The sequence below is a fragment of the Nostoc sp. genome (genome assembly GCF_036919595.1).
Taxonomy (GTDB): domain Bacteria; phylum Cyanobacteriota; class Cyanobacteriia; order Cyanobacteriales; family Nostocaceae; genus Nostoc.
In genome coordinates, this window is the sequence record NZ_JBALCO010000176.1 from 1 (window position 1) to 49,065 (window position 49,065).

A 49,065-nucleotide genomic window follows, 5' to 3' on the forward strand; every position below is an offset into this window, starting at 1 on the left:
ACCCAAGTATCACGTTTCTCAATTATTCCACCTCATTAGTATGGAAGCAAAGCCTTCTATTATAACATAAAAATAATTCTGCAAGAGGTCTAATGCTGTTTCATAGAAAAATAATACAGCATTAGCAGGAGAGCGAAAATATGACAAATCAATTGAAAACGGCTGTTTTGCTAGCTGCGTTAAGTGGTATTTTGATCGCAATTAGTTACTGGATAATTGGCGGTATTAGTGGTTTGATAATAGGAATAGGTTTAGCAGCAGTAACAAACCTGTTTTCGTGGTATCAATCAGATAAGATTGCGCTGGCAGTATACCGCGCCCAACCTGTGAGTGAAAGGGAAGCACCAGGACTTTATCGGATGGTGCAGAGATTGAGCGATCGCGCTAAGATTCCCATGCCCAGAGTTTATATCGTTCCAAGCCAAGGTGCTAACGCCTTCGCTACAGGACGCGATCCAGAAAACGCTGCTGTTGCTGTCACCGAAGGCATTTTGAATATATTGCCAGATGACGAACTCGAAGGCGTTATCGCCCACGAACTCACCCACATTATTAATCGTGACACCCTTACACAAGCTGTTGCTGCTACTGTCGCTGGTGCTATCTCATTCCTAGCGCAAATGGTGAGTTACAGCTTATGGTTTGGCGGTGGTTCACGAGATGACAACAGAGGCGGTAATCCTTTGGGAGTTTTGTTAACAGTAATGCTTGCGCCAGTGGCTGCGACGATTATTCAGCTAGCAATTTCGCGCACACGAGAATTCTCTGCTGATGCAGGTTCTGCTAGATTAACTGGTAATCCCCGTGCTTTAGCCAGGGCATTACAACGCTTAGAAGCCTCAGCAAAGCAGATGTCTTTAAATGCCAATCCAGCATTTGAGCCATTATTAATTATCAATTCCATCTCTGGACAGTTTCTAGGTAACTTGTTCTCCAGTCATCCTGCTACAGAGGTGCGGGTTGCAGCATTGCTGAAATTAGAGCAACAACTACCAACAAAAGCTTATTAAATTTTTGTCATGAGTCATTTTTTAAATCACTCATGACTAATGATTATCGTTATAGGGTGTAGTTTTCATCCGAGAGTAAACATTGTAATTAAGGATATTTTAACTATGACTGCTAACAATATCGAATCCTTTTAAACCACAGTAATTAAATCTACCGAATCCATAGATGAACCTCTTTCTGTGTTGAACTTTAGTTCAAGTCTGTCTCAATACGCTTGGGTTAAGGCTTGCTCTTTTTCAAGTCTGTCCCTCTCTGAGTCGGCTACGGTGTACACGCAGGTTATTGAATTACCCCTCCCTAACCCTCCCCTTTACAAGGGGAGGGAATTAGATGTTTTAGTTTCCCCTTTATAATGTTATTTTGGCGATGCCTGCGGCGGGCTACGCCAACGCATTTGTTGATTCAGCGATGCCTGCGGCGGGCTACGCCAACGCATTTGCTGATTGCACCTTAGTCGGAGAGGGACAGGTTTTGTGTAGTAAAACCTTTTAGACGCATTATTTTTGATTGTGGCACTCTCCACTCGAAATAAATATATTTGCTTTTGGGCATAAATAAATTTATTTGCTCTGAAACTCTTTTTGCACCTTATATTCTAAGTAAGTCGGTACAATAAAACCAAACTGTGTGAAGAAAAATAAACAAGGCTCAAACTCTTTTTCCCCCTGCCCCCTGCTCCCTTGTCTCTTCGGTCACGGATAAGATAAAGAAGTAACATAGCTCCTCACACAAGCAGCAATGACTTCAACCCTACGGAAATTTCCTCGTCTTAATACCCCAACGCTGCATCAGTTGCCCAATGGTTTGACAATCATAGCGGAGCAAATGCCAGTTGAAGCTGTAAACCTCAATGTATGGATTAAAGTTGGTTCAGCAGTAGAATCTGATGCCATTAACGGTATGGCTCACTTTTTAGAGCATATGATTTTTAAGGGAACAGAACGACTGGCTAGCGGCGAGTTTGAACGGCGAATTGAAGAGCGGGGTGCTGTTACCAATGCAGCTACTAGCCAAGACTATACTCATTACTATATAACCACTGCGCCCAAAGATTTTGCCGAGCTGGCTCCACTACAAATAGATGTAGTATCAAATGCTAGTATTCCTGATGATGCTTTTGAACGGGAGCGATTAGTAGTTTTAGAAGAAATAAGGCGTTCGGAGGATAATCCCCAACGACGGACATTTCGACGGGTGATGGAGACAGCGTTTACCGAGTTACCTTATCGCCGGGCGGTATTGGGGCCGGAATCAGTGATTGCCGAACTTAAACCCCAACAGATGCGGGATTTTCATACTTGTTGGTATCAACCCCAGTCAATTACTGCTGTAGCTGTGGGCAACTTACCTGTGGAAGAATTAATTGCAACCGTTGCTGAAGGATTTACAAAACTCAGTACAGACGCAATTAATCGCGTCTCTCCCCACTCACCAGTACAGACACGATTAATCGCGTCTCTGCCTCCTGAGTTACCATTTACAAAAATTGTCCGTCGAGAATTTGTAGATGATAGTCTCCAGCAAGCAAGGTTAGTGATGGTTTGGCGGGTTCCAGGAATGACTCAGTTAGATCGCACCTATGGACTGGATGTTTTAGCAGGAATTTTGGGACACGGACGGACATCAAGACTGGTGAGGGATTTACGAGAAGAACGGGGATTGGTTTCTTCAATTTCTGTGAGCAATATGAGCAATCAACTGCAAGGGACATTTTATATTTCAGCTAAATGTGCAGTGGAAAATTTAGCAGAAGTAGAGGATGCGATCGCTCAACACATTCGCAAAGTTCAAACCGAGTTAGTCACAGAATCAGAAATTGCCCGTGTGCGGCGGCGAGTAGCTAATAGATTTATATTTGGCAATGAAACACCAAGTGATCGCTCTGGATTGTATGGTTACTATCATTCCTTGGTGGGAGATTTAGAACCCGCCTTTAACTACCCAGATTATATTCATAGCCAAGATGCAACTGACTTGATGCAAGCAGCCAAAGAGTATCTTTCCCCAAATGCTTATGGTGTAGTTGTTGTCAAGCCGTAAATTAGAAAATAGGGCATTGGGCATACGTGAATTCGATGAGTACTGTTTTGACCCCTCTCCAAACCTCTCCCCGAAACGGAGAGAGGCTTAAAAAGCTGATTTTTGTTGTTGCTCCTCCCTCTTTGCTTCGGAGAGGTCTGTTGAATTCCCGTTGGGTATGGGGAAGAAAAGAATAACCAATAACCAATTCCCAACGCCCAGTTACTAATCCAAAATCCAAAATCTAAAATCCAAAATTGCATGATGTGGACTAAAATCGATGCTCAAATTAGCCAGGTGACTGGCGAAAAATTTCAGAGTCAACAACGGCGATCGGTTGGTGGCGGGTGCATCAACCAAGGTTATGCTGTTTCCAATGGTGAGATAACCTACTTCGTCAAGCAAAACCTTGCATCCGAAGTTGCGATGTTTGAGGCTGAGGCATTGGGTTTAAAGGAAATGCTAGCAACAGCTAGTATTCGTGTCCCAAAACCTCTAAGCTGGGGTGAAGCTGGGAATTCTAGTTACATCGTGCTGGAATGGTTAGAACTTGGTAGCAGTAACAGCAATTCCTGGGAAGAGATGGGGCGCAAGTTAGCGGCGATGCATCAAGCTAGCAGTAGTGAAGGTTTTGGTTGGAAAATAAACAATACCATTGGTTCAACGCCCCAAATCAATACTTGGACATCAGACTGGGCAGAATTTTATATTAAACATCGCCTGGGTTATCAATTTCAGTTGGCAAGGCAACGGGGAGGAAATTTCCCTCAACAAGAAAAATTACTAGCAGCTATCCCAGAACTATTGGCGCACCAGGTGCAACCTTCTTTAGTTCATGGCGATTTATGGGGCGGAAATGCCGGGTGTACAGCCTCAGGAGAACCCGTGATATTTGATCCAGCAACTTATTTTGGCGATCGCGAAGTTGACATTGCCATGACAGAATTGTTTGGTGGATTCCCCGCAGCGTTTTACAAAGGTTACAACGAAGTCTTTCCTTTAGATGCAGGCTATGAACAGAGAAAAACGCTCTATAACCTGTATCACATTTTGAATCACTTCAATTTATTTGGGGGCGGTTATGGTTCCCAGGCGAACCGGATGATTGACCAGATTTTGCGCTAAGTACAGCATTTCATTAATTTGTAGCGAATTAAATTTAGCAATACCCTGCAATGCCAATGCGTCGGCCGCCTTATTAATGCATCAGCTTGCATTGTTAATGTATCCGTCGCTTTATTAATGCATCAGCTTGCATTGTTAATGTATCTCAATACAATGCCAATGCATTCCCTTGGAATGTTAATGCGTTCCCCTGCATTAAAAACGCTACGCTTTTACGCAAAACTGTAGTAAGTACTGGATTGCAGAAACACAGGAACACCCGATTGCTTGATTCATATGATGTCCGCCAAATTAGCCATAAGAAAAGAACCTCACCCCCAACTTTTAAGAGCAGGCTCTTAGGTTAGCTCAAGCGTAGCTTTGGCTCTTTGGGCTTGGGGGTATTATAGTTAATTACCCGGACATCATATCACTGCTGCAAATCATCACCTCCCTCACTCTGAAAGAACGCCTTAATAGGCAACAAAAAACAGGAGGATGGTTATTGCTTGGAGACTGATGCTACCTTAAAGCCACAAATTGATTCACCATCACCGCCAATGCCAAGATACCCAAAATCGTCATTAATCCCGCAGGCATAAACTTGCGTGTTTTAGCCAGTCGAAATCCAAAGACGACTACTAAAACAGCAGTAATTAACCCTGCTAAAATCGAACCCCAGGTTTGTCCTTGGAATTGAAAGTAAGCAGCAAGTATTAGTAATAAACCGCTAATGCTACCGCTTAGGAGTGAAACCTTACTTTTAGCCTGAATGTAGCCAATAATGCCACCAACAATCGCTAATATGCCGTAGGCAAGAGCAGCAATTATACTGAAATTCATTGTAAAAACCTATGTAGACTTTGACTTTACTGCCAGGGTCAGCAGACAATTTACCATAGTTATTTAGCTATACCATACAGTTTATTGATGGACAATCAAGCAATGCCAATGACAAATATTTCTTCATATACAAAAGTTCAATATCTCCAGCGCCAAGCAGCCTCACTTTTGCTCTACCAGTCTGTTCTGCAAGACGAAGTAGGGATGGCATTTCTGAAACTGTTGCAAGCTATACGTTACACTGACGCCGATGCACGCGGTTGCCTCCAAGCCTACGGCAGTTACTTCTACGCTTTGGCTGCTAGAAATCAAAACTGGGAAGACTATTTAATCACTCAACTTCTGTTCTCTAAGAATCCTTTTACAAGGCTGGCTGAAGTGCGAGAATTTAAAGATTTGCCCCCAGCTTTAGTAGCAGCAGTTGAGCATGATTTACAAATATTGCAAAGTCTCTATAAATGTAGCAGCGCTTCTTTGAGTGAGTGGATACAAGGCGTAGCTCATATGCCGATTTCGCCAGTAGTGTGGTATAAAGAGCAAGAATTGGTAGGAGTAGAGATAAAGTTCGTTACATATCTACAACAGTTAGATAATTGGGGTGATGCTGTAGAAGAGTTAGCGGCTTATTATCGGCAATGTGGCTCTGGTTTATTTGCAGAATATCGCGCTTTACGCTGGCAAGCTGGGCAGTTTATCGGTATTCGGTATTCTGACCCAGTTAAGCTGAGTGCGCTTGTAGGTTACGAGTCTCAAAGAGATGCTTTGCTAAAAAATACAGAGTTTTTATTATCAGGAGAGATGGCACTGCATGTATTACTTTACGGTACTAGGGGTTCTGGCAAATCTTCTTTGGTGAAATCTTTGTTGAATGAATATAGTAATCGCAGCCTTCGCTTGCTGGAAGTGTCAAAATCTGATTTAAAAGACTTACCAGAAATTGTGGAACATTTACGGGGAGTGTCACAAAAATTTATCATCTTTGTCGATGACCTTTCATTTGAAGAAGATGATGATGCCTTTAAAGCTCTCAAGGTAGTTTTAGAAGGTAATTTAACCGCGCGGCCTGAAAATGTAGTTGTGTATGCTACTTCTAATCGCCGCCACCTGATTCGGGAGTTTTTTGTGGATAGACCTGCACCTAAGGATAACGAGGAAATCCATGCTTGGGATACGATGCAGGAAAAACTTTCGTTTAGCGATCGCTTTGGTTTAACCTTGACCTTTGAACCAGCCAATCAGAAAACTTATTTAAAGATTGTACAACATCTAGCCGCACAAGCTGAAATTAATATTACTCAAGAAGATTTGGAATTTCAAGCATTACAGTGGGCAACTCGCCATAATGGTCGTTCTGGACGGACAGCACGGCAGTTTGTAGATTTTTTAAAAGCAGATTTAAGACTATTTAATGTAAATAAGGATATATTTAATACTTCTGATTAAAATTAGTTCATTGATGATTGCACTTTTTTTTACTTACAGAACAATGTTATGTACCAGTAACTAAAACTAGAGATTCCAGAACGACTATGATACCAAATTTGGGAAAAATGTCTTGTTTCACCAAACAGAACAACAGATTGAAACTCTTTTTTAGTAAGTATTATTCTCTGTGTATTTTATACAAATTATGTTAATGCAGTGTAAAGCCTTCTCTTCTGCCTACAGCCCTTCTCCTAAAAGAGACGCTGTTCACGTTCGCTCGTTAACGAGTCTGTAAGCGTCATGACGAATTATAAATTAGTATGAGAGCTACTTATTCTGATAATTTAAATACGCTAAAAACCAGCAATATGCAATCAGTAATGATCAGCAATCGATTTATCTTAGGGATAGTTGCCTTTAGTGTGAGTTTTGGCCTTAGCCTGGTCCCAAACTTAGATTTTAATAAAGCCTTTCTCACAGGTGTAATTACTGCCGTTATTATCTATGCAGCAGCATTATTCGTAGATAAGCGACGCAGAAATTATGAAATGTTTGTTTTAGGTTCTCTCCGCAAGAGAATTAAAGAAATGGAGGGATTGAAGGCTCGTGTTGTCAGAGAAATTCATCAAATCGAAGAACATCATAATTTATTATATGCTGAGTCACAACATCTGCAAAATCAAGTCACAGAAAGCCGTAACCAAAGGGATAGTATACATCGAGAATTAAGAACATTTGCCGGGCAGAAAAAGCAGTTAGAAAATGAAATCAATAATCTGCAAACTGAAATTAATAACTTGCATAAAAATCAAGCAGAATTGAACAATGCTTTTTCTGTCCTCACAGTAGAGAAGCGCCGTCTAGAGTTGAATTGTAATGGATCTCGCACTGAAATTACTCAGTTGCAAAGTCAAATTTCCGAACTCCAGCAGGAGAAACAAGAAGTTGAAAGCAATTTAACTCTTTTGGGCAGACTCAAACCCCAATTAGAAGAAAAACTATATGAATTACGAATTGCAATTCAAGAACTAGAAGTTGAGACAAGCCAAAAAAATCAATTGCTGGTAGCAACAAAAACCGAAAGAGAAAATATTCAAGCTATCCTGAATTCTTCACAAACCCAACTAGTAGAAAAAAAAGCTGAATTACAGGAGTTGCAAGGGCAAGTTTCATTATTACAAGAAGAACGAGACTCATTACAAAATCAAGTATGGGAATTACTCCAACAAATAGAAACATTTAATCAAGAGCCTTTGTCTGATAATTCTCAGGAAGATGAGCCTGAATTGTTTCCTTTTTCTGAAATAATGGAAAAGACAGCAATCAGAGATACTTCAGAAATTGAGACATTAGAGAACATCCCTGAAGAATGGACTAATTTTTTAGAAAATCTCCCACGATTTGAACTAGAAGTATTAAAAGCTATAGTCGAACAAGATAATCCCAAGGCTGCTATTAAAAAAATTGCCGAAGTAAACATCACTATGCCGAATCTGTTAATCGATTCTATAAATGAACGGGCAAATGATACTATTGGTGAATTAATTATTAATTCAGATTTGGAAATTCCAAAAATTTACCCTGAGCATATGATGTATGTCAAAAAAATGATTGCAATGTATGAAGATTTTATGGCTAGATATGCTTCGTCAAATTAAATTATTATTGCTGTCATCAGATTAGTAGTAATGTAAATATGTGCCCTACCTACTTACTGCGTGTTTCTGCGTTTAGAATAAAGTGATGTGTAATATATGGCAAAGCTCAAAATCTCGAAAAAAATCTCCACTGCTTTAATTAATTCCCTTGGTGCGGGGGTAGTACCAAGAGTGGGAGTTGAACATATAGCAGTAGGCCGAGAAAAAGAACTAAAAAGCCTATTACAAAATCTCGATGATATTGCAGAAGGTGTAGCAGCATTTCGCTTCATAATTGGTAACTACGGTTCTGGGAAAAGTTTTTTACTGCAACTAATTCGCAACCGTGCTATAGAGCAAGGTTTTGTAGTAGCTGATGGTGATTTATCCTCTGAACGTCGATTAGCAGGAAGCAATCATGAAGGTGTAGCCACCTATCGAGAATTAATGAGCCACCTAGCTACAAAAACTCGTCCTGATGGTGGTGCTTTAGTCTCAATTTTAGAAGGATGGATTAATAAAATTCAACAAGAAGTGGTTAAAGAAACTGGAATGCGTCCGAATGACGATGGTTTTGATGACCAAGTTGAATCGAAAATTAGGGAAGTAGTTCAGTATATTGAAGACTTAGTTCATGGATTTGATTTCGGTAGCGTTATAATCGCTTATTGGCGTGGCTACCGATTGGATGATGATAATTTAAAAAATGCGGCGATGCGCTGGTTCCGTGGAGAATTTACTACTAAAGTTGAGGCGAAAGCAGCTTTAGGAGTGCGCGTCATTATTGATGATGATAGTTGGTATGACTACATCAAATTATTTGCTAAATTTGTAGCTGAAATTGGCTATAAAGGACTGTTAATTATACTTGATGAAGCTGTACATTTATATCAAATATCTACTACAGTCACGCGGGAAAAGAACTATAATAGACTTTTAGTAATGTTTAACGATACCATGCAATGTAAAGCAGAACATCTTGGTATTGTTGTTGGTGGAACAACTAAATTTTTAGAAGATCCCAAACGGGGACTTTTTGCAGACCAAGCTTGGCAAAGACGCACAAAGGAAAGCCGTTTTGTTGCACAATCTGGCGTTCAGGAGAATTTTGGACCAGTAATTCGATTGAACCCGTTGAGTGAAGTAGAAATTTTGACGCTTTTGCAGCGTTTAACTGAGATTCATGCACTCAATTTTGGGTATGAACAGACTTTGACAAATCGTGAGTTGAAGGAGTTTGTGCAAGAAATTATTAATCGCTTGGGTGCAGAAGCATTACTCACACCAGGAGAAATTGTGCGAGATTTTATGAGTGTGCTGAATATTCTTCACCAAAATCCAGAAATTGCGTTTAGTGAATTAATTCATGGTTCTAAATTTAAACCTACTGCTATGAGTAAGGATGCAGATGTAGATGAGGATGGCGCAGCGGAATTTAGTCTGTAATTAATAATGAAGACACTGAACCAGAAGAACAAGCAGATTAAAAAACCTTCTTTAAAATATTATTTAAATCTTCAGTTTTATATGACACTTTGCAAAGTAGGTAAGCTCTTCCACATTTAGATTGAGAGGGTTAACACGATTAAATGGCAACTCGATGGTACTTTGCTGATAATGGCGACTCATATCGTCATCTGTGTGATGCAATTTCAAATATTAATGAGTAAACCTCTGACAAAAGTCGAAATCAATCATCAAATTCATCTGTTTTGAGGATTGATTAAAATAGCTTTTGGTTGATTAGCATTAAATAGAGAAGCAGACAACAAAATAATTGGCTTGTCTGTTTGGTTTTCTCCATAATGAACTATTCCGGGATATTCAACTAAAGAATCTCCAACTGTAAGCTGTATAGTTTTCCCTTTTTGAAGAATCAATTCTGTGCCGTTAGCTTTCGTTACTTTAGCTTTTCCTTCTAAAACAGTAAAAGTTAAAGTTCCCGCCTCTACTTGTCCAATCTGCATTCCCGGATGAGTATGAGTAGGGAGTTTTGCTCTAGGTGCGATAGTATAGCGTACAAGCTCAAGAATCTGCTTTTTATCTTGAGTAGGATAACCACTCGCTAAAACTTCACGGCTAACAGATTTAGTGTAAGTATTGGGTGAGGAGATTTCTTGGCTCTTAACAACTACACTGCCAAAACCTAGTATAGCTAAGGGGAGAATTAGAGACAGTTTTTTCATATTAAAAGTTGTTTTTGGGCAATACCTTTAATTAAATCATTTTGTGTTTAGTTTGTCTAATTATATAATTACTTAACTAGCCAGTGCTATTCAGATATTTTTTTGAGTACATTTTGAACCTCATCTGCCCTTTCGGGATTAAGTTCAATGTACCTTTCATCTGCTATTTTGAAATAGTTTTTGAAGACATCTTCAAAAACTATTTCATCTTCATCAAGATTGCTAACAAGACATCGAATTAATTAAAGCAAGGCTTAATCGGGCAAAAGAGCATCACGCACAAAATTATTCACTTGCACTCTCTGGAAACAACCTACTCAAGTCCAGTAATGCATCTTCAAATCCAGGAATCGCTACTGACTGGTTAGATAAAAAAATCTGCTTGCTAAGATAGCTAAACTTACTTTGAGCATTCTGATATGGCTGGCTATGACGCTCAAGTTGACGAGCCGGCAAATTCACAATCCAGTAACCAGAAATTCCGGCTTCTGCATACAATGACAGCTTGGTTGTTTGGTCGTAATCTAGGGTTTTATCCGAAATTTCGATTACTAACAAAATATCTTCGGGATAGGGATGATGAGCGAGATAATCTTCATCTCTTCCTTGTGCAATGACAACATCCGGCTCAGGCTCACTTTGATTAGGAAGGGTGATAGGATCTTGTCCACGGATGACTGCTTGATCACCTAAAAGCCGATCCAATTGACGACATAGGATAGAACTACAAACTGTATGAGGTGTTCCCTTTGCTGTCATTTGAATCAGTTCCCCTCGAATTAACTCAATATGATTGGCCTCTGTAATAAATCCGAGTTCAATCAATCGATGGTATTCAGCGATCGTAAATCGCTTAGGTGTTACAGCATTCATCAGACATCCTTTCAGTGGCAATGATTCCACTTTTATTTGTACACTAACAGAGATTAAACTGACTGCGTTGTTCACCGCCGCAGGCATCGCAATAACTTAAGCTGTTGTTACTATAACTGAAGCATTCATAAGTAACCTTAAAGCCGTTGTTACTACAACTGAAGCTGTTATTATCACACCTTAAGTTGTGGTTATGAACATGAATTTTTGTAAGAAGTCTATTGCAAAGGAGTAGCGCTCGCCTCAAATTGCTGCCAACAAAGGTACAACGCCCGTGGTACGTGAAAACATCCTTTCCATTTGCCACCTTTAAGGTTCAATAATACTTCTCCACGGCGATTGAGATAGCCAAACCACTCACCGTATTCTGAATCAGTAAAGTGTGACCAGGCGTAATCGTGCATTTTTTGATACCATTCCCAACACGCCTCACGTCCGGTCAGGCGATAGCCCATCGCTAATGCAACCAAAGACTCTAGGTGAACCCACCACAGCTTTTGATCCCATTCCAATTGTTGTGGGGGATGACCGTCTGCATCCATAAAGTAATACAATCCGCCATACTCACTATCCCAAGCAAAATTCAGGATATTTAGCACCACATCAACGGCTTGGTTAATAGTTTTGGTATCGTTTTTGCGACGGGCGATGTCCATGATGAACCACATAGCTTCGATACCGTGACCTGGGTTAATCAGCCGTCCCTCAAAACAATCTATGTGGGAACCGTCAGGGGTAACGTTTTCGTACATTAGTCCCCGTTCTTGGTCGAAAAAATCAGTCATCACTTCGTCCTGAGTCTCAGCTAAGACATTATCTAATGTTTCCTTTGGCAGCAACCATTCCATTTCTAAAGTCAGGTTGGCTAAAATCATCGGTACAGCCAATGATTTCATCGGACGTGTGCCAGGATAGGTTTTATTATATTTGCCCTTCGGGTTGTCCTTGCGGCGTAATACGTTGTTATAAGCCTGCATTGCCATATCCTTTGCCCATTCTTCCCCCCCAGCGAGTGCATATTGGCTAAATGCCATCGCTGCAAAGCAATCAGAAAAGATATTGTAAGGCTGAACCAATGGTTTCCCTTCACGGGTGAGGGAAAAATACCAGTTACCATCACTATCTCTGCCATGTTGGGCGAGAAAATTAGCGCCATTGCTGGCGATTTTCAGCCAGTTTTCGCGTTTTTCTAACTGGTTGCAAAGCATGGAAAAAGTCCACACTTGGCGGTTTTGCAGCCAGATGAATTTGTCTGTATCATAAATTTTGCCATAGCGATCAAGGCAGGTGAAATAGCCGCCTTGCTGCCAATCAAGGGAGTGTTTTTCCCAAAATGGAAGGACATCGTTGAGGAGGGCGTTTTTGTAAAGTTCAGCGATTGCTTGAAAGTCATGCTCCATAAATTTCCTCCCCTTTTGTGCTAAAGCTAACAGCTTAACAGTTATCACATTTTGGCTCGAATATGGAGCGTAAGCGTAGCCCGTCGTAGACATCGCGTCACTCTCTGACAATATTTCGTCAGCAGCAGTTATACTTCTATCTTGTATCTTGCACCATTCTCAATAATCTTTCATTCATTAGAATAATTCAGTTTCAATGCTTTTAAAAGGGTGGGCAACATGCCCAGCCCACAATAATTACAAACCAGATACGACTTACCCAGATGCCAAATTCCGCAGTAATAGGTGCATAATAGCCGATCGCATTATTGGCAAAGCAACCTGAAAGCTAATCGTCAGCAAGTCTTCTTAACTTTTACCACTGAATAATATGATTTTCATGAAACATTAGGCTGATCACCAGTTTTTATCTCTCGCAAAATTCGTTCGACTTGGTTAACTTTTTCATTTCTATTCTGTGCTTTAAAAATATTTAAAGCTTTTTGTAGAGAAGATAATGCATCATCTTTTTTATTTGTTTGCCACAATGCCAGTGCAAAATTAGTCAGCCCTTCGCCATAATTAGGATTAATTTCTAGAGCTTTTTTATATTCAGTAATGGCTTCTTCCCAGCGACTTTCGCTAGCATAAACAATACCGATCGCATTGTAGGCTAGAGCATATTTTGGCTGGATGCGAATGGCTTCTCGATAAGAGGTAATTGCTTCTTCTGATTTCTTTTGCCGAAAAAGTACATTTCCCAGTTGAAAGCGTCCAAAGGCATCCTCTGGAAATTTTTTAATTAACTTGCGTAAATTTTCCTCAGCACCTGTTAAGTCTCCCTGATTAAATGAAGCATTGGCTTGTTGCATCATCTGCGATCGCTCTGATGATCCTGTGTCTGGAGCTTGAGACTGTGCTAGTTTTTGTGGTTGTCTCTGTGCATACTGTTCAGGGGAATGCAAAGAAACTTTTGCCGGAACCGCTAACACTAGTGGTGATATCCCCATTACAGTGATCATACTCAGCGTCATGCCGCTAAAAGATTGAACAAATGCTGATTTAAGTTTGTGCTTCAACTTCATCGCCCTGAGTGCCTCAATAATGTTCTAATCTTTATATATAATAAATTGAGGTGCGTTAGTGCGTAATGGATCACAAGACAGACGGAGCGCAGATATATGCGCCCCTACTAGGCTCATTTAGAATTATTTACGTACCTTGCCGTAATTTATCCAACACGCTTTTATCTTCCAATGTCGAAATATCCCCAGATACCTCTTCACCCGCAGCTAGATTCCGCAGCAATCGGCGCATAATCTTACCCGATCGCGTTTTGGGCAAAGCATCGGTAAAGCGAATTTCTCCCGGACGAGCGATCGCACCAATTTGTTTGACGACGTGCTGTTTGAGTTCTTTACTCAGTTCCTCACTTCCCTGATAACTGCCTTCTAGAGTCACAAAAGCAACTACTTCTTCACCCTTAAGTTCATCTGGTTTACCCACTACTGCCGCTTCTGTAACCGCTGGGTGAGAAACCAAGGCTGATTCTACTTCCATTGTACCGAGCCGATGTCCTGACACATTCAATACGTCATCCACACGACCTGTTATCCAAAAGTAACCATCCTCATCGCGTCTGGCACCATCACCAGCAAAGTAAGTATAGTTACCATCTTTGGGCGGGATGTGTTCCCAGTAGGTGCGGCGGAAGCGTTCTGGATCGCCGTAGACTGTCCGCATCATTCCTGGCCAAGGATGTCGCACTGCCAAATAACCGCTTTCATTATTGGGTAGGGTGTTTCCATCCAAATCTACGATATCTGCGATAATTCCTGGGAAGGGAAAAGTTGCTGAACCCGGTTTGGTGGGAATTGCCCCTGGTAGCGGTGTAATCATGATTCCGCCTGTTTCGGTTTGCCACCAGGTATCAACAATTGGACAACGTTCACCACCAATTACTTTGTGATACCACATCCAAGGCTCTGGGTTAATCGGTTCGCCGACGGTTCCTAGCAAACGCAATGAAGACAGGTTTCGCGCATTAGGATGTTGTTCTCCCATCTTAATAAAGGCTCGAATTGCTGTAGGTGCAGTATAAAAAATATTGACACCATATTTTTCAATCACATCCCATGTACAACCAGGATTAGAAGCACGGGGCGCACCTTCATACATTAGACTCGTTGCACCGTTGGAAAGAGGGCCGTAGACAATGTAGCTGTGTCCAGTAATCCAACCTACATCGGCAGTGCACCAGTATACATCTGTATCTTGCAGGTCGAATATCCACTTGGTGGTCATGTGGGTATATAAATTATAACCAGCAGTTGTATGCACTATGCCCTTCGGTTTGCCGGTACTGCCCGAAGTGTAGAGGACAAACAGCATATCTTCGCTGTCCATTGGTTCGGCGGGACAATCTGCTGATACTCCTTTTTGCAAATCATGCCACCAATGATCGCGTCCGCCCAACTGCATATAAGTTTCTTGTCCGGTGCGCTTCACAACCAGGACATTTTTTACACTGGGAACAGCACCATCAGCTAAGGCTTTATCTACCTGTTCCTTGAGAGGAACGATCGCATCTTTGCGCCAACCACCATCAGCCGTAATTACCAGTTTAGCTTTAATATCAATTAAGCGATCGCGCAAAGCTTCGGCACTAAAACCACCAAATACCACACTGTGGGGTGCGCCAATTCTGGCACAAGCTAACATGGCGATCGCAGCTTCGGGAATCATCGGCATATAAATACCAACGCGATCGCCTTTTTGTACACCCAGTTGCTTCAATACATTGGCGAACTGGCAAACTTCTCGGTGCAGTTGGGCATAGGTGAGGGTACGCGAATCTCCTGGTTCTCCTTCCCAAATCAATGCTGCTTTATTCTTACGCCAAGTAGTGAGATGTCTATCAAGGCAGTTGTAAGAAATATTAATTTTACCGCCAACGAACCATTTAGCAAAAGGTGGTTGCCAGTCTAATACTGTATCCCATTTTTGGAACCATTCTAATTCTGTTGTAGCCAAATCTGCCCAAAATTGCTGCGGATCAGCTTTGGCTTTAGCATAGAGACGCTGATAGTCCTCCAGGCTTTTGATATGGGCATTCTGTGAGAATTCCGAGGCAGGATGAAAGAGGCGGTTCTCTTGTGGGATTGATTCTATACTTGGTTGAGACATAATTACATTTGCAAACGGTATTGTTACTGAAAACTATTTTTAGCTTAGTTGTGCCAGACAGTGTTTAAATTTTCCTGAAGCTGAATAGAAATTGCAAGATTACTTAGCTTACACCAACCAAAACCAAACAATAAAAAAAGGTGTGATATCTACAAATCATTGAGCCTGAGAGTATTTTGATATTGGATTTAAATATCAAGATGTTACCGTCTCTACTGAGAATATTGCAAAATGTAAATAGTCTTCACAAACAACGCCTGAAACTATGACACTTACCGTCGAAGTTAGCAGCCTATCTCTCAACGATGTTCATCGCTTTCTTAAACTTGAAATCAAATGCTTTATTTACAGACTTCTTAAGTCTAGAACCACTCTCTGAGTTTGAACAGCAGGATTTATTGCGAATCATAAGCGACTTCGAGCGTTATTTAAATACAGGTAAAATTTCTGAGGGTTTGGTAAAATTATTAACAATTGAACCCTTGATGCGGTTAGCTGGCTTTTACGATGTGCCGATTCGGTTGACAATGGAAGATAGCATTGCGATCGCAGTCGAAAATGAAGACAGAATAATTACTGGACGGATGGATATTTTAAATCAACAGTCCTCAAAGTAATATCGCGCCGCCTTTTTGGGTTGTCGTTATTGAAACGAAAAACAGTGCGATCAAAGTGGGTGAGGGTTTACCTCAATTACTGACTTATGCTTTTAAAAGTTTAAATCAACAACTATCTGTTTGGGGACTGGTAACTAACGGACTGCGTTATCAATTTGTTCATATAAAAGGTGATCAACAGCCAACTTATCGGTTAATACCATTATTAAATTTCAATGGATCTCCAGATGCAATAGAGTTATTACAAGTTTTCAAAGCCATCTGCAAGTTACCAAATCTTCAGTAAAATAAACGTAAATCGCGGGGCGATCGCTAATGAAATTGTATTTCCTCCTGGTGATATACTTAGTGACGAACCACCCTTAGAAAGTGACCTACACCGAGAGCAAATCGATTTGCTGATTCGCATACTCAAATTGTGGTGGTGAGAAAGGCAGCATTTCTATACTTCTGGCAATTTTACGATTTACTACAATCCTAATCAGAAAAAATCAGAACATTTCGGTGGACCAGACCTTTTTGTAGTTTTAGGAACTCATAAAAAAGACCGCAAGAGTTGAGTAGTTTGACAAGAAGACGGTAAATATCCAAACTTGATTATAGAAATTTTGTCAAATTCAACAGCCGCAGTTGGTAAAGGCTTAAAAAAACAAGTTTACCAGGATACCTTCCGTACACCAGATGATTTCTGGTTTGACTCTGTAACAATGGAGTTTCAGGGATTTCATCTAGTTGATGGGAAGTATCAAGAAATTCAATCTACCACTGATGGACGTTTGTGGAGCTAGCAGTTAGAACTTTACTTGGGAGTTTATGAAGGTAAATTAAGATTATTCACTAGTGAAAATCAATTAATATTATCATCTGAAGAACTACCTGAACAAGAAAGTTTACCTGCCCAACGGGCAAAAGTACTTGCCCAACAAGCAAAGCAAGAAATTGTTCGATTGCGGGAGGTTTTACTTACACAGGGCATTGAACCAGAGAATATTTAATGACATCAGGAAATTAACTAAAGACATTTTCAAGTTAAAATCTAGTTATAAGTGTGTGAAAAAAGCGTTATCTTCTGAAAGTAGGGCATCGTTTGCAAGCAAAAGAGATTAAGGATAAGCTAAAGTCCCTTACCCTGCAAGCCTCCTCGATAGATCCGGATTTAGCGAGAAGATTAGACGAAATCAATCGTTGGGTAAAGAATATCAAGCCAGGTTCCCTGACTGCAAAACCTTTTGTGATTGCATTTCTCTTAGAGGTGATTACGGATTCTACAATTTGGCTGATAGTCAAATCCTTACCTTCGGAAGAAGAACAAAAAGCAAAGTTCGATCAAATGACGCCGATTGAGAGATATTGGTATAGCTATCTTTTTCCTAGATGGATTAATGCAAGTGACTCCAAATTTTATATTTGGAAACAAAAATTGATGGGAGGCGAATTTAATCAGGTTGATGATGATATAATTAAATCAATAGCCCAAGATATTGTTCAGCGTGAAGGTAGTTTTTGGCAGCGTTATATTGCCGACCTTTCAATGGCAACAGATTTAATTGTTAGTCGTAACCATCAACCACTGTGCATTCAAGTTACTAGTGTCTCAGAAGAACTTAATTACCAAAAGTACCAAGCTTGGCAAAATACACTCCGCTCGTGGGAAATAGAGAGAGGACTGTTCTTAAGTTACAATCCCAAGGACGCTAATTTTGTTAATCAGCTAGTCAACGTGGCACTGTATAACAGTGATTATCTTTCTGGTGGGAAATATTTAAAATTTTCGTGAACTTCCAGCAATTTGATGTTCCAGATTTGTATTCCAGCCTACATACCTACCTGCTAATTACAGCTTTTATGCTTAATAAAAGAGAAACTCACAGCTGCAACAATCAAGTAGATGCATTTGCTGAAGCTTTAGCAACAGCGCGACAAATGCAGCAAAACTGGCTAACTTACGGGGTTGATTTTGTCAATTTGTACGTTGAAGATGTAGATGGAGACTGGCTAGAAACCTGGGAAGATGATGAAATATTAGGTAATTATCGATTAGATGCTATTAAAGAATTTTTGGTAAGTAATGATAGTGTAGCTATCAAGGTAAGACAGCATTTAGGAGAGCGATCGCTATTTGATTTCGCAGTAAACTTAGAAGAATCTTGGAGAATTTTTGAAACCAATGACAGGTTATCTGCTGTGAGAAGGTTGTTAGCTGGTGAAGAAAATAGTGTTGATGCAGATGATATGAGGTTAGTGGATTTAGCAAATAATCTGCTGATAGAGTTGGCAGAAATTTTGTGAAATTTTCAATTAATTACAGCATATTTTAGCTGAATTGAATACAAGGTTAGTAGGGTAACACAGCTGTGCTACCCTACTAATTATCTATTATTAGAATAAAGTTATAATCCAATACGCTTGGGTTAAAGCCAAAAAGCTTAACTTGCGTAGGTTGGATTGAGGGACGAAACCCAACATTTTCAGGACTTTGTTGGGTTTCACTACGTACCCCTACGGGTAAGCAAGCTACAACCCAACCTACATATATCCTTAACCCAAGCGTATTGAGTTATAATCTGTCGCCACTCAAGTAACTTCGTGAAAAGTTAGATCCCCGACTTCTTCGAGAAGTCGGGGATCTGGACATATATGTTTATGGCATAAAAACATCTGTTATTGTATCCATCAGTGTGTCGCTGGATAAGGTAGGATATTTTGGAACCAATCACAGCTAATGCGATCGCAATAAAACCTTTGTAGCTGTAGGGTGTGTTACTGCTTTTATAACGCACCATCTGAGGTTTTCGGTGCTTTACACTAACGCAGTAACAGCGATAACACACTCTACATTTTTTCAACGTCCAAAGAGCAGTTTGGCATCAAAAACCACTTGTATCAAAATAGCTTTACCAACAAAAGTTAAATAAGTTTCCATTTTGGGAATTATAGACCTATTGAAGCCCAGGCAAGTAGGTCAAAAGCATTGATTAGTGAAACTACGAAACTATTGTATCCCTCAGTGGAAAAATTGGTTAACGAAATTGTGGCGGTTAACCACGCTTGGAAAGTCGCTTGTGAATTGTTTGGACAAGATTCAGCCCTATCTATTTCTTCGCGAGATTTAAAAACCTGTTTGCAGGTGCGTTTGTTGCGAAGCTATGCACCAGAACAGGTTTATTTAATTGAGGATAAAAAATCAGAAGGTGAACCACTTTACAGCTTACGTCTCCGAAAACCTATAGGAGACCGCCTGGATGCAGAACATCTCCCAATGCGGGTAGCTCAAGAGGTTCTTGCGGATAAAGAATTACAGCAATTTAAAAAGATATAACCAAGATAAACAAGAGGGGTGCAGCGTCGAAATAGTAAAAGTTTGGGGCATTATTTGGCATAACGAACCTTTTCATTGGGCAGTTGTTTTTGTGTTAATAGTCGCAATTATTATCGAGCTTTACACATTATGGCAATATTGTCGCTCAGAGTGTGGCGCGACTGAAGCCTCGATTAAAATTTTGATGAAAAAGGGTAAAAATGTAAAGCTTTCAAACGAAGTTCGCAACTGGTTAAAAAAGCATTTAGGAACCGATGATCTAAGCATAATTAGTCAACAAGCGCAAAAGGATGGCGAGTTCATACTTATAAAGTATCCATCTGTCTTAGCCCACCCAATACCTCGAAGTTCTCTGCGTTTTGTGACAACCTTGTGTACTGCCATTGGCCTTTTAGGAACCTTTTATGGTATACAACAGGGACTCCAAGGAATCAATTTATCTACAAAAGATACCAACGAACTGATAACTGCCAGTCAAGAACTACTGATGGGAATGAAAACAGCTTTTTCCACTTCCATGATGGGGCTTGGTTGTGGTAGTGTATTCACCTTAGTTTTATTTGTATGTGATTCGGGACGGCAGAAAAGGCGCGATAGTCTACGCTATAAACTCAATGCGATCGCCACTTTAAAAACGGCAGATAATACCAACCATGAAGTAGCTGAAGCACTTAGTCTTGTAGCAAAAAATTTGACTGGGCTAAAGCAGCTAAATGCAGAAGGCATTGGTGAAGCTGTAGGTAAGAGTATTGCAGAACAGTTTGCAGGTTTAAATCAGTTATCAGCCCAAGCTATTGGTAAAGCTGTAGTCCAGCAGATGTTCCCAGCCTTGGAAGCAATATTCAAAGAACAGAAAAAACTTCGAGAAGTCCAAGAAAATCAGGGACAGAAAGTTTTAGAAGAACTCATCAAGGATCTACGAATTCAGGTACTTGAACCGATTGCAGATAGACTCGATAGAAGTGCAGAGTTAACACAGCAAGCTTCCACCGCAGTGCTAACACTGCATAGAGAATTGGGTGGTATATCTCAAAGTTTGGCAAGTTCCATCTTAACAATTGAGAACTTTCAAAAAGAAACTTTGGTAGAACTTAAAGGATTTGCTAAGAATTTTGGAGACACTCTCAATCAATTCCAGACAGATACAAGAGGTGTTTTACAAGAAACAGGACAGGAAATTAATCGAGCCGTAGTTCACAGTATTGAGGGAATGACAGCCCAGCGAAGTGCTTTTGAAGCCAGTGCAGAAAAAGCGGCTGCTACCTTTAAAGGAATCCGAGAGGAACTGCAAACAGCACTACAAGAACGCGCAATAGTAGAACAGCAGATGCTTCAAGGATTTGCTAACAATATGGGACAAACTTTAAGTCAATTCCAAACAGAGAGTACGGGAGTTATACAACAAACAGCTCACGAAATTAATCGAGGTGTAGTTCAGAGTATCGAAGGAATGACAGCCCAGCGAAGTGCTTTTGAAGCCAGTGCAGTGCAAGCTGCTTCCACCTTCCGGGGAATTCGAGAAGAACTGCAAACAGCACTACAAGAACGCGCAGCAGTAGAACAGGAGATGCTTCAAGCTACTCGGACTGGAATTATTCATATTCTCACCGAAGCAAATAGAACTTTTCATCAGCAAAGTAATACTCTACAAACAGTTGGTGATAAAGCTTCTGGATTGATGAATGATGCGAAGGATAATCTTTTGGCTACTTTAGGAAATATCGACGCAAAACTTATAGCAACTCGCCAAACAGTAGAAGATGATTTAACAAGATTCAGGCAAGAATATCAAGCAAATTTACAGATGTTCTTTGAAGAACAAAACACCTTACTTGAAGGGACGTTAGGCACACAACGAAATGGGTTATCTGAGATTGTGAACAATCTTGATCAAGTCTTCCGAGATGAATCGGAAAGACGTAGCAAATTGACTCAAGAAGTAGACGAAAGTATGACTAAAATTCAGAAATCTGTCGAACAAATTAACAAATTAGTTAGTGCAGCTGGATTAAACGATGCACAACGACTAATTCAACTAGAAAATCTTGCTCGTGGTATTGGTCAAGAAGTGCAAAGAGTGGACAATTCATATAAGGATTTGAATCAAAAATTTGACAATAGCCTTCAGTCTTGGCAGGGTCATCTTGAAGGTGCTATGCAAAGGACTGTTAACTTACAAGAAAGCTTTTTCAAACAAGCAGATACTTCTATGGCTAGAGTTTGTGGAGATTTACTAAAAACAGCAGAAGTGCTGGTATCAGCAAATAAGAAATACTAAATTACTAATGGATTAATTAAAATGGCTGATTTTATTAGCGACGAATTTATGGATACAGAAATTCCCGATGATGATTCTAGTATCTATTTGTCTATTGCCGATATGATGTCTAGTTTACTAATGTTTTTTGCTTTACTATTTATCACTGTACTACTCCAACTTGCAGAAAAGGATGCACCAAAACGGGTAGTAATTGGTAATGTCGTTGGACAGATGAAAAGCAACAATATAAATGTCAAAGTTAACCCGGAAACTGGGGATGTAAGTATCCAAGAATCAATTCTTTTTGCCAAGGGAAGTACCGAGCTTAAACCAGACGGTAAAGCCTTTCTACGCTGCTTTATTCCCGTTTACAGTGGGGTTATTTTCTCCAAACCAGAATTTGAGCAGGAAATTAGCCGCGTAGTTATAGAAGGTCACACTAGCTCAGATGGAGACGATAAAACCAATCTACAACTGAGCTTATTGCGCTCGGCATCAGTTTACAAATACATTTTCTATGATATGAATTTCTCTACCAAAACACCTTTAAGCCAGAAAATATTAGCTGCTGGTCGTGGAGAAATCGAATCTGACAAAAAACGTGATAATCCAGGCGATCGCAAGGTAGTTTTCCGCTTTCAGTTTCGTAGTGATGAGTTAAAGAAAGATATTCTAAAAACCTCTCTTTAAAGGAGCCAAAACATTGAATTCTCAGTTTTCCATTCCTTCCCTACCTGAAACTCCCCAGTGTAGTCCTAATCAACTTATTCAACTTGCAAGTAAGTTATCAGATGCAACAATATCAATACCAAGTGTTGATAAAGTATTGGAAGCTATTGAACAGGGTAAAGCCGATCAACTAAGTAAGTTGGACTGGATTTACTGCATCTATGCTAAAGCACAGTGGGATCAGCAAAATATTGACCGATCCAGGAAAACATCAGCAGCCATTTGGAAGGTAGCAATTTCTAACTCATGCCTACAACATCAGCTATTGTGGCGTTTAGCTCTTTATTATGGCGATTGCCAAGAACAGGTGTTAGCACAGTCTTTAGCTGAATCTTTTGATATCTTTGCTAATTCAGTTAGTCACCTGCTACCATTTCAAATTATTCGGGCATTTCGCAGTGTACAAGCAGGTATAGAATTAGCAAAAATTGCTTGTGAACAGCGTGTTAATTGAACTGAATTGCTAAACACAATCAAAGAAGATTTACCTATTTGGATTCCATTATTCAGCAAATTCATAGAAGACATAACTCCTTATTTTACTACAATTCGCTCTCCGAATCAGCAGCAAGTAAGATGGCTGTTAAGTTGTTTGGATGAAATGTCAGATAGTCAGCAAATAAAAGCTGTTAATCATTTACTAACTAAGGTTTCCAATGATATAGCTAGCAATCATTCGTTACTGGTTGATTGGTTGCGAAATAACTATAGAAATGGTGAAAATTGGTATAAACTTTCAGATCCAGCAAGACAAAGACTTCGAGAGTGGATTGGAGGTATCAATTATACTGATTTCCAAAGGTTAGTAAATCTCATATTGAACAAGCTCGATTTGCAAGACTTCGAGTCAAATCGGTTATGTAGACGCAGAGATTTTTGGGCTGATTATAGTAACCGCTTTGAAAGGCTTCGCATCTTGTTACCTAAGACATCACAAATTGCCATAGGGTATCAAATCCAAGGTGATGTTGATTTACTAGAAGATGATAGTAGCGATTGTAAAGAAGTCTGTATATTTGATTTTGGTGAGTGGTTTGTAGTCGAATTCTTTCGTGGAAGAGGTAGTGAGACGCGCCTATTTCCTAAAAATCCCAGAAATCAGCAAATCCTTTTTGGTGAATCAACACTTTCAGTTAAACGGATTCGCTGTCTGGGTGGTGATAAGCACGATCATGAATTTCTTTGGCAGATATTTTCCCGCATCTGGCTTGCAAATAATGGAATTTTGCCTAATCCAAATGCCCAGCCTTCCAGAAACCCGACAGCAGAGCAATTGCAACAGCGAGAAAACAGGCTTGAGCGGTGGAAAAGAGAAATTGAACGTCTAGAACGGGAAGCTAAAGTCTACTGTAACAAGATTTGTTTTTTAATAGACTGAAAATTATCACCTTAAATCATCATCTTCTAATTCTAGAAGCGAAATGACAACAGTCCATTGCGATCGCATTGAGCAAAATGTTAAAAATATTGGTGTATTGAATAATACGTCAAACACCCTACTGGCACTGCGATCGCATCTATTTAACCCCCTTCAAAATGCACCTCAACCGCGTTAAGCTGGATTAGAGTGGCAATTTATTGCGCTTTTTAATATGAAAATCACTGTTTCTGTCAAATTTTAATTTTTTCTGCTTGAGAAACCCGGAATGCTAGACCAAATTTTTGATTACCTCAACTTTCATTTCAGCGTTGAAGCCCCAATAGTTCTGCTGATCCTGATATTTTTAGAGGCGGTGTTATCTGCCGATAATGCGATCGCTCTGGCTGCGATCGCTCAAGGGCTGGAAGACAAAGAACTTGAGCGTAAGGCCCTCAACTTTGGTTTAGTCGTTGCCTATGTGCTGCGAATTACCCTGATTCTCACGGCTACTTGGGTACAACAATTCTGGCAATTTGAATTATTGGGTGCTGCTTACCTGCTGTGGTTGGTATTCCAACACTTTACCTCTCAACAAGATAAAGACGAGCAGCATCACGAACCGCGTTTTAGTTCGTTGTTGCAAGCAATACCCGTGATTGCATTTACAGATTTAGCATTTTCTTTGGATAGCGTGACAACTGCGATCGCAGTTTCTCAAGAAAAATGGCTGGTGCTGACGGGTGCAACAATTGGGATTATTACGCTGCGATTCATGGCGGGATTGTTTATCCGTTGGCTAGATGAATATGAAAACCTAGAAGATGCAGGCTATGTAACTGTAGCGTTGGTAGGCTTGCGCTTGTTGTTGAAAGTGGTGAACGATAGTTTAGTTCCACCAGAATGGATAATGATTCCTGCCATCTTCCTAATTTTAGGCTGGGGATTTTCCAAGCGTGTTAACACTGAATTACCCCAAGTAGAACCGGAAAAGAGTGAAGTGTCGAAGTAAAAAGAGCAGGGGAAGGGGGCAGGGATTCCTAGTCCCCAGTCCCTACTGTCTTACTCGTGCAACCAAGGCGTTAAGTGTGGTTGCCAATTGACTAATTCTTCATCCTTAAACCATAAGGCTATTTCTTGTTGCGCGGTTTCTGGAGCATCAGAACCGTGGATTAAGTTGCGACCAATATTCAGTCCAAAATCGCCGCGAATCGTTCCTGGCTCTGATGTTAAAGGGTTCGTCGCACCAATAATCTTTCTGGCAGATGCAACAACTCCATCACCTTCCCATACCATCGCCACTACTGGGCTAGAAGTGATAAATTCGACTAGCCCACTAAAAAAGGGACGTTCTCGGTGAACGTCATAGTGTTGTTCTGCCAAATCCCGACTAACTTTCAGGAACTTTAAACCAACTAGGGTAAAACCTTTAGTTTCAAAGCGACGGATAATTTCCCCCACTAATCCCCGCTGCACTCCATCAGGCTTAATTGCTAAGAATGTGCGCTCCATTGCTATCTCCAAAAACTTAATGAATTTTTTATTTGGTCAATTGTCCTTTATTATTTGTCATTTGTTCTTCGTCTTGTGTCTTAAGACATTCGGTTTTGCACTAATGACCAATGACTCTTGATTTTTGACTTTTGAACGCCAGTTGCTTCAAGTCGGCAGAGCCGCCCAACGCACTGGCTCCTTTTGACTTCCCCAAAGGGGCTGACCAATCAGAGTTTATCTCAGAATTTATCTTTGGGTGCATATCCCTTCCTAGATGAATGCGCTAAATTGTTAACTCGTGGGTAGAAAAACTGAGGTTAGGAAGAAATGGGTGTTGAGCCAACTGCTACATCTGACGAGGTGGTACAAGTACCGGCCAATGGACATAAATCTGAAGTGAAAAATCATAAACAGAAAAAGCTATTACCACCTATTACTACCACAGGAGATTTACCTCACTCCTGGAAAATTGAGGATAGCGAAGCCTTATACCGGATTGAAGGTTGGGGACAACCTTATTTTTCGATTAACGCTGCTGGACACGTTACTGTTGCACCCAAGGGCGATCACGGGGGATCTCTTGACTTGTTTGAATTGGTCAACGCCATGAAGCAGCGCAACTTGGGACTTCCGATGTTGATTCGCTTTTCCGATATTTTGGAAGACCGGATTGAGCGGTTGAACGCTTGTTTTGCCAAAGCGATCGCCCGCTATAATTACCCTGGCGTCTACCGGGGCGTGTTTCCCGTCAAGTGCAACCAAGAGCGGCATTTGATTGAAGATTTAGTGAAATTTGGCAAGCCTCATCAATTTGGTTTAGAAGCCGGTTCCAAGCCAGAATTAATGATTGCTCTAGCTGTCTTGGATACACCAGGAGCATTGTTAGTTTGCAACGGCTACAAAGACCGAGAATACATCGAAACGGCAATGTTAGCCCAAAGACTAGGGCAAACACCAATCATTGTCTTAGAACAGATTGAAGAGGTTGATTTGGTGATCGATGCCAATCGCCAGTTAGGTATTAAACCGATTTTGGGGGTTCGTGCTAAACTCAGTACCCAAGGCATGGGACGTTGGGGAGCCTCTAGTGGCGATCGCGCTAAATTTGGTTTGACTATGCCTGAGGTAATCGAGGCTGTTGACAAGTTACGCGAAGCTAACCTGCTCGATTCTTTGCAGTTGATGCACTTCCACATCGGCTCACAAATATCTGCCATTAATGTGATTAAAGATGCCATCCAAGAAGCCAGCCGCATTTATGTGGAATTGGCGATGCTGGGGGCAGATATGAAATACCTTGATGTTGGTGGCGGCTTGGGTGTAGATTATGATGGCTCCCAAACCAACTTCTATGCATCGAAAAATTACAACATGCAGAACTATGCCAACGACATTGTGGCAGAGTTAAAAGATACATGTGCTGAACGACAAATTTCCGTACCAACACTGATTAGTGAAAGTGGACGAGCGATCGCTTCCCATCAGTCGGTGCTAATTTTTGATGTTCTCAGTACTAGTGATGTCCCCCTCGACGCCCCAGAACCTCCACAAGAGGGAGAATCCCCAATTATTAATTATCTTTGGGAAAGCTTCCAATCCATCAACCAAGAGAATTACCAAGAGTTGTACCACGACGCTGCACAATTCAAAGAAGAAGCCATCAGCCGCTTCAACTTAGGAATTTTACGCCTCAGAGAACGAGCCAAGGCCGAACGCCTCTACTGGGCTTGTTGTCAAAAAATTCTCAACATCACTAGACAGCAAGAATACGTACCCGATGAACTGGAAGATCTAGAGAAAATTATGGCTTCCATCTACTACGTCAACATGTCAGTGTTTCAATCGGCACCAGATTGCTGGGCGATCGATCAGCTATTTCCGATCATGCCAATCCACCGCTTGGATGAAGAACCAACGCGGCGAGGAATTTTAGCAGACCTCACCTGCGACAGTGATGGTAAAATCGACCGTTTTATTGACCTGCGCGATGTCAAATCGGTTTTAGAATTACACACCTACAAGCCCGGAGAACCTTATTATTTGGGGATGTTCTTGAATGGAGCTTACCAAGAAATCATGGGCAATTTGCACAACCTATTTGGCGATACTAACGCCGTTCACATTCAATTAACGCCCAAAGGCTACCAGATTGAACACGTCGTCAAAGGTGACACCATGAGTGAAGTGGTGAGCTACGTCCAGTATGACTCCGAAGATATGGTGGAAAACATTCGTCAGCGTTGCGAGCAAGCATTAGAAGAAAAGCGCATTACCCTAGCTGAATCTCAACGACTGCTGCAAACCTACGAGCAGAGTCTCAGAAGATATACGTACTTAAATAGTTAGATTGAGGATTGGGCATTGGGGAGGCAGTGCGGTCTTCTCCCAAAGGGAGAGGCTAGCGCCTGCCGTAGGATGCCCGTAGGGCTGTAGGGGTTTCCCCAAGTGGAGGAGCCAGCCGTGTGGTGAGGCAGTCCGGTCTTCTCCCAAGGGGAGACGCCAAGGGCGATGGGGGTTTCCCCCAGGAAGAACTGCCGAAAGGGTATCCCGACTTGAGCGGACTGGCGTCAACTGCCGTCATTGGGCATTGGAAAACTGTTCCCCAGTTTCATGCCCCATTCCCCATTCCTTAATTTGCGTTTGTCCCCAACAATTCCTCTATCGCTTGTCGTTCTACAGGGGTATGTGATGGCACCGTCTGACGGGCATCGGTAATCAGCCAGTCTAAAGCAGCCGCTTGAACATCGATCGCAGCGCCAGTTTTATCTACGCAATAACGTCCAAACACCAGCTTATCGACTAAGCGGACTCCAGGGCCCAGGCGGGACCATTCAAAAATCACGCTGTTTTCCACTGTTGCACCACTACATATCCAACAATTGGGGCCAATCATCGCTGGGCCGACAATTTTAGCTCCGTCTTCTATTCTGGTCATGCCACCAATGTAAACTGGGCCTGTGATATCCACTTTGTCCCAATTTACCGCAACATTTAAGCCAGTATAGATGCCAGGGGCGACTTCATGACCAGGGATTTGCACATTTTTGATTTCACCCAGCAGTACACCGCGAATCGCCCGCCAATAATCTGGTACTTTACCAATATCTACCCATTCAAAGTCCATAGGGATGGCGTAGAAGGGAGCTTTGATTTCTACCAATTTGGGAAACAATTGACTACCAATGTCATATTCAACACCAGAGGGGATATAGTTAAAAACCTCTGGTTCAAAGATGTAAATACCTGTGTTAATGTTGGTGCTGAGAGCTTCTTCAGTTGAAGGTTTTTCTTGGAAAGCTTTGACACGACCCTCTTCGTCAGTTACAACCACACCGTAGCTAGAAACTTCTTCCTTGGGGACAGATTTCGTAATAATAGTAGCGATCGCCCCTCTAGCTTTATGCCATTTAACCGCCGCACTTAAATCCAAGTCAATCAAAGCATCACCGCACAAAACCACAAAGGTATCATCAAAAAAGGGTGAGAAGTCTTGGATGCGGCGCATCCCTCCAGCTGAACCAATTGCTTCTCCCTCCAGTTTCCCCTCGTCATCAATTTTCCCTTCAAAGGAATAGGCAATCTGCACTCCAAACCGTTGACCATCACGAAAATAGTTTTCTATTTCCTCAGCCAAATGACTAACGTTGACCATAATCTGGTCAAATCCATGTCGGCGTAACAGTTCCAGCAAAAACTCCATTACTGGCTTTTGCAGGATAGGAATCATCGGTTTGGGAATTGTATAGGTAATCGGACGCACGCGAGTCCCCTTGCCAGCCGCGAGAATCATCGCTTTCATAAAAATTTATTCCTCAACCACAAGCCAGTTTACTTTCATCGAGTGATACTTAATCATCAGTTTTTATTTTTGCTCTAAGTTATCCCTCAAAACAGGGATAACAGGAATTAGTGGTTATTGCAACCATAAGTATACTTAGATAACAAGCGATCGCTTATCTTTTCAATTTACTCGGATTTTGGGGCTGAATCAAAAATCTGTACATTATCTGTAGGGCTACTTTTGGCTTTCTTAGTTCATCGGGTGCTCAAAAGGTTTGCAGGAGTTAGCTGAATCTGCAAGTAAGCGAATTTTAATCTCATGGTAAAACTCCTCTTGAAATAGCTCTACTTTCGATTGAGCCGAGAGTAGTAGTAGCGCCCAGAAAACGCTAACTAAATGACTGTGTTTAGACTCATGTCCAGACCCATTTTGATTGAGAAGCTTTGTGTGAGTCCACAACTCTACAAGTTGTTCTAGATTCAACCAATTTTGTTCTAAATTTAGCTCCCTTGCCGATAAATTCAATACCTGCTCCAGTTCTCTAGCTACTTCCGTCAGATTTTCCTGGTGAGCTAACTCCAGCGCCTCCCGCATACTTTGGACGCTAGGCTGACGTCTCAGACGGATAGGTTTGCTGACTTTTTCTACTAGTTTTAGCTGGTTCGCCATAATCTGCAATTGCTCGATTAACTCTTGCAGAGTCACTCGACGTTTTGGTGGCGGCATTGCCGCTGGACGACGACGCAATTGCCGTTCTAATGGTAGACGATGACCTGGATGTGATATTCCGTCTTCATCTTCCAGCAAGGCATCATCTAATACACCGTTTTCAATATCTCCTACTGTTGACAATTGCATCAACGTATTAGCTTTGAATAATACCAGCATTGATGCTGACAAAAAGGCCTGTCCAGATTGAGACAAGTCCGCTTCATAACCTCTTCCTATTGCCTCCGGTGCCATCAGTTCCAAGTAACGGTCAATCACCTCAATCACTTGGACATCCCAAGGGTCAATTTCTCCCTGTTCAGCTTGGTAAATCAGGAGTGTGATTGTTTCTAATAGCTCAGAAGCTTCCATCAACAGATTCTAAGTTAATTAATGAGAATCAAAAGACCGTAAATTCAACAGTAAACTCATTGACTATTGGCAAAGCGTGTACTTTATGAATTCCCTTGCGCTTCTTTTATTCAGGAATTGCCTGCTGGCAGTATCCCCTGAAATTTGCAAGTCCCTCACCATTGTGAATTGTGAGATCAGAATGTGCAACTTTTGACCATACCAATTTTAGATTTTAGATTTTAATATTTTAGATGTTAGATTAAAAAATCTTTTGGTTCATACCAGACTAACGTCCTGCTATGCGCTTTTATCCCTTGTGGGTGACACAAATCCTCTCATCCAAAATTTAAAATCTGCCCCCCTGCCATCTTAATCGTGGGGCGAGTCACGAGCAATGATCACAGTTGAGAGAAAGTCACCCGACTTGCCACTCCTAATCGCATCGAAAGTGCCTTTAATAGTACCAGCAATGGGAACAGCAACAAGCGTCCCCAATAACCCAGCAATCTCAAATCCCATCAAAATAGCCACAAAAATCCAGATAGGATTCAGTCCGATAAAATTGCCGAGTAACCTGGGAGCTAACAAGTTATCTTTAAACTGCTGCATGATAATTGCCGCTATGGCAACTTGAACTGCTAACCACCAATTTTGCAGTAGTACTAAAATTGTTACCAGACCAATGCCTAGAGACGCCCCGATAAAGGGAATGAGTTCTGAGATACCAATTAATATGGCAAACAACAGGGCAAAGGGCACCTTTATCACTAAGAAAATTGGCGTCAGGGTTAGCACCATGAACAGTCCTAGCAACAACTGGCTGAGGAAGAAGTTCTGGAAATTTAGGCGCAAAGATGTGTTAAGGGGATCTGCAATATTAGAGGGCAAAAGATTGATCAGACCATACCAGACGCGATCACCATATAAAAGCATATAAAATGCAAGCACAATGACTAACACTAAGTCAAGTAATCCTGAGAGGAGTGTTCCAGCAAACCCCACTGCCCCAGAAGCTAGCTGTTGCACCACATTTTGAATGTTGGCATTGATTTGACTGGTCACAACCCCCAGATCAATTGGCAAACGTCGTTGTTTTGCCAGCATCTCAAACTGCTCCAAATTTGCTTGACTGGCACCTAACCAATCAGGGATGTTATTTAATAGCTGGATTGTTTGGTTAATCACCAACGGCACTAGGGTGACACCCAGAATCCCAAATAGGGTTAACGTTGCAAGTAAAACTATGCTCACCGCCTGAGTGCGCGTGATCCGAGCTCGTTCAAAGAACTTAACTGGGTAATTTAGTAGAAAAGCCAGAATCGCCGCAATGCTCAAGACGGTAATCGGATGCTGGAAATAGCGAAAAAGCACCGACAGTAGCCAGACATTGAGAGCGATAATTGGACCGCTTAGACCATAAATTAACAGGCGTTGAAGGGAGGCCGAACGGCGCATCTTATGGAACCTATTTTATATATTTTTTGAGAGAATTTATAAAATTCTTGATGGCACTGATCATCATCATCATAGATATTTTTGACAAAGACTGATCGCAAGGAAACAAATCACAATGGACAAAACCGTAGCCGACCTTCGCAAGGATTACACCTTGGAAGGTTTAAGCGAACTCGAAGTAGACCTCAATCCTTTTATCCAATTTAAAAAATGGTTCGATCAGGCTCTAGCAGGACAACTTCCTGAACCCAATGCGATGACCATTGCTACCGCCACCCCAGACGGTAAGCCCTCGGCTAGAATGGTGCTGCTCAAGGATTTTGATGAACGAGGTTTTGTCTTATTCACCAACTACAACAGTCACAAAGGACAAGAACTGGCAGAAAATCCCCAGGCGGCTTTAGTCTTTTGGTGGGTAGAACTGGAACGTCAAGTCCGAATTTCGGGGTATGTGGAGAAAGTTTCCGAAATTGAGTCTGACCAGTATTTTGACAGTCGCCCTGCCAACAGTCGCCTGGGTGCGTGGGTATCTAATCAAAGCGAGGCGATAGAAAGCCGAGAAGTTCTGGAGCGACGCTTGCAGGAGTTTAAGAGCAAATATGAAAATCAGGAGATTCCCCGACCGCCTCATTGGGGAGGCTTACGAGTGATCCCCACAGAAATTGAGTTTTGGCAAGGCCGCCCTAGCCGTCTGCACGATCGCTTACTCTATAGCCGTTTAGATAATGGCACTTGGAAAATTGAGCGGTTGTCACCTTGAGGGGATGAGGGGATGAGGGAGACAATAAAGAATTATACTTCCCCTGCTTCCCCTGCTTCCTTTCCCAGTTATCCTGCTTACCACTGGGTGATCAAATCTTGAATTGCTGCCCGTGCTTCTGATACAGATTGGGTACGGGCATCATCACCATTGTTCATCTTACTAGCGTTAATAAATTGAATGTCTGTAAGCCCAATAAACCCGAAAATCGCCCGCAGGTATGGTTCTTGGAAGTTATAGGCAGCAGCAGGGGATGTTGCACTATAGTCACCACCGCTAGCTGTAATGATAACTGCCTTTTTACCCTCGACTAATCCTCTAAAACCTTGATCATTTAAAGCAACAGTCCGGTTAATCCGAACGATTTGGTCAATGTAAGCCTTGAAAGTGGAAGGTATATTAAAGTTATACATAGGCACTCCAAAGACGTAGCGATCGGCAGCTAAAAATTCATTTACTAACTCGTCAGAAATCCTAATTGCCTCAGTTAATTCTGGAGTATGGGTTTCTGGTGGTGAAAATGCAGCTGCAATCCAAGGTTCATCAACGTGAGGAACTGGGTAATGCCCTAAATCTCGATAAGCGATCGCATCTTCAGGATGCGCCGCCCTCCAACCACTGACGAATTCCTTAGATAGTTCTCTTGAGTGCGATCGTTCAGCACGAGGACTGGAATCAATATGTAGAATGTTTACCACGAAATATCTCCTGATTAGCTAGGATTTACTGCTTTGACTTTTTGAGTCTAAATTTCAAAGCATAACATTAGATACTAAAAGTAACTAGTTACTAAAGTAAAGTAGTTACTATAAAGTAACTGTTGGATAATTTTGGCTAACTTATCAATGTCTGTCTCTAAAAATCCTGATGCTTGCCCAGTAAGTATTCTGATGTCCTTACTATCAGGGGCCTGGACAATGTATATACTGTGGGTGTTATGTAATCGTGGACCTACTCGCTTTGGTGCGTTGAAGCATCTAGTCGAGGGCATCTCTACCAAAGTTTTGACTGAAAGACTGAGAATGCTTGAGGCAGCAGAAATTATCTATCGCCACTATGAACCAACTGTGCCACCCCAAGTAACTTACGGTCTTACAGAACGTGGTCAAGAATTAATTGATGTCCTTCATCAACTCAATGCACTTGCTGAACGCTGGTATGGCAGCGAACAACCAGAACATAGCAATATTCAAAGGGAACGTTCCATCCACACCGAAAGTTCTTCCATGTCAAACAGAGAAAGTTTTTGAATACCAGCTTTTTCAAGACTATTGTCTTGTGTACTTCCGCGCCAGATTACGCAAATCACGAAGTCCACTTTACAAAAAGCTGGGGAAATGTAAAAAAGCCGATGCATTCTCCATCGGCTTCGCTGACAATATTGAACAGATGAATAGTCTACTGTTCCTGAACCGCTGCTGCTTTAGCAGGAAACTGAATTCTGGGATCTGGCATGAAATTGTATCTCAAGTACAATCCTCCCCAGACAAACAGGGTAATTAACAACGCACCAATACCAAGGGGGCTGGGAAGCCAGAAAACAGCTTCTATGTGATTTAGCTCACCAGGCTGGAGTTTCCACACTAGTTGATTGCCATTCTTTTCAGGCGCGATCACAGTTTCAGTTAGTTGAATATTTTTGGCTCCCCAAGGAGTCTTCAAACTAAATTCTAAGTCGAGAATTGAACCAGCATTAGCCAGGACGTTACCTTTACTGGCAATTAGAGAAAGCGATCGCAAATCCAAATCATAAATCAACCGATTTCGGACTAAAAGTAAAAAATTGTTCTCCTCCAAGAGGACGTTTGATTCAATTTTCGGCAGTTCTGAGTCAGATTTGCTCTGTACAGACTCAGATGATTGATTAACACGGGAGTTAAAAAATTCGTTGAATTTCTCTTGCAATTCCCTACCACTACTAAAAGGAATTGTGACGATGATTTCTTCAGTGGAAATTCGTTGTGCTTTACCCTCAAGTTTACGGGCGCGGCGCTCTATAGTATTCAACCATTCATATACATAATCGCCACTAAAACTAGTTAGCCGTTCTCCCAACTTAATATGCTGTACTAGTTCGCCACTATTTGAGTTGTCAAAGTTAAGCCCCACATCGTACTTCACACAGCCAGACAGTAGCAGGGATGTTAACAGCACTAGCCACAGAATAGGATTTCGGATGGGAAAAACGCGGTTGATTCGATTTCGACCATTTAGTGGTAAGAGAAATTTCATCTTTGCCAACACAAAGCTAAATGGTCTGATTAACCACAAGAAAATCTTTCCGAAAATTGAAGAATTCATAACTATAAATCTCCCCAAAAGTCAAAGTTTTTAACCAATCTTGACTTGTTCGTATTGTTTGAGATTCGTGGAACACCATTTTTGTAAAGAATTTTAATCCAAAATCCAAAATCCAAAATTGGTATCAGCCAGGGGTTCCGGAAAAACTCAACCAAACCAAGTACGAGATGGTTAAACCAATGGCAATTAGCGCCACCCAGATAAAGCGATTATCTCTGGTATTGACCTGACTGAGGTCAACAAATTCTGGCTTCGTAGGTTTAGGCTTCTGCTGCACAGAAGATTTAGTAGGTTTAGCAGTAATAGAAATCTTGAGTTCATTATCGGGTAATGTGCCCAAATCGGGGATTTGGGTCATCCATTCACTCGGTCTTTTCAGCTTTGGTGCTTTTAAGATGTAAAGCATCTGTCGCGCTTGTTTGCTGATTTCAAAAAAGGGATGGCGTTTGAGTCTTTCGCAAAGAGCGATCGCATCATCCGTGCGTCCAGCCGCTTCATAAGCTGTCACTAGATGAATTTCTACTTCGCCCCCAAGGCGAGAATTACCAGTTAACAGGGCGCTAGCCTTTTCTAAATTTTCTACGGCTTCACGGTATTGCCCATTTTCAAAGGCAACTTTCCCTGTCTGGTAGCGGGTTTTAGCAATTTCTAAACTTTCTGCACTCACGTCTTCTATAAAAAATCAGCACTGTTTTAATTTTGCCAATGCCAGCAATCTTTTTGGAATCTTTTCAAAAGCTGGCAATCTGAAAGTAGATAAACTTCTAAAATTTTAACTAGGTAGCAAGGCAAAACGTGAGATAATCTCACCCTGATTAATCTGACAATTCGAGACTCAACTGTAGTTAATCCGGTGATTATAAATAATTCATGGCTCGTACACCATTTAGCAGTGGGCGATCGCGGGTTATTATTACCGTATCCCCGCTAGGAAGTGGAGGAGCAGGGGAGGCAGGGGAAGCAGGGGGAGCAGGGGGAGTAGGGGAGGTGAGTATTAAAGACTCGCCCACGAGTATCAAAGACTCGCCCACGAGTATCAAAGACTCGCCCACGAGTATCAAAGACTCGCCCACGAGTATCAAAGACTCGCTCACGAGTAAAAAAGACTCGTCCACGAGTATTAAAGACTCGCCCGCAAGCAAAAAACGAATCTTAATTTACACAAAATTACAGTTACAAATCATTCTTCCCTGCCTCATTTTCTTCTACTATGTAAACTGCGAACCGAGAATCATCGTCCCAATCCCAACATCAGTAAAGATTTCTAGTAATAGGGCGTGGGGAATGCGACCATCGATGATATGTGCTGCACGGACTCCTTGAGCAAGCGATCGCACACAGCAATTGACTTTAGGAATCATCCCACCGCTGACTATACCATTGACAATCAACTCCCGGGCTTCACGAATATCTACTTTTGGAATCAAAGTAGATTGGTTTTTGTAATCTTTTAAAATTCCACTGGTGTCAGTCAGTAAAATTAACTTTTCTGCTCCTAGTGCAGCAGCGATTTCTCCAGCTACAGTATCGGCGTTAATGTTATAAGCTTGCCCTGTCTCGTCTGCGGCGACACTGGACACTACCGGAATATAACCATTGCTAGCGAGGGTGTCCAAAATATTGATATTCACATTGCTGACTTCCCCCACAAAACCGATGCCTTCTTGACCTTGGGGACGGGCTGTAAATAGATTACCGTCTTTACCACAAAGTCCTACAGCCAGTCCACCAGCTTGGTTAATTAGCGCGACAATTTCTTTGTTAACTCGACCAACTAAAACCATTTCCACCACATCCATTGTGGCGTCATCAGTGACTCGCAGACCATTCTTAAATTGTGGTTCGATTCCCAGCTTATCTAACCAACTGTTAATTTCTGGGCCACCGCCGTGGACTACAATTGGACGCAAGCCCACGCAGGATAAGAATACAATGTCGCGCATAACTTTGTGTTTGAGTGTGCTGTCTTTCATGGCTGCGCCACCATATTTGACAACAACAGTGCGACCTGCGAATTGTTGAATATAAGGTAGTGCTTCGCTTAATACACGCACACGAGTGGCTTCAGCTTGCCTGATGTATTCAGAATCGTTGACCGTCATGAGGAGCCTAACAGAGAGAGTTAAAACGTATTTCAGTCAGTGTAGAAGAATTTGTAACCTGTAACAATATCTCATAGCTGCCAAGAGCAAAAATAGGCTTTTTGTATAGGTATCACTCACAAATTATCTTGTTTGGATGTCCAGACGCGCAGAGGCAAGTCAAGAGACATCGCGGTAATGCGATTCTGCTGGATGAAAAAGACTGTTCTGCTGTTAAGGAAAATCTTTACTTATTATCTGTGTCAGAAATGTGAAAATCTCTAAAATAAGGACTAGCAACCAAAATCGAAAATTATCAGGATAAATATAGATACATCGATTCTCGATCGGCTAATTGAAGAATTAAAAGTTATGCCTGAAGACTTGCAACATCGAGTACTAGAAGTTTGCCAGAACTTTAGTAGGTTCGCGAATTCATGGTGTTCCAGGTAGAGAATTATTAGATTTTGCAGGAACAATATCGCAAATGATATTCAGTTGATGCGCGAAGCAATTGAACAAGATTGCGAACAGGTAGATATAGATGAGTGGTAGATACCTGCTTGACACTAAATTGCTTTATTTGCAAATGATATAGCAGTAAATAATCAGTTGGGAAATGCAGAAGAAATTTTTATTCCCAGTGTTGCTATTGGTAAATTATTTTACGGTGCAGGAAAATCAGGGCGATCGCTCCTTCAAGCTTTTAGAATTAAAGTCATTCGGCTGAAGCTAGGGAATGAAAATGACCACGCTGCTAATTCAAACTGAAAGCACACCCCTAACGGTGAATTTCCCCTTCCTTGTGCAGATGACAAATGAGCAGTTTTACGAATTCTGCCAAGCCAATGGAGATTTGCGAATCGAGCGGACTGCCAATGGGGAAGTTATCATTATGCCACCAGCTTTTTCAGATACGGGCAACCGTAACTTTAACATTGCTGCACAGCTTGGGTATTGGACTGAACAAGATGGCACTGGGATAGGCTTTGACTCCAGTGCAGGTTTTACACTACCCAATGGAGCGATGCGTTCCCCTGATGCTTCTTGGATTGAACTGGAGCGCCAGAACGCCTTAACAGATGCACAAAAAGCCTCATTTGCACCAATTTGTCCCAGCTTTGTGATTAAGTTACGCTCCTTGAGCGATCACTTAATAAAATTACAAGACAAAATGCAGGAGTACATAGATAACGGTGCATCATTAAGCTGGTTAATTGGTCGGCAGAATCGAAAAGTCTACATTTACCGGACTAATCGGGAACTTGAAATTTTGGAAAATCCCGAAGCAGTTAGTGGTAATCCTGAATTACCAGGGTTTATCCTACGCATGGTCAAAATTTGGTAACTTGAGTCTTCCTAATGAGAAACTTGTGTTTTGAGAACGCTAGGAATTGCCTCAAGTACTCGCTTGGTAACGTCTTCAGGTGTATCTCCCTCTCGCTCGGTGATGTGCAAATCGGCTTGAGAGTAAAGTGTTGTTCGTTGTTCGAGGAGCGATCGCAATTTCCCTTTGGGATCAATATCTTGCAGCAGTGGTCTTGTGCTATCCTCAGCTAAACGGCTGTAAATTAGCTCCACAGGCGCATCTAGCCACACTATCAAACCGTGGTGCAAGTAGCCCCAATTTTCTCGCCGCAGTACAATGCCCCCACCAGTTGCTATAGTCAACTTTGTAAAAGCACAAACTTGTGAAAGCACGTCGCTTTCTACCTGGCGAAACCCTGCTTCACCAACTTGTGCAAATAACTGATTGATGGATTTACCTGTTGCTTGGGCAATGACATTATCGGTATCTACAAACCCATAACCCAGTTCCTTTGCCAGTAAGCGCCCTATTGTCGTCTTACCAACGCCCATGATCCCAATTAAGTACAGGTTGACTCCTTGTAATAAGCTGCTCACTAGTTGCTTCGCTCCAATTATGAGTTCTGTTAGCGGTAGCGGGGCGTTTAGCCCGTGCTGAGTCACAGTTTCCAATTATAAACTCAACGACTCATACCTACGTATTCAAGCGATGTCTGGGTTGGGCTGCGCCAACACAATTATGTATAAGAATAGAAAAGCGATCGCTAATAAGCTGATCATTATTACTACTACCATTTTGATAAACTCCATTAGCAATTTCCGCAGGTCTACAACCACAAAGTAAACCTCTGGTAAATTTATTTTCAACGAGTGTCAAGGCTTTTTCCTTTGTAAATACCAAATTTACGTATAACTTTTCTAATTTCCAATTGTTTTTAAATTCTACAAATTCATCTTCTATTTAAGATGGATAAACTGCCGTCATTACCGTTATTAATGTATTTAAAGTAACTTCTGTAATAGATTAACGATTCTTCTGTGAAATTACCATAAATAATAAACGATTAATTTCTCAGGAATGTAGTAGCTTTCCTGAAGTAACTTGGTAATTGCTGCATAGCGAGCGCTATACTTAACGAAAAAAATAATATAGCTTGTTTGAAACTTTATTCAAACAATTCCTGTCTATCTAAATAATCGAGACTTTGACTCTGGTGTGTAATTATTAAGTGTATTCAATACTGTGTTATTAATAGCACAGGTTTTTATTCTAAAAGTTCAGTTATAACAAGCCATACTCAATTAAATGTTCCTGATTAAGGTGTAAATGATGACTTATTTACCGCGATCGTCTAAAAAAGCTTTGCAAAGAAGTTGAAGTTTTGGTACAAAGACTACTGCATATTTCACCCCAATAAGCCTGAATGAATAAATATAGTATGAATAAGGTGTCAACTATGACTCGAATTCGTGACGTTGTACAGAAAGCTTTAGCAAGTGGCTATTTGACAGTAGAAGCTGAAAATCAACTCCGACAACTGTTGACTACCCGATATGACTTGGAAGATTTTAATGCTTTTATGACTTTGCAGGAAGCTGCCATGATTGGTAAGGTCAAGCAGGAGTCAAGAGAGCGGTGTGGCATCAAGTAGAGACGTAGCTTGCTACTATTTCATCGACGGGAGCGCTTATCATCATCCTCAAAATCATCATCATCAAAAAATTCCCAATCATCATCGGCTTGATTGGTAGTCGGCGGCTGATAAGGGGGGATAATTACCCGGTAATCAGCATCGTAAATTGATTCAGTTTTTCCCGCAGCCGTATTTTTTGGCTCACGGTAGCTGTAGGAGTAAGCTGAACCAGACTGAGAAGTGCTTTTGGCTTCTGATTGACGTTCGGAAGTTTTCGAGTCTCTAGGCTGTTGAGCTTGAGGATTAGGGGTAGGCGCTTCCTCTGACTTTTCATCAAAGTTCCAATCATCATCTCTAGTGCCATTTGTTTCCCAATCATCAAATACATCATTAGTAGGCTGTTCTTTTTTACTAGCTGGTGGTGGAGGACTGACAGGGCGAGATGTCGGTTCTTCTCTTTGGGTTGCCTTAACACGAGGCGAAGTTGCGCTTCGGCGGTCTGGAGTTTGGCGTTGTCCTCCCACAAAATAATTGGATAATTTAAACAAGGTAGCAATCAATATAGATGTAAAAGCACCAGTGGCAGTACTGAACAAAATCCATATCGCTAGTGGTAATGGTTGAGTTCGCACGCCCAAAAATACTAGCGATAGGGGAGGTGACCAATTTTGGACTAACAACAGCGTTAGTACTCCCAGTACCGCCACCAATAGAATTAAGCGAATTACAGCCATAGCAATTTTGTCAGTTGTCAGTGGTTAGTTGTCAGTTATCAGTTGTCAGTTATCATTCTGATTATTCTAGGACTTATACAAAATCATCAAAAAACGAACCGCAAAGGACGCAAAAGACCTAAGGAACAAGAGTTTCAGAGAGTTATTGCCTAAGTCCTATATTCTTCACTAATTACTGTTCACTGATTACTGACACTATGATCCATCTCTATCATTACCGCTCGGACAAAAAAATCTCTAAAAAGTTACCCTCATATTGCCAACACTAGACAACTACGTTTGTAATCTTAGACCAAATTGCTAAAACTACTGGGATAAATAGCAATCCCACTATTCCTTCATCAGCTTTAGGTATTATGCGAGCTATATTTATACTTCCATCGGTATCGGCGTTAATTATCCTGCCAATGGAAGTTTTATATAAACCGCGCTTAATTCGATTGCCCTTTTAGGACTATTATGAAATTTCCGATGAGGGCGTTAGCGACGACCTTGCCACCGCTGAATTGGGATGCAGTCAATATCTAGTTGATCTAAAGCGCGGGCAACTACAAAATCAACTAAATCCTCGATGGTTTGGGGATTATGATACCAAGCGGGAATAGCGGGGACAATTCTCACTCCAACTTCTGCTAGAGAGGTTAAATTACGCAGGTGGATAAGGCTAAAAGGCGTTTCCCGAGGGACAATGACCAGCTTTCGCCCTTCTTTGAGTTGGACATCCGCTGCCCGTTCTAGTAAATCGGAACTCAAGCCAACCGCTAGCTTTGCCACTGTGCTCATGCTGCATGGAATAATTATCATCCCCAGAGTGGCAAAGGAACCACTGGCAATCCCGGCTCCAACATCACCCCAAGGATGGCAGCGGAGTTTACCCGAAAGTGAAACTCCAGCTTGCTCTCGCCAGAATTGTTCTTGCGCGGTTGGTTCTGGTGGCATCCGAATTTCCTGTTCTGACTGCCAAACTATGTAAGTAGATTTAGAGGCAACCAATTCAATGCTGTAATCCGCTTCTAGCAAAAATTTGATCGTGCGAACAGCGTAAATCAGACCAGATGCGCCCGATACGCCTAAAATTAGAGGGGTGGTGTTGTTTGACACGTAAAATTTAGTTGATTTTACTCATCTTCAGAGTAAGAGTCTAGGTCATCAGGCTCAATGTCATTTGGTAAGTAAAGGTCTGAAAGATCGTCATTGGAACCATTGCCAGTTAAACCTTTGGCTACACCATCGCTGCCGACTGTTACCAAATCAATTTGCTGACGGTAGTAATCGACACTTTTAACTTGCACGGCGACGCGATCGCCTAATCTATATGAAGCGCGATTTTTGCGACCAAACAGTGCCTGTTGTCTGGCGCGATATTCATACCAATCATCTTTGAGAGAACTGACGTGTACTAATCCTTCTACCCTCAAAGGCACACCAGGATTACTGCTGGATTCTACCTCGGCTGCTGCGACTTCAATTTCCACAAAGAAACCGTAGGATTGAACACCAGTAATTACGCCTTGAAATACCTGACCGATTCGCTGCTTCATCAGTTGGGCTTTTTGCAGTCCGGCTAAATCGGCTTCAGCTTCTTGGACTTCTTTTTCTCGGTCGTTGATTTGGACAATTACCCTAGTTAAATCGCTTTGCAGTTCTTGTTGCAATTCTGGGGGTAAAACGTTCCAGTTAATTTCCTCATGGCTTACGGAGTGGCGGAGGTTTACACGTTCTCTAACACGGGTATTGCGGCGATCGCGTCCGTTTTCGAGTAGCGTGTAATACACTCTCTGCATGAGCAAATCTGGGTAACGCCGCAAAGGGGCACTAAAGTGGATATATTGCGGTAGTGCCAGACCAAAGTGAGATCCTTTGGTGGTGCTGTATGCAGATGGCTTGAGGGTATCTTGCAACAAGTAAGTAAGAACTTGCTCAGAGGGAGATTCAGCAAAAGCTGTGGTCAAATGTTGATAATCTAAGGGTTGGATATCGACTTCTGGATCTAGCGTTAGGTCAACACCTAAATTGACTGCCAATTTCAGCATTTCCTGGACATCTTCGACATCGGGTGTGCCTTGGACTCGCCAGATAGCCGGAACACCAAGGGCATTTAAGTGAGTTGCAACCAGTTGATTAACTAACAGTACCAACTCGGTGAGTAGCGATCGCACTGGTAAATCATTCACCACCACTGCGCCGAGAATCCCCTCATCATAGTAGGCGTTTTGGCTGGGTGGCAGATTCAACTGGAGGCTGCCACGAGTCAACCTTATCTGTTTCACCGCTGTTTGCAAGGCTTGGAGGTCTTGCAGGATTTGCGAAACCTGTGGAGATTGATCTTCAGCTTCACCTGTAAGAATTGCCTGGGCAAGTTCAGTACTCAGTGCTGTTTCTACATTGATTACACTGGGTTGAATTTCCCACTCCAACACTTGTCCTGATTGGGGATCAATTGTAATTAAAAAAGAGATGGTTAAGCGATCGCTCCCAGGTACTAAAGAACAGCGTTCAGCCACAGCTGGTGGCAAAATTGGCAGCACTAATTCTCCTAGATACACTGATTTGCCCCGTTTTAGTGCTTCTCTATCTAGGGCTTCGTCAGGTTGGACATAGTGACAAACATCGGTGATATGAACGCCCAAAAGCCAGTTTCCGGCTAGGTTTTTTTCTAAACTAAAAGCGTTTTCTATAACTTTGGTGTCGCCATTTAGCCCTTCAATGGTGAGAGTAAACAAATTACGCAAATCCAGCCGATTTTTCAGGTCTGCTTTGAGCAGCTTTTTGGGCAACTTGGCGGCTGCATCTAGCACATTATCCGGGAACGTGCGGGAAAGGTCGTGTTTGCATGTTACCAAATCTATATCAGCAGCAGCTTCGGCATCGCTGCCGAGGATTTGCACCACTCGACCTAGTGGGGGATATTGTGCCAACGGGTAACGCAAGACTTCCACATGCACAAGGTGATCGATCGCTTCTGACAACTTTGCCTCGTTAGGTTGGATCTTGAGTTCAAACAGCAATCGATCATCTAAGGGCACAGCCCGGAAACCGCTTTCCACCTGCTTAATTCGTGCCAGTAATGTGTGGTTAGAACGTTCTAGAATCAGCTTCACCTCCCCTTCAGGAGAGCGACGGCGACTGCCTTCTTTGAGAACTCTTACCAAAACGCGATCGCCATTCCAAGCATTACTCAGATGACTTTCGCGGATGTAAATATCCTCAGATCCTTCCACATCTTGAATAGCAAAGCAAAAGCCTTTACTAGAACAACGAAGTTTTGCCTCGATTATTCCCTCTTCTGAGACACGGCGATACTTACCCCGTTCTTTTACTAAAATACCGATTTTTTCGAGAACATCTAAAGCAATGTGAAGTTTTTGTAAGCTTTTTTCATCTTCACAGCCAAGTTTCTTTTCTAAAACCTTACGAGCTACCAATTTATCATCGGTGAAATTGGCAAGGAGTGTAGCGATTGAAAATTCCATGCAGTGAACCGACCTTTGGTCAAAACATCATTTTTTGTTTAATCTGGTTCTTTTCTGTATACCCTCACGGCTTACAGAAACAAGCTGGAAACGAATTGCCCTGAGGCAAAGCTTCCTAAGTTTTAAGGAAAGGAAGCCCAACCCAGCCTTGCAAGAAACTACTCCCGCAGTTACGAGCAAAGGAAGCCTACCAACGGACAACTCTGGGTGTTTACGAACTTCTCACTGCACAATGCTCTCAGAGTTCGCCTGCGTTCAAGTCTCTTCACCTAACCAAACTTAAGATTGCACACCTGATTAAGATTTAGCCCCGCTAAGTAATTACGCGACGGGTTTTTGAGAAGCTGGGTTTAGAGAATCCATACTGCCCAAAAGCGCTATGCAGGGGAACCACTGCGCTCAGAGGGGTCTTTCCAAGTGGAGGAGGCAGTGCGGTCTTGGGGTCTCCCCAAGTGGAGCAACTGCCGTCAAGTGGCGTGGAAACTACAGGTGTTTGATTGTCTAGAGTGAAGGTAATTTTACGCCATTAGACTCTGATTTGAACTAGGAGGAACTGCCGATGAACCCAATTTTCCCACATGTAGAATCGGTAACAATTAGGTAATCAGCTTAATTAGCAGTGAGGGCGAACCTTATCTTCATTATTGTAGATTTAGAGCGCACTTCCAGAAAATAGTTCTAGATATCGAGTTGGATTATCAGTATAACATTGTAGGCAAGACTACCCAGGTAAGTTAGCACTAGTCAAAAATTTCGTCAAAAAAGAGCTACTGCTACAATTAGGACACGGAACAAAGCAAAAATATCACCTTGATCGGTCAAAGCCGGAATTTTCACTCAGAATGAGGCATTGATGAAGGTAAAAATTTTATTGTGATCACAGCAATCAGTGGTTAGCGGACATTTTGCTTTCAATGCTACTCGCACGCGATATTATTGATAGGCATCCTGAGTATCGAGTGGATGTAAATTAAAGTAAGGGCAGTTTACATCGCTTGAGCATACAGGCAGTATCGACCCCGTTATTAAAAAGATTTAGATTGGTAGCAGTATTATGTTGGCTCAATTCCAGAGCTTGTATCCCAAGGGCAGTCTTATTTCTGAATTAGTGCAAATTTTTCAAGGAAAATATATTGTCCGGGCAAGCGTGCAAATTGAAGGCGTAACCCGTGCTACGGGTATGGCAGGGGCAGAAACAGTAGAAGCAGCAGAAGACCAAGCCAGAACGAGGGCGCTGACAGTTTTGGGTATTACAAATGCGCCACCCGAATCAGTGGCATTTACCTCAAATCCAATTTCCCCAGCCCAGCTAAACCCTTCTTTGAACACCAAAGGTGGATTGAATGAGGCTGCCTATTCCTCTGCAAAAGATGAGGATTTTGTTAGTAGTCAGTGGTCAGTGGTCAACGACAAAGAAATATCTATCCCGCCTTCTAGAGTCCGCAACATCAAACCAGAAGTAGTAACAAGCAGTAACGAACAGTACGGCTACAGCGATGCTGCGCCCCTATTAAACGATACCTATAGCCAGGATTTAGGTCAAAACTTTCCTGTGACTGCCAACCGGGAGCTAGAATTTGATCCTCCAGTTGAAAATTTGGAAATAACTTTTGATAACCAGGTGGAAAATCAGACCTTTCCAGCAATTTCTGCCAATAATGTCACACCATTTACACCTCGGAGTTATAGCCATCAAGAGGATGTCGCCACCCCGTCAGTGACAGGAAAGAGAAAGAAGAAAGCTGAACCCGTGGATTTATCGGATGTAATTGCTAAAACAGATGTCGAACTTCAGCGTTTAGGCTGGACACCAGAACAGGGACGCGAGCATCTAATTGAAACCTACGGTAAGCGTGGGCGTACTTTGCTGACTGAAGAAGAATTACACGGATTTCTCAAATACCTGCAATCTCAGCCAGACCCATTAGCGGGATTTTGATTAATCATTAGTCATTTGTCCTCTCTTATAAAGTTTTGAGCGCAGGTTTCCTCCGCTCAGAACTTTGCGCTTTGTCATTTGTCCTTTTAATTGCTAAAGGTGAATGACAAAAGACGTAGGCTATTGAAACAATGACGAAGTTATGGAACCTGTGAATTTTTTTGAAGTATAGCAATAGCCAGATGAGTTAGTACGCTAAACGTGAGGCATATTCCAATACGCTTGGGTTAAGGAAATTTATCTGTTGAGGCAGACAGGGGGAGCATAGGGGATGCAGGGGAAGCAGGGGGAAAAAAAAAACTTATTTGAACCGTATTGAGACATATTCCATCGTTTTTTGAAGAGAATCAAACTGCTGAAGTTGTTTGCGAATTCGACTTTTCAACCACGACCAGCATTTATCAATTTTGTTTAGGTCTGGGGAATAAGGCGCTTTCAACACTTCTGCTATACTACATCATTACTTATTTAGCACTACCTATGTCTCGTTCAAGTTTTCTAGTTAAACACACACCACAGATTCAGCAGAGCATCCTCGACTTCTACCTGAAAAAGGCTGACAGGTTTCGGGCGTACTTTCCAGGAGGAGAGGAGTTAAGTGGCAGCAGACCAGATTTTTTAGCGCTTGAGGGAGTGTCTGTACAACCTTGGTCAGGAATGGCGGGCTGTATAGTTGTTGAAGGCACTTTAACGCCAGCAGCAAGAGCGCTCATCCGAGAACGCGGAAAATTTGAGGAAGATGGCTGCTATCATCCTTTGCAACTATGGAGCTATGAGTTAGTCAATGAGACTGAGGTGTTACTGCGGATCACAGACTTTTCGGTTTGGATGGTCTTGGCTACACTCTCTGAGCTACAGACCTTGGAGAAACAAAAGATTCCCGTCAGTGAATGGCAAGAAATTTCTTTTGAACCTGAGGAAGGAGTGACGCCACTGCCTATGGATGAAAGCGACCTAGAGCAAATCACCCAGGCAATTAAGGAAGCGTTTTTTCCCAAACACAAGTAACTACAAATCTATAAGGGAGCGTAACAATAGGTCTTTTTCCCCGTAAAACCGATTTTCTCTAACCCACGGGAGATGGTACGCGCACTAATCTCGCCTTCCCATAATTGTGCCATCTGGGCTTGAGTCTTATCCCCATAGACTTTCACAAAGTCTCGAAATTTTTTCCAGTCACTGATTTTGTGGCTATGACCAGGCGACTGATTCGGTCTAGCCTGGAAATCTCCAGTTTCTGCAAAGCGCTTTAACCACAAGAAGTAATCACAAAATCCTCCAACGAGAGAGCGAGTCCATGCAATTGCTTGTCTGCGACATGCTGCGCGAACGTCGTTCCTTCTCTCTACGAGACGCTACGCGAACGCAATGAAAATTATTTTCTCATTAAAAAATAAAAACTGGGACGCACCCCAGTCAGACCCAATAGTAGGATTTTGATTTCCAACTCGTAAATCAAGTTTTGAACTTCTAAATCGAGTTTTGAACTTCTAAATCAAGTTTTGAACTTCTAAATCAAGTTTTGAACTTCTAAATCGAGTTTTGTACTTCTAAATCGAGTTTTGAACTTCTAAATCAAGTTTTGAACTTCTAAATCAAGTTTTGAACTTCTAAATCGAGTTTTGAAGTCAAATAACCCCTCTTCATAACTGAAGAGAGGTTATTTTTGGGGTTTAAGGGAATTAAAAGTGGTAAATCACCATTTGCCAATCGTGACTATTAATTAAGAACAGCAACTGCTGGACGGCTACCGGCGGCGTGACGGTCAATAACTTGGTCAATCAAGCCATATTCCCTCGCTTCCTCTGGTGACATGAAGAAGTCACGTTCGGTATCTTCAGCAATCCGCTCAATTGGTTGACCTGTATGTTCGGCTAAATAGTTGTTTAGCCGCTGCTTGTGGTACAAAATTTCCCGCGCCTGAATTTCAATATCAGTCGCCTGTCCTTGAGCGCCACCTAGAGGTTGATGAATCATAATCCGAGAATGGGGTAAACTCATTCGCTTACCCTTAGCACCACCGCTGAGGAGGAAAGCGCCCATACTCGCCGCCAATCCGGTACAAATTGTACAGACATCAGGGCGAATGTGTTTCATAGTGTCAAAAATGCCCATGCCAGCCGTCACCGAACCACCGGGAGAATTGATATACATATAAATGTCTTTCTCCGGGTCTTCAGCATCCAAATACAGCAGTTGAGCAACAATCAAGTTAGCAATGTTGTTGTCAACTTGTTGTCCCAAAAAGATGATGCGCTCACGCAACAGCCGTGAGTAGATGTCAAAGGCGCGTTCACCTCGACCCGATTGTTCAATAACGATAGGAATCATGGAAGCGTGTTTGTGGCTACTTTAAATACATTTTATCGGTGACGGCACGAAACTGGGGTTTATCTCTAGTGTTCCCAGGCAGATAAATTAAACCTTGCTGGTTTTTCTTTACCCAAAAAGAGGGCAAAAGGTGCTTATCTAATAGATTTAACCCCTAAGGGCACTTTTTAGCCGCAAAAGGTGTCTAAGAGAATATCCCCATTTAGGAAAAAACAAATCAAAAAACTCCAATTATTGCCAACCTCATATCTCGGCTTTTGCTGGACTACTTTGGTGATGTGGTAATTAAACCGATAACCGAAATCCGACCTGCTTAGGGAATTACGTTAAACATCCAGTAAAATCTTAAACATTTTCTTAGGATTTTCCTCAGCAATTATTAAGTTATTTTTGTTAGATTCGGTAAATCGGTAGTACAAGGTGTATTTAGAATAACCAGTCTTACTTGAAATGCTATCCACACAGAGAGAGACGTGCCATGCTGAAAAAACTTGTACAAGCCGCCATCATCACCTTCTTGCTCCACCTAATAGTAGGACTTAGCCCAAATACTTTAATTCAGACAAAGACAGCATCACCTATGCCAGAAACACCACCAAATATTGTTAGCTTGCTATTGCGACCTTTTCAGTAAGAATGTTTCACAAATTGCACAGGTATCAGCGATATCAAAGTATCCCCTCAATACTTCGGGGTAGAAAATTATTCTGGCATCCACGACCCACCAAATAGATTAGAAGAAGATTTCTCCTGAATAATGGTTGCTA

The 49,065-nt window shown here is 41.8% G+C and carries 49 protein-coding genes and 4 pseudogenes; 28 read left to right on the forward strand and 25 right to left on the reverse strand.

Features of this window, described 5'->3' with window-relative positions:
* The first annotated feature begins 140 nt into the window (after positions 1-140).
* From V7K21_RS27235 to V7K21_RS27250, 4 genes are all read left to right on the forward strand, one after another.
* A complete protein-coding gene (locus V7K21_RS27235) occupies positions 141-1,010 on the forward strand; it encodes a zinc metalloprotease HtpX (protein ID WP_335178748.1) in 870 nt (289 codons plus the stop codon).
* Between the two features lie 367 nt (positions 1,011-1,377).
* Positions 1,378-1,503: a hypothetical protein gene (locus tag V7K21_RS27240; RefSeq protein WP_335178749.1), complete on the forward strand. Its 126-nt coding sequence runs from the start codon at positions 1,378-1,380 to the stop codon at positions 1,501-1,503.
* 246 nt (positions 1,504-1,749) lie between these two features.
* Entirely contained in the window at positions 1,750-3,051 is a 1,302-nt protein-coding gene (locus tag V7K21_RS27245) for a M16 family metallopeptidase (RefSeq protein WP_335178750.1), read from the forward strand.
* Positions 3,052-3,294: 243 nt separating this feature from the next.
* Complete coding sequence (locus V7K21_RS27250; RefSeq protein ID WP_335178830.1) at positions 3,295-4,155, forward strand: fructosamine kinase family protein; 861 nt, start codon at positions 3,295-3,297, stop codon at positions 4,153-4,155.
* 501 nt (positions 4,156-4,656) lie between these two features.
* Here the strand turns inward: V7K21_RS27250 and V7K21_RS27255 are convergent.
* The gene (locus V7K21_RS27255; protein ID WP_335178752.1) at positions 4,657-4,977 is read right to left on the reverse strand and encodes a TMEM14 family protein; all 321 of its coding nucleotides are present in this window, start codon (positions 4,975-4,977) and stop codon (positions 4,657-4,659) included.
* An 87-nt stretch (positions 4,978-5,064) separates the two neighbouring features.
* Between V7K21_RS27255 and V7K21_RS27260 the strand changes: the two genes are divergently transcribed.
* From V7K21_RS27260 to V7K21_RS27270, 3 genes are all read left to right on the forward strand, one after another.
* Positions 5,065-6,420 carry an ATP-binding protein gene (locus tag V7K21_RS27260; protein ID WP_335178754.1) on the forward strand — a complete coding sequence of 452 codons (1,356 nt, stop codon included), beginning with the start codon at positions 5,065-5,067 and terminating at the stop codon, positions 6,418-6,420.
* A 302-nt stretch (positions 6,421-6,722) separates the two neighbouring features.
* Entirely contained in the window at positions 6,723-8,060 is a 1,338-nt protein-coding gene (locus tag V7K21_RS27265) for a tellurite resistance TerB C-terminal domain-containing protein (RefSeq protein WP_335178756.1), read from the forward strand.
* A 96-nt stretch (positions 8,061-8,156) separates the two neighbouring features.
* Positions 8,157-9,485 carry an ATP-binding protein gene (locus V7K21_RS27270; protein ID WP_335178758.1) on the forward strand — a complete coding sequence of 443 codons (1,329 nt, stop codon included), beginning with the start codon at positions 8,157-8,159 and terminating at the stop codon, positions 9,483-9,485.
* Between the two features lie 257 nt (positions 9,486-9,742).
* Here V7K21_RS27270 and V7K21_RS27275 read toward each other — a convergent pair whose 3' ends face one another.
* The 5 genes from V7K21_RS27275 to acs form a co-directional block, all read right to left on the reverse strand.
* Entirely contained in the window at positions 9,743-10,225 is a 483-nt protein-coding gene (locus tag V7K21_RS27275; protein ID WP_335178760.1) for a cupin domain-containing protein, read from the reverse strand.
* Positions 10,226-10,510: 285 nt separating this feature from the next.
* Positions 10,511-11,098, reverse strand: coding sequence for a Uma2 family endonuclease (locus tag V7K21_RS27280; protein ID WP_335178831.1), 588 nt, complete (start codon positions 11,096-11,098; stop codon positions 10,511-10,513).
* 218 nt (positions 11,099-11,316) lie between these two features.
* The gene (locus V7K21_RS27285; RefSeq protein WP_335178833.1) at positions 11,317-12,498 is read right to left on the reverse strand and encodes an AGE family epimerase/isomerase; all 1,182 of its coding nucleotides are present in this window, start codon (positions 12,496-12,498) and stop codon (positions 11,317-11,319) included.
* 377 nt (positions 12,499-12,875) lie between these two features.
* Positions 12,876-13,562, reverse strand: coding sequence for a tetratricopeptide repeat protein (locus V7K21_RS27290; RefSeq protein WP_335178762.1), 687 nt, complete (start codon positions 13,560-13,562; stop codon positions 12,876-12,878).
* Between the two features lie 127 nt (positions 13,563-13,689).
* The gene (gene acs / locus V7K21_RS27295) at positions 13,690-15,663 is read right to left on the reverse strand and encodes an acetate--CoA ligase (protein WP_335178764.1); all 1,974 of its coding nucleotides are present in this window, start codon (positions 15,661-15,663) and stop codon (positions 13,690-13,692) included.
* Positions 15,664-15,989: 326 nt separating this feature from the next.
* Here acs and V7K21_RS27300 point away from each other — a divergent pair, with 326 nt between their 5' ends.
* From V7K21_RS27300 to V7K21_RS27320, 5 genes and pseudogenes are all read left to right on the forward strand, one after another.
* The gene (locus V7K21_RS27300; RefSeq protein ID WP_335178766.1) at positions 15,990-16,280 is read left to right on the forward strand and encodes a hypothetical protein; all 291 of its coding nucleotides are present in this window, start codon (positions 15,990-15,992) and stop codon (positions 16,278-16,280) included.
* Between the two features lie 55 nt (positions 16,281-16,335).
* The gene (locus tag V7K21_RS27305; RefSeq protein ID WP_335178768.1) at positions 16,336-16,566 is read left to right on the forward strand and encodes a hypothetical protein; all 231 of its coding nucleotides are present in this window, start codon (positions 16,336-16,338) and stop codon (positions 16,564-16,566) included.
* Positions 16,556-17,275: pseudogene (locus V7K21_RS27310) on the forward strand (Uma2 family endonuclease). The gene V7K21_RS27305 and the pseudogene V7K21_RS27310 overlap by 11 nt, the downstream one beginning before the upstream one ends.
* A 92-nt stretch (positions 17,276-17,367) precedes the next feature.
* Positions 17,368-18,057 carry a hypothetical protein gene (locus tag V7K21_RS27315; RefSeq protein WP_335178770.1) on the forward strand — a complete coding sequence of 230 codons (690 nt, stop codon included), beginning with the start codon at positions 17,368-17,370 and terminating at the stop codon, positions 18,055-18,057.
* A gap of 68 nt (positions 18,058-18,125) precedes the next feature.
* The gene (locus tag V7K21_RS27320) at positions 18,126-18,569 is read left to right on the forward strand and encodes a hypothetical protein (protein ID WP_335178835.1); all 444 of its coding nucleotides are present in this window, start codon (positions 18,126-18,128) and stop codon (positions 18,567-18,569) included.
* A gap of 305 nt (positions 18,570-18,874) precedes the next feature.
* Here V7K21_RS27320 and V7K21_RS27325 read toward each other — a convergent pair whose 3' ends face one another.
* A complete protein-coding gene (locus V7K21_RS27325; RefSeq protein ID WP_335178771.1) occupies positions 18,875-19,063 on the reverse strand; it encodes a hypothetical protein in 189 nt (62 codons plus the stop codon).
* Between the two features lie 188 nt (positions 19,064-19,251).
* Between V7K21_RS27325 and V7K21_RS27330 the strand changes: the two genes are divergently transcribed.
* The 7 genes from V7K21_RS27330 (at position 19,252) to V7K21_RS27360 (ending at position 24,957) form a co-directional block, all read left to right on the forward strand.
* Entirely contained in the window at positions 19,252-19,599 is a 348-nt protein-coding gene (locus tag V7K21_RS27330; RefSeq protein ID WP_335178773.1) for a hypothetical protein, read from the forward strand.
* 91 nt (positions 19,600-19,690) lie between these two features.
* Positions 19,691-21,877: a hypothetical protein gene (locus V7K21_RS27335; RefSeq protein ID WP_335178775.1), complete on the forward strand. Its 2,187-nt coding sequence runs from the start codon at positions 19,691-19,693 to the stop codon at positions 21,875-21,877.
* Positions 21,878-21,898: 21 nt separating this feature from the next.
* Positions 21,899-22,549, forward strand: a complete 651-nt coding sequence (locus tag V7K21_RS27340; RefSeq protein WP_335178777.1) for an OmpA/MotB family protein — start codon at positions 21,899-21,901, stop codon at positions 22,547-22,549.
* A 13-nt stretch (positions 22,550-22,562) separates the two neighbouring features.
* Positions 22,563-23,042, forward strand: a complete 480-nt coding sequence (locus V7K21_RS27345; RefSeq protein WP_335178779.1) for a hypothetical protein — start codon at positions 22,563-22,565, stop codon at positions 23,040-23,042.
* Between the two features lie 6 nt (positions 23,043-23,048).
* Positions 23,049-23,966 carry an EH signature domain-containing protein gene (locus V7K21_RS27350; protein WP_335178781.1) on the forward strand — a complete coding sequence of 306 codons (918 nt, stop codon included), beginning with the start codon at positions 23,049-23,051 and terminating at the stop codon, positions 23,964-23,966.
* A 43-nt stretch (positions 23,967-24,009) separates the two neighbouring features.
* Positions 24,010-24,144, forward strand: a complete 135-nt coding sequence (locus tag V7K21_RS27355) for a hypothetical protein (protein ID WP_335178783.1) — start codon at positions 24,010-24,012, stop codon at positions 24,142-24,144.
* 90 nt (positions 24,145-24,234) lie between these two features.
* Entirely contained in the window at positions 24,235-24,957 is a 723-nt protein-coding gene (locus tag V7K21_RS27360) for a TerC family protein (protein WP_335178785.1), read from the forward strand.
* A gap of 50 nt (positions 24,958-25,007) precedes the next feature.
* Here the strand turns inward: V7K21_RS27360 and ndk are convergent, their stop codons facing one another.
* The gene (gene ndk / locus V7K21_RS27365; RefSeq protein ID WP_335178787.1) at positions 25,008-25,457 is read right to left on the reverse strand and encodes a nucleoside-diphosphate kinase; all 450 of its coding nucleotides are present in this window, start codon (positions 25,455-25,457) and stop codon (positions 25,008-25,010) included.
* 309 nt (positions 25,458-25,766) lie between these two features.
* Between ndk and speA the strand changes: the two genes are divergently transcribed.
* The gene (gene speA, locus V7K21_RS27370) at positions 25,767-27,785 is read left to right on the forward strand and encodes a biosynthetic arginine decarboxylase (RefSeq protein WP_335178789.1); all 2,019 of its coding nucleotides are present in this window, start codon (positions 25,767-25,769) and stop codon (positions 27,783-27,785) included.
* Here speA and V7K21_RS27375 read toward each other — a convergent pair.
* From V7K21_RS27375 to V7K21_RS27390, 4 genes are all read right to left on the reverse strand, one after another.
* Entirely contained in the window at positions 27,774-28,010 is a 237-nt protein-coding gene (locus V7K21_RS27375) for a hypothetical protein (protein WP_335178791.1), read from the reverse strand. The genes speA and V7K21_RS27375 overlap by 12 nt on opposite strands.
* A gap of 58 nt (positions 28,011-28,068) precedes the next feature.
* A complete protein-coding gene (locus V7K21_RS27380; protein ID WP_334793270.1) occupies positions 28,069-29,238 on the reverse strand; it encodes an NDP-sugar synthase in 1,170 nt (389 codons plus the stop codon).
* A gap of 231 nt (positions 29,239-29,469) precedes the next feature.
* Positions 29,470-30,300, reverse strand: coding sequence for a ScpA family protein (locus tag V7K21_RS27385; RefSeq protein WP_335178793.1), 831 nt, complete (start codon positions 30,298-30,300; stop codon positions 29,470-29,472).
* Between the two features lie 351 nt (positions 30,301-30,651).
* Positions 30,652-31,737 carry an AI-2E family transporter gene (locus V7K21_RS27390; protein WP_335178795.1) on the reverse strand — a complete coding sequence of 362 codons (1,086 nt, stop codon included), beginning with the start codon at positions 31,735-31,737 and terminating at the stop codon, positions 30,652-30,654.
* 115 nt (positions 31,738-31,852) lie between these two features.
* Between V7K21_RS27390 and pdxH the strand changes: the two genes are divergently transcribed.
* Complete coding sequence (pdxH, locus tag V7K21_RS27395; RefSeq protein ID WP_335178797.1) at positions 31,853-32,497, forward strand: pyridoxamine 5'-phosphate oxidase; 645 nt, start codon at positions 31,853-31,855, stop codon at positions 32,495-32,497.
* A gap of 77 nt (positions 32,498-32,574) precedes the next feature.
* Here the strand turns inward: pdxH and V7K21_RS27400 are convergent, their stop codons facing one another.
* The gene (locus V7K21_RS27400) at positions 32,575-33,195 is read right to left on the reverse strand and encodes an FMN-dependent NADH-azoreductase (RefSeq protein ID WP_335178799.1); all 621 of its coding nucleotides are present in this window, start codon (positions 33,193-33,195) and stop codon (positions 32,575-32,577) included.
* 147 nt (positions 33,196-33,342) lie between these two features.
* Here V7K21_RS27400 and V7K21_RS27405 point away from each other — a divergent pair, with 147 nt between their 5' ends.
* Positions 33,343-33,747, forward strand: a complete 405-nt coding sequence (locus tag V7K21_RS27405) for a winged helix-turn-helix transcriptional regulator (RefSeq protein ID WP_335178801.1) — start codon at positions 33,343-33,345, stop codon at positions 33,745-33,747.
* Positions 33,748-33,895: 148 nt separating this feature from the next.
* Here the strand turns inward: V7K21_RS27405 and V7K21_RS27410 are convergent, their stop codons facing one another.
* The 4 genes from V7K21_RS27410 to argB all read right to left on the reverse strand — a co-directional run bounded on the left by V7K21_RS27410 (position 33,896) and on the right by argB (position 36,900).
* The gene (locus V7K21_RS27410) at positions 33,896-34,798 is read right to left on the reverse strand and encodes a DUF3153 domain-containing protein (RefSeq protein ID WP_335178803.1); all 903 of its coding nucleotides are present in this window, start codon (positions 34,796-34,798) and stop codon (positions 33,896-33,898) included.
* Positions 34,799-34,922: 124 nt separating this feature from the next.
* Positions 34,923-35,465, reverse strand: coding sequence for a tetratricopeptide repeat protein (locus V7K21_RS27415; protein ID WP_335178805.1), 543 nt, complete (start codon positions 35,463-35,465; stop codon positions 34,923-34,925).
* 190 nt (positions 35,466-35,655) lie between these two features.
* Positions 35,656-35,940: a hypothetical protein gene (locus V7K21_RS27420; protein ID WP_335178807.1), complete on the reverse strand. Its 285-nt coding sequence runs from the start codon at positions 35,938-35,940 to the stop codon at positions 35,656-35,658.
* A gap of 66 nt (positions 35,941-36,006) precedes the next feature.
* On the reverse strand, positions 36,007-36,900 hold the full coding sequence (gene argB / locus V7K21_RS27425) for an acetylglutamate kinase (protein WP_335178809.1): 894 nt from the start codon (positions 36,898-36,900) through the stop codon (positions 36,007-36,009).
* A gap of 591 nt (positions 36,901-37,491) precedes the next feature.
* On the opposite strand from argB, the gene V7K21_RS27430 reads away from it, so the two are divergent.
* Together V7K21_RS27430 and V7K21_RS27435 are read left to right on the forward strand one after the other, a co-directional pair.
* Entirely contained in the window at positions 37,492-37,650 is a 159-nt protein-coding gene (locus V7K21_RS27430; protein ID WP_335178811.1) for a hypothetical protein, read from the forward strand.
* Complete coding sequence (locus V7K21_RS27435) at positions 37,625-38,227, forward strand: Uma2 family endonuclease (RefSeq protein ID WP_335178813.1); 603 nt, start codon at positions 37,625-37,627, stop codon at positions 38,225-38,227. The genes V7K21_RS27430 and V7K21_RS27435 overlap by 26 nt, the downstream gene beginning before the upstream one ends.
* An 11-nt stretch (positions 38,228-38,238) precedes the next feature.
* Here the strand turns inward: V7K21_RS27435 and V7K21_RS27440 are convergent, their stop codons facing one another.
* Complete coding sequence (locus V7K21_RS27440; protein ID WP_335178837.1) at positions 38,239-38,784, reverse strand: shikimate kinase; 546 nt, start codon at positions 38,782-38,784, stop codon at positions 38,239-38,241.
* A 184-nt stretch (positions 38,785-38,968) separates the two neighbouring features.
* Positions 38,969-39,148, reverse strand: a pseudogene (locus V7K21_RS30910) (NB-ARC domain-containing protein); the annotation flags it as partial.
* A 496-nt stretch (positions 39,149-39,644) separates the two neighbouring features.
* Between V7K21_RS30910 and V7K21_RS27450 the strand changes: the two are divergent.
* A complete protein-coding gene (locus V7K21_RS27450; RefSeq protein ID WP_335178817.1) occupies positions 39,645-39,839 on the forward strand; it encodes a hypothetical protein in 195 nt (64 codons plus the stop codon).
* 20 nt (positions 39,840-39,859) lie between these two features.
* Here V7K21_RS27450 and V7K21_RS27455 read toward each other — a convergent pair whose 3' ends face one another.
* The 3 genes from V7K21_RS27455 to V7K21_RS27465 form a co-directional block, all read right to left on the reverse strand.
* Positions 39,860-40,555, reverse strand: coding sequence for a LapA family protein (locus tag V7K21_RS27455; RefSeq protein WP_335178819.1), 696 nt, complete (start codon positions 40,553-40,555; stop codon positions 39,860-39,862).
* Between the two features lie 480 nt (positions 40,556-41,035).
* Positions 41,036-41,656: a flavin prenyltransferase UbiX gene (locus V7K21_RS27460; RefSeq protein WP_335178821.1), complete on the reverse strand. Its 621-nt coding sequence runs from the start codon at positions 41,654-41,656 to the stop codon at positions 41,036-41,038.
* A gap of 17 nt (positions 41,657-41,673) precedes the next feature.
* Complete coding sequence (locus V7K21_RS27465) at positions 41,674-44,028, reverse strand: ribonuclease R family protein (protein ID WP_335178823.1); 2,355 nt, start codon at positions 44,026-44,028, stop codon at positions 41,674-41,676.
* Positions 44,029-45,082: 1,054 nt separating this feature from the next.
* Here V7K21_RS27465 and V7K21_RS27470 point away from each other — a divergent pair.
* The gene (locus V7K21_RS27470; RefSeq protein ID WP_335178825.1) at positions 45,083-45,967 is read left to right on the forward strand and encodes a hypothetical protein; all 885 of its coding nucleotides are present in this window, start codon (positions 45,083-45,085) and stop codon (positions 45,965-45,967) included.
* A 301-nt stretch (positions 45,968-46,268) separates the two neighbouring features.
* Here V7K21_RS27470 and V7K21_RS27475 read toward each other — a convergent pair.
* A pseudogene (locus tag V7K21_RS27475) lies at positions 46,269-46,397 on the reverse strand (transposase); the annotation flags it as partial.
* Positions 46,398-46,447: 50 nt separating this feature from the next.
* Between V7K21_RS27475 and V7K21_RS27480 the strand changes: the two are divergent.
* The gene (locus V7K21_RS27480) at positions 46,448-46,975 is read left to right on the forward strand and encodes a hypothetical protein (RefSeq protein WP_335178827.1); all 528 of its coding nucleotides are present in this window, start codon (positions 46,448-46,450) and stop codon (positions 46,973-46,975) included.
* Positions 46,976-46,995: 20 nt separating this feature from the next.
* Here V7K21_RS27480 and V7K21_RS27485 read toward each other — a convergent pair.
* Both V7K21_RS27485 and clpP read right to left on the reverse strand, forming a co-directional pair.
* A pseudogene (locus V7K21_RS27485) lies at positions 46,996-47,223 on the reverse strand (IS630 family transposase); the annotation flags it as partial.
* A 463-nt stretch (positions 47,224-47,686) separates the two neighbouring features.
* Positions 47,687-48,298 carry an ATP-dependent Clp endopeptidase proteolytic subunit ClpP gene (clpP, locus tag V7K21_RS27490; protein ID WP_273768852.1) on the reverse strand — a complete coding sequence of 204 codons (612 nt, stop codon included), beginning with the start codon at positions 48,296-48,298 and terminating at the stop codon, positions 47,687-47,689.
* Positions 48,299-48,776: 478 nt separating this feature from the next.
* Here clpP and V7K21_RS27495 point away from each other — a divergent pair, with 478 nt between their 5' ends.
* On the forward strand, positions 48,777-48,932 hold the full coding sequence (locus V7K21_RS27495; RefSeq protein ID WP_335178828.1) for a hypothetical protein: 156 nt from the start codon (positions 48,777-48,779) through the stop codon (positions 48,930-48,932).
* Positions 48,933-49,065: the final 133 nt, after the last annotated feature.

Coding starts and splice junctions, on each gene's coding strand:
- V7K21_RS27355 (WP_335178783.1), top strand. CDS start 24,010: ATGACAACAGTCCATTGCGATCGCATTGAGCAAAATGTTAAAAATATT.
- argB (WP_335178809.1), bottom strand. CDS start 36,900: ATGACGGTCAACGATTCTGAATACATCAGGCAAGCTGAAGCCACTCGT.
- pdxH (WP_335178797.1), top strand. CDS start 31,853: ATGGACAAAACCGTAGCCGACCTTCGCAAGGATTACACCTTGGAAGGT.
- V7K21_RS27255 (WP_335178752.1), bottom strand. CDS start 4,977: ATGAATTTCAGTATAATTGCTGCTCTTGCCTACGGCATATTAGCGATT.
- V7K21_RS27270 (WP_335178758.1), top strand. CDS start 8,157: ATGGCAAAGCTCAAAATCTCGAAAAAAATCTCCACTGCTTTAATTAAT.
- V7K21_RS27410 (WP_335178803.1), bottom strand. CDS start 34,798: ATGAATTCTTCAATTTTCGGAAAGATTTTCTTGTGGTTAATCAGACCA.
- V7K21_RS27235 (WP_335178748.1), top strand. CDS start 141: ATGACAAATCAATTGAAAACGGCTGTTTTGCTAGCTGCGTTAAGTGGT.
- V7K21_RS27385 (WP_335178793.1), bottom strand. CDS start 30,300: ATGGAAGCTTCTGAGCTATTAGAAACAATCACACTCCTGATTTACCAA.
- ndk (WP_335178787.1), bottom strand. CDS start 25,457: ATGGAGCGCACATTCTTAGCAATTAAGCCTGATGGAGTGCAGCGGGGA.
- V7K21_RS27435 (WP_335178813.1), top strand. CDS start 37,625: ATGACCACGCTGCTAATTCAAACTGAAAGCACACCCCTAACGGTGAAT.
- V7K21_RS27265 (WP_335178756.1), top strand. CDS start 6,723: ATGAGAGCTACTTATTCTGATAATTTAAATACGCTAAAAACCAGCAAT.
- V7K21_RS27390 (WP_335178795.1), bottom strand. CDS start 31,737: ATGCGCCGTTCGGCCTCCCTTCAACGCCTGTTAATTTATGGTCTAAGC.
- V7K21_RS27280 (WP_335178831.1), bottom strand. CDS start 11,098: ATGAATGCTGTAACACCTAAGCGATTTACGATCGCTGAATACCATCGA.
- V7K21_RS27260 (WP_335178754.1), top strand. CDS start 5,065: ATGGACAATCAAGCAATGCCAATGACAAATATTTCTTCATATACAAAA.
- V7K21_RS27360 (WP_335178785.1), top strand. CDS start 24,235: ATGCTAGACCAAATTTTTGATTACCTCAACTTTCATTTCAGCGTTGAA.
- V7K21_RS27320 (WP_335178835.1), top strand. CDS start 18,126: ATGCTTAATAAAAGAGAAACTCACAGCTGCAACAATCAAGTAGATGCA.
- V7K21_RS27465 (WP_335178823.1), bottom strand. CDS start 44,028: ATGGAATTTTCAATCGCTACACTCCTTGCCAATTTCACCGATGATAAA.
- V7K21_RS27325 (WP_335178771.1), bottom strand. CDS start 19,063: ATGGTGCGTTATAAAAGCAGTAACACACCCTACAGCTACAAAGGTTTT.
- V7K21_RS27245 (WP_335178750.1), top strand. CDS start 1,750: ATGACTTCAACCCTACGGAAATTTCCTCGTCTTAATACCCCAACGCTG.
- V7K21_RS27495 (WP_335178828.1), top strand. CDS start 48,777: ATGCTGAAAAAACTTGTACAAGCCGCCATCATCACCTTCTTGCTCCAC.
- V7K21_RS27275 (WP_335178760.1), bottom strand. CDS start 10,225: ATGAAAAAACTGTCTCTAATTCTCCCCTTAGCTATACTAGGTTTTGGC.
- V7K21_RS27380 (WP_334793270.1), bottom strand. CDS start 29,238: ATGAAAGCGATGATTCTCGCGGCTGGCAAGGGGACTCGCGTGCGTCCG.
- V7K21_RS27455 (WP_335178819.1), bottom strand. CDS start 40,555: ATGGCTGTAATTCGCTTAATTCTATTGGTGGCGGTACTGGGAGTACTA.
- V7K21_RS27290 (WP_335178762.1), bottom strand. CDS start 13,562: ATGAAGTTGAAGCACAAACTTAAATCAGCATTTGTTCAATCTTTTAGC.
- V7K21_RS27405 (WP_335178801.1), top strand. CDS start 33,343: ATGTCTGTCTCTAAAAATCCTGATGCTTGCCCAGTAAGTATTCTGATG.
- V7K21_RS27250 (WP_335178830.1), top strand. CDS start 3,295: ATGTGGACTAAAATCGATGCTCAAATTAGCCAGGTGACTGGCGAAAAA.
- clpP (WP_273768852.1), bottom strand. CDS start 48,298: ATGATTCCTATCGTTATTGAACAATCGGGTCGAGGTGAACGCGCCTTT.
- V7K21_RS27340 (WP_335178777.1), top strand. CDS start 21,899: ATGGCTGATTTTATTAGCGACGAATTTATGGATACAGAAATTCCCGAT.
- V7K21_RS27470 (WP_335178825.1), top strand. CDS start 45,083: ATGTTGGCTCAATTCCAGAGCTTGTATCCCAAGGGCAGTCTTATTTCT.
- speA (WP_335178789.1), top strand. CDS start 25,767: ATGGGTGTTGAGCCAACTGCTACATCTGACGAGGTGGTACAAGTACCG.
- V7K21_RS27240 (WP_335178749.1), top strand. CDS start 1,378: ATGCCTGCGGCGGGCTACGCCAACGCATTTGTTGATTCAGCGATGCCT.
- acs (WP_335178764.1), bottom strand. CDS start 15,663: ATGTCTCAACCAAGTATAGAATCAATCCCACAAGAGAACCGCCTCTTT.
- V7K21_RS27450 (WP_335178817.1), top strand. CDS start 39,645: ATGACTCGAATTCGTGACGTTGTACAGAAAGCTTTAGCAAGTGGCTAT.
- V7K21_RS27480 (WP_335178827.1), top strand. CDS start 46,448: ATGTCTCGTTCAAGTTTTCTAGTTAAACACACACCACAGATTCAGCAG.
- V7K21_RS27285 (WP_335178833.1), bottom strand. CDS start 12,498: ATGGAGCATGACTTTCAAGCAATCGCTGAACTTTACAAAAACGCCCTC.